Here is a 57,671-nt window from a genome sequence, read left to right as displayed (position 1 = left end):
GGTTACGAAAATGGAGATCGTCAAAATTTCCCCTCGCGGATATTGCTACGGCGTGGTGGATGCCATGGTGCTTGCCCTTCAGACGGCGCGCAACCTGGATCTGCCGCGCCCCATTTATATTTTAGGGATGATCGTGCACAACAGCCATGTGACCGAATCGTTCAAGGACGAGGGCATCATCACGCTGGACGGCGCGAACCGACTCGAGATTCTCGAAGGCGTCGAGTCCGGCACCGTGATCTTTACGGCGCACGGCGTCTCTCCGGAAGTCCGCAAAAGGGCCAAGGAAAAAGGGTTGACTATCGTGGACGCCACCTGCCCGGACGTCACGAAGACGCACGATCTGATCCGCGAAAAGGTCGGAGAGGGCTATGACATCATTTACATCGGCAAAAAAGGACATCCCGAGCCGGAAGGCGCCATCGGGATCGCGCCCGACCGCGTCCATCTGATCGAGAACGATGCAGATATCGCGGAACTTCGACTTGCCGGCGACCGTATTATAATAACGAATCAGACGACGATGTCGCAGTGGGATATTCGGCATCTCATCTCGAAGCTGCTCGAGACGTTCCCCCAGGCGGAGGTTCACAACGAGATTTGCCTGGCGACGCAGGTTCGTCAAGAGGCCGTGGCCGAGCAAGCGAAGAACGCGCAGCTCTGCATCGTCGTGGGCGACCCGCGGAGCAACAATTCCAATCGGCTCGCCCAAGTATCGGAGGAGATCTCCGGCGTGAAGGCGTACCGCGTCTCGGACGTCACGGAGATCAAGCAAGAGTGGCTCGAAGGCATCGAACGCGTCGCCGTCACTTCCGGCGCTTCCACGCCAACGCCGCTGACCAAGGAAGTCATCCAATATTTGGAGCGATACGACCAGAACGACCCTTCGACTTGGGAGATCCGCCGCACCGTCAACATGAGCAAGCTGCTGCCGACGGTTAGAGAAAAAACAACCATTTGAGCCTTTCTTGGCTGGAGTGGCGCCGCAGGCCGCAAGAAAGGAGCGCCATGCAACAACGTCTTCGCAAGTTCGTACGCTATTTGAAGCTGCAGTACGTCAAGCTGCTTCGCGCCAAGGGCGGGGCTTATTCGATAGCGATGGGATTCGCGATCGGGCTGTTCGTGGAGATGTTCAATCTCCCGACCTACGGCACCTCGTTCGTGCTCATCTTTCCGCTGATCTACCTGCTTCGGGGCAATTTACCCTCGGCGCTGGTCGGATTCGTATTCGGCAAGCTGATCTACATCCCGATGTCCGTCCTGAACAAGATGGTAGCGGACGCCGTGATGCCCGAACATTTCACGGTGCATTTTTCTTTCCTGCCGGAGAAAATCAATCATTTTCTGCTTTTCAACTTGAAGATGATCGTGGGCGGGATGATCGACGGCTTGGCGCTCGGCGTTTTATTTTTCTTCCCGATCTGGTATAGCGTCCAGGCGTTCAAGCGCAAACGGAGAGAAAAGCGCCGCGCGAGAAAAATCGTCATTGAAGCGAACAAGCCGGCGATGGAATGACTGGGTAATACGAGGGCCCCGGGGATTGACACCCGGGGTTTTATCGTCTATATTTACTTTAGCGCTTAAAAGCGTATAAGCGTCGAAGCGTATAAGCGCGAAAGCAAAATTGCGAAAATAACAATCCGAATCCGGGAGCGTGTCCTTATGATCGTCATTACTTCCCCGCATATCTCCGAAGAACGCATCTTGGAGATTGCCGAATATATTCAAAAGAGCGGCGTACAGCCTCATATCTCGCGCGGCACGGATCGTACCGTCATCGGCATCATCGGCAAGGCAGAGCCGTCGCTCGCGGAGCACATCCGTTCGATGCATGGCGTGGAGAATGTCATCAAGATCTCCAAGTCTTACAAGCTGGCCAGCAGGGACTTCCATCCGGACGACACGATCATCGAAGTGAAGGGCGTGAAGATCGGCGGCGACAATCTGGTCGTCATGGGCGGCCCGTGCGCGGTCGAGACGCCGGAGCAGATCGACGAGATCGCCCGTCTGGTCAAGGCGGCCGGCGGTCAGGTTCTCCGCGGGGGCGCGTTCAAGCCGCGTACCGGCCCTTACAGCTTCCAAGGGATCGGCGTAGAAGGACTGAAGTGGATGAAGGAGGCCGGCGAGAAATACGGCTTGCTCACCATCACGGAAGTCATGGCGCCGGAGTTCGTCGACATTTGCGCCGAATACGCGGACATCATGCAGGTCGGCACGCGCAACATGCAGAACTTCGACCTGCTTCGCAAGCTGGGCACGATCCAGAATCCCGTCCTGCTGAAGCGCGGCTTCAGCTCGACGTACGACGAATGGCTGAATGCGGCGGAGTACATTCTCGCGGGCGGCAATCCGAACGTCATGCTGTGCGAGCGCGGTATCCGCACATTCGAGACGTACACGCGCAACACGTTCGACCTGGCCGCGATCCCGGTCATCCAACAGCTGTCGCACCTGCCGGTCATCGCCGACCCGAGCCATGCGACGGGCCGCCGCGAGCTGGTCGAGACGATGACCAAGGCATCCGTCGCCGCAGGGGCGAACGGGCTCATCATCGAGATGCATACCGATCCGGACAACTCGGCGACGGGAGACGGCGTGCAGTCGCTGTTCCCGGACCAATTCGCTAACCTCCTCAAGGAACTCGAGAAGCTCTCGCCGCTGCTCGGCAAGCGCTTCGACACCGCGAAGGAGCCGGCTGAAGCGTTCGCGACGTGGAAGAAATAATAGATAGCCGTAATCGAGCAGAACCGCCGCAATTGCCGGCGGTTTTTTTAGTGCGACTCACAGCCCCTGATTGAAGAGGTTTACCGAATAAACGCATGAAGTATTCCTGTTAGTTAATTGGCCAATCGTAGAAAAAGAACCTCGACCTCCGCGATATTGCGGAGGTCGAGGTTCTTTTTTCAAACAAATAGCGGTTGCCGACGCTTATGGACGCTTCATTTCCGCATGCGGGACCAACTTCCCAAAAACCGCGTACCTGGCATTGCTGTACTCGTAAGAGCAGGTAATGAGTGCTACGATTCGATCGTCTGCCCGTACCGTCACGTTGCTTTGAAAGGTTGACGCGTTCTTTAACGTTTCAATATAGGCCAGATAATCATCATCGTCGTCGAAGTCCCGCCGGAGAAACTCGATCGACCCGTTGGCGACCATGCCTGCGAACAATTCGATTGTATAGTCGCCGTCAGGCGTATACAGATTCATGACAGGATGAGCGTCATAATAGGACTGCTTCTTATACTTCGCAAGCGAAGCGAACATAGAGCCGTTCTTCATGTAATGTCCGTATATAATCGTGACGGCTCTCGAGAAATCGCCCGGCGTCCGGTAATCGACGAACGGACTGCCCATGCTGTTCGCTTTGCCCGTGAATAAGTGATTGAGGTAATAGCTGTTATCCTTCCCCTGCACGACCGGATAATCGATGACGCTGTCCTGTGCCTTAATCCAGGCTACGACGTCCGGGTTCACGCGAGCCAGCGCGGCAAAATCCACGTCCTGCCCCGACCAAGGGTCGGGAGCAGGATTCTCAACCGAGAGGGGTTCCGGCATCAAAGAAAGCGCAGAGGATGGAGTCGTCTCCTTGAGTCTTCTAACCTGTTCGTAGGCGTTGTCGCCGCGCGCATACTCCCGATTGGCCGATATAAGCACGTATGCGGAACCGACCAGCCCCCCGATGCACAGCCATATGGAAAGGCGCCAAGCCCATCGCGCTCTGCTCGTTCGCGCCATCTTCCTATTGACGCTTCCCGGTCTTGCTTCTTCTCCGTGCAGCGTTATTCGCGTACATCAGAACGACCAAGGCAGCCCCGAAGAAGATCAACCCGATTTGACCTGCTTGCTTGTGGTTATTATCGCCTGTCTTCGGCGTACCGCTGCCGGCACCTTGTTGGCTTCCGTTGTCTGCGGTGCCAGAATTGCCGTCAGTGCCGCCGTTACCGCCGTCAGTATCGGTCGAACCGCCCGACGGACTGTCGGTAGATCCGCCCGACGGACTGTCGGTAGATCCTCCGGAGGAGCCATCGCCCCCATTATGGCTATTGTCGCCGTCGCCTCCATTGTCGCCGCCGTCGCCGCCGCTGCCTTCATTGCCAGGCTGTTCGGGCTCCTGAGACTCCTTGTTGTTCACGAAATCTGCGACCTGCGTCGCATCCACTTGGATGGTACCGGTCGATCCCGTGCTGGTCGTTACGTAACCGTCCGCAGCATAATCTTCCTCGCTGACCGTATAACTCGTTCCTGCCGGCAGTCCGGCAATCGTAACGCTCTGTCCGTGAGCCAGCGTTACCGTTCCGCCGCTCTGAATCGTTCCGTTGCCTCCGCTGCCGGAATACTTATAAGTGGCGTTTGTGCCGTCAAGAACGACCTTGAAGCTGAACTTCTTCCCGCGGTCCCCGCCATTGCCCGTTACCGTCTTGTTGATCGTCAGACTACCTTGACTCGGGGCATACCACACGTTCTTGGTATTGACGAATGCGCTGGATTGCTCCTGGCCTCCGACAATCGCGCCCGTATTCCCCGTCTTCGTCGTTACGTAACCGTCCGCGGCGTAGCTGGCTTCGGTTACGGCATACGTCGTGTTTTTGGCAAGACCTTCAATCGTAATGCTCTGTCCGTCAGACAGCAAGATCGTATCTCCGCTCTTGATCGTATCGTCACCTGCGCCGCCCGAACCGGTATAGTTGTATACGCCCGGTGCGCTCAAGGTAACCGTAAATTCGAATTTTTTAGCCTTATCGCCGGCATTACCCGTCACCGTCTTGCTAATCTTCAGACTGCCGAACCAATCGTCTCTCGCGTTAACGAAATCGGCTGATTGGAAATCATTCGTTACGATCGTGCCGGCGTCGCCCGTCTTGGTCGTTACATAGCCGATAGCAGCGTAATCATTTTCGGCTACAGCATACGTTGTGCCTGCAGGCAGTCCCGCAATCGTGATGCTTTGTCCGCCAGCGAGTGCGATCTTGCCTCCGCTCGTAATCGTGCCGTTCGCGGCGCCTCCCGAGCCGGTGTAATTGTATACGCCCGGCGAGCTCAAGGTGACGGTGAAGTCGAATAACTGAGCCGTGTCTCCGTCATTGCCCGTTACCGTCTTGCTGATGATCAGGTTGCCGGGCTTATCCTTCGTGTTCACGAATACCGCGGTCTGCGTTTGATCAGCTGCAATGACGCCTTCAGCACCGACGCTTGTCGTCTTGTATCCTTCATTGGCATAGTTCGTTTCTGTTACTTTATAGGTTGCGTCTGCCGGCAAGCCCGCAATGATAATCCCCTGTCCGTGGGAGAGGGAGATCGTGCCACCGCTCGCGATCGTACCGCTCGCTGCGCCGCCTGTACCGGTGTAGTTGTATACGCCCGGCGCCCCGGTAAAGTTAACGGTGAAATCGAAATGCTTGGTTAAGTCGCCGTCGTTTCCGGCAACGGTTTTGGAGATGACGAGCTTGCCTGTAGTATTGTTCTTATGATTCGCTACGGTCAGCTTATTGGTGTCTGCTCCGGTTTTGCCGTCGATGGTAGTCACCACTGTCGAGCCCGTAGTATCCACATGGACCGTATGGTCGATGCCTTCCAACGTATAGCCGCCGGAAGGTGCGGCTGTCTCGCGGAGCACATAGTCCCCATTCGGTATAGCCTTCATCTTCAACTTGCCGTCAGCGGCGCTGATCGCCTTGCGAATGACCGTGCTGCCGTCAATCGCGAACAACGTGAACTCGGCGCCGAGAAGCGGCGCCGACGTCAATCCGTCGGTCTTCGTCACTTCCAGCCAGCCGCCGCGCATCATCGTTGCGGAACTGTCCGCGTTGCTGATCGCATAATTAATCTGTTGTTCGGATGCGCCGGCGTTACCGGCCGTCAGCGACGCGTGGTTCACGACGCCTCCGATCTCGCCGGTAATATCCGTCAAGTAACTCAAGCGGTAAGCTTTACTATGGTCCGGGATCTTGAACAGCAGCTCCCTGGTGGCGTTATTGTAGAAGAGATTCGTACCTAGGGCAAGCGGAACATTGCTGCCGTCGGTCAGCGTCCCGTCCGGCTGCGGCGTCAGCTCTTTGGCGGCAATGTAGCTGACGCCATTGCCGTCATCCAGCAACAACTTGCCCATGGCATCCGTGCGCAAATCAAGTCCGAGCGGGAGCGTATCTACGATGGATTCGCCTGTCGTCCCTAGCTCGTTAGGGTTGTACACGACAGACCAATTCAGCGTGCCGTTCGTCGGGCCGGTGTAGGATTTCTTTAAAATTTCGCTTTTGATCGATACCTGCTGCGATCGGGATGCTCCAGGTGTCCAATGAGCTGCTTGAAGATTCAAAGCGTTGGTGATCGTCGTCGTCTTGTTGCTGTCGAAGTATCCGTCAAGCGTAGTGCCGGTCGGCTTGGCCTTGACCAGAATGACGTAAGGCTTGTCCAATTGAGTGAACGTAAAGGTTGCTTGCCCCGCGGTGCTGAAGTTGGCCGTCAATCCGGATACGCTAGCTTCCGGCGTCGTGCTGGCTGCAGCGACGGAAGACGAACCAGAACCTGTATTCCCTGCAAATATCAGATATTGCTCGCCTGGGACGATGTCGGCGAACTCCCAGCCAGCCGGCAACGTATCCGTAACCGTGGCAGTTCCGAGCACGTCCGTCGCCTCATTGCTCGCTACCTTCGCGGTGTTGAAATCCAGGCCGTCCGCATTGACGCTAAGTCGGAAGATAACCGACTTGTCTACGTAATCGAACCCTTCCGCCGCGTTCGTCGTGCGTTGCGAATTGACCCCCGCGGCCGGGTCGGCCAGTGCCTCGCGCTTCAGCAATTCCTTCGCCAGCGTGCGACTATCGTAGGTCACGGAGCCTGTCGCATCTCGCAGTTTGGTCGTATTGGTGAACAACGAAGCGGTGTTGTCTACATTTTTGCTAGTATTCCCTGCGTATACATCAGGGTTCACGATGAGCGTCTTGAATTGAATCGTATTCGCCGCAGCTGTCGATAGCCCGGTTACTTCGATCAAATCGGCAACCCGCTTGCCATTATCTAAAATCGGTATAACGTTCAACGTTCCTGACGTAGTCGTGCCGCTGCTTGCAACATATTGCAAGCCCGTACGCTTGGTGACATTCGTTGTGTCGATGCCCGTCGGCCAACCCGTCGTACCGGATAGATTCGTGGCCGGGTCGTATACGAGCAAGTCGTACACGCGCATGTCGGCAATGGCCTGATTTTTCGCATCGGCCTTGATCGTCCACGTAATCTCGCGGGTGGTTTTATTCAGCGAGCCCGATTTGGTCAGCGCATCGTAACCGATGCCAATGCCGACGTTGCCCGTATTCAGCGTTACGCCGCCCGGCTTGTTGTCCCAATCGAGGGTCGCAGCGTTGTTGAACGTTGTTTTGCCTACTGTCGTGCCGGTGTTGCTCACCTTGCTCGTAATGACGAGCTGAACCATCGTGCTAGTCGTTCCGGGGAGCGTATACTTTCCGTCCGTCGGTTCGGAGCCAACAACGGTGCCCGGCGTCCAGGCCGAGCCATCCGTAGACGTCTGCCATTGCGCCGAGACGAAGTCAAGCCCGCTCGGCAGTACGTCCGTGATCGTCAGATTATCCAACGAAGCTTGTGCCTTGTTCGCCGTGATCGTCCATGTAATGAATTGATCAGCAGGATCATAAGTGGCTTCGCTGCCCGGATCATGTTTGGCCGCCCCGGTCTTCTCGATCCACTTTGGCGTCATAAAGCTTGCCGTTCCGGACCCGCTTTGTACGACAGCGTTGTCTTTGAGTAACTGGGCGGTGTTGCTTATCGATTGATTGACGTTATTGACGTAGTACTTGTTATCAGGAATCGTCGTGCTGAACTTGATCTCCTGCGGACCCGAGGATGGGTCGGGGAATTTATACGTTATCACGCTACCCGTCTCGACAGGCGTGGCGGCAACGCCGCCTACCGTGAACGAGCTCGGAACGTACGTCCCCACATTGCTTAGATCATCGCTGAATTCATAATCCTTCAGATCGACCGCAGTTGCGCCCTTGGTTGCGGAGAGCGTTACGGTCCAATCGATCTTATTATGGGCGAGATCGGCAACGCCGGACTTCGCCACATTGTAGACGACCGGAGCCGGAGGGACGACCACGGTATAGTCCTTGCCAAGAATCTTTACCGTATGAGTACCTTCATCGCCTGCGCTTCCGGAGTTGTCATATCGAAGTTGGGCGGAAAACTCGCCGCTTACGGTATTATAACCGCCGTTTTCGTCGAAAATTTCGCTATCTCCATCAAACAGGATATCGGCTTTCACCGATCCGCCAGTCGAATCTAGCGTCGCGGTTCCGATACTCTTGCCGCTAGTGTGTGTTAGTGACAGTGACGTTCCCGACATAAGAATGAATCCTTGACTTAACTCAAAGCTAGCAGTGTCGCCAAGTTCAACAACCGTTGGTGGGGTAGGGTCATCCCCTGCAACCGGCACTCCAAAGGACACTTCGACACTAAGCGTATCCCCGTTGCTGATGTTGATCGTGTCGCCTGGATTAATAACCGTGCTTCCCTGTTTAACTACAGCAGTCACATTTGTAAGCGCGCTTGTCTTATCTGGAGCGTCTGCCCATACACTCAATCTGCCGATCGGCAACATGGCGCTGACCAGAATGGCAAATGCGAGCAGCCAGATTCCCACCTTGTGCTTCATGAATTCATTTCCTCCTAGTTAGACGCTGCAATCTGCTCGTCAATGATATGGTTTATACCTGCTATAACTCTGTTTAAAAATAAGTTTCCTTCGTTCGGATTGGCTCCGCGCGTTAACTCGAAATTTTGGGTCAAGACCATTTCGTCGTTCGCCACCGTCTTTCTCAACGTAATGCCGGAAGCTAGCCAGCACGAAACATGCGCGGATACAGCACGAGCGCGATTCCCGCGGCTAACAAGAGAATCGCCGTCAGCGTCAGCGCGGGCCTGCCGCGCTTCGGTGTTCCTGTCAATTCAAACCGTTCCTCCTCCATTGCAGTCGAATTTCCACACTAACAGGCATTGTATAGTACAGAACTATACAAAAACTGAACAAATCCGATTTTAGAAAACAAAAACCGGCAGCATCCCGATTACAGGGACGTTGCCGGCGTTTCATGAACGAATGTCTCTGGCGATGAAGGAAACGGTCGTGCCGTCCGGGCCGCTCTCCAGCGCAAGTCCCGTGCCGAACAACTGCCTCAGCCTGCGATCCGTGTTGATGAGCCCGATGCCTGATTCTTTGTCGAGCCGATTGTCTTGCAGCCTCTCCAGCGTGGACGCGTCGATGCCCGCGCCGTCGTCGGTTATAGTGATCTCAAGCCCGCCGTCCGTTCGTTTGGCGCGAATGCAGACCGTCCCTCCAAGCGGGCGCTTTAGAATGCCGTGCCGGACCGCGTTTTCGACCAACGTCTGAACGGAGAGCGGAGGGACCGGCGCATGCGATTGGGAATCGTCGACGTCCCACTGAACCCGAATGCGGTCGGGGAAGCGTTCCTGTTTGATGTATAGGTAGGACCTGACCAGATTGAGTTCCCGTTCAAGCGGGACAAGGAGATCCGAATTGCGGAAGTCGAAGCTGGCCTTCAGATAATTGCCGAATTCGAACAAGAGGGCGCGCATCCGGTCCGTGTCGACCTCGCCGAGCGCGGCGATCGTATTGAGCGTATTGAACAGGAAGTGCGGCTGGATCTGCGCTTGAAGCCAGGCGGCTTCGAACCGGAGACGCTCGCGGACGGACTGCCGGAGGTCGGTGAGCGCCTTGACGCGGTACCTGAGCTCCGTCGGCTCGACCGGCTTGGCGAGATAATCGTTCGCGCCTGCGCGAAACCCGGAGGCGATATCCTCCGGATGATTGCGCGCGGTGAGCAGAAGAATCGGCAGCTCCGCCAGGGGGAATCTGCTTCGAACGATTCGGGTAAGTTCGTAGCCCGACATGTTCGGCATCATGACGTCGCTGATGAGCAGGTCCCATTTTCCCTGTTCTAACCTTAAAAGCGCATCCTTGGCGCTCCTCGCCGTCGCGAGTTCGTAGCCCTCCGGCGATAGCAGCCCTTCGAGCACGTCCAAATTCACCGGATCGTCGTCGACGGCAAGAATACGGATCTTTCCCTGTCTCGCGACCTCCGTTTCCGCTTCTGCGCGCTCAAGGCGATACGCAAGCCCGCCGCCGGTCTCGTCAGCGGCCGCAGCCGTTTCCTCCAGAGCTTCTTCATAGGGGGGGCGCAAAGAAGCGGCGAAATCCGCATGAGGAAGCGACAGCGTGAAGACGGTGCCTTTGCCGGGCGAAGAAGAAGCGGTCAACGCGCCGCCATGCAGCGCGGCCAGCTGCTTGCCGATGCTGAGGCCGATGCCGAGCCCGCCGGCATAAGCGGCGCCTGCGGCGCCCTGCTCGTAGGGTTCGAAAATCCGGTTCAGCGCTTCGGCGGGTATGCCCGGTCCGCTGTCGGCCACGGCGATCCGGACATATCCGGCTTCGATGGCGGCGCTGACGTCAATGGTGCCGCGTTCGGTGAATTTTAACGCGTTGTGCAACAAATTGTATAGAATTTGGATTAGTCTGTTCTCGTCAGCGAGCACGGGCGGGAAGTCCGGCGATATGCGATTCGTCATCCGCAGGTTTTTGCCTATCGCCATGTCGGCGAGCATGTCCGTCACGCCGGTGACGACCGCATGGAGGTCGACCGGCGCAGGATGGATTCGAATCACGCTCATCTTAAAGGCGGACAGGTCCATCAAGTCGCTGAGCAGCATCGACATGCGCCGCCCGACGGAGAGCATCAACTCGATTTTGCGCTGGCTGCGGTCGTCGAGCTTCGCGCGGCTGCCGTCGAGAACGGATTGGGCGATGCCCAACATGCCGTGCAGCGGATTTTTTAGCTCATGCGAAGTGCTGGCGAGAAAATCGTCCTTTTCCTTGTCCGCCTGTCGGAGCTTGTCCGTCGCGGCGCGCATGTCCTTGAGCAGCATGGCATAATGGCGAAACCAATAGGCGCCGAACATCAGGAAAGCGAACAAGAGATCGAACGCGTAAAAGGTTTTGGTCGAATCGAGCTGGGTCTGCGTGGAGGCGCCGACTGCGTTGCAAAAGACGCCCGTCGCGCCCGCGAGCAAGTAGATCGCCCCCGGTCGGCCACTCCTCGTGGCGCGGTATAAATAGTAGAAAAGCACGGCGCCGCCCCCGAGGAACAGGACGAGGTTCAAGGCGCTGTCGAAGCCGTCCATGGTCGGATTGATCCAAAAATAAATGGCGATGCCAAGGCAGCAAACGACGGAGATGCGAATCAGCCGGTAGCGCCCGCTGTCGGCTTGGATGTGCGCCGCGAAGGCGAGCAGCGAGGCGAACACGAGCGCAGGCATCATCAGCGCCAGCTTCAAAAGGGATGGATCGCCGATCGGCGCGATTCTGCCGAGCAGCATATCGTCCTGCGACAGCACCATCGTCAAGGTGCAGACATTAAGCGCAGCGAAGAGCAGCAGGCCCCGATTGCGGAAGCCGACGAGGAACAGCAGGCCGGCATTCAGCAGGTGCAGGCCGGCGACGACGCAGACGAGCAGCTGCAGGCCTGCGGATGCAAGCGCGATCCTTTCGATGCTCTCGCGCGACCCGAAGCTCAGAGCCGTTCGCATGCCGCCCGCGGTCGTATCGAAAAAGTTCGCGACGCCGACGCGGACATCGATCACGCCCGATCCGTCATCCTCGAAGTAAGCGGAATAGGGGACGATGCCCGGCGTGTACGCGGAAGCGTTCGCTGCCGGGCTGCCCGACCCTCCGAGGCGACGGCCGTTGACGTACATGACCGAGGACATGTACGTCTGCGTGCTGCGCAGGCCCAGGTCCCGGCCTTCATGCGGATCGACCATGATCAGCAGCCGATAGGTGCCGAAGCCGAAGTTGGGCGGCAGCACGGCCAGCCGGGACGCGTCCAGCGCCGGACGCCAATTGCCGGGGACGTCGAGGAGGACGCGCGCCGCTTCTCCGGAAGACAACTCTCCGTCTTCGGACGGGAGAGAGGCGGGATAGAACGCCCACTGCCCATCGAGCGAGATGGGGCGCTGCGCGGATAAATCCGCTCCGCGCAGGTCGAGGATGCCGTCCCGAATGGGGGCGTGGGCGGCCATTCGGTTATGATCATACCACCATGTCCGCAGGAGCAGGAGCAGGGCGGCGGTCAACAAGACGATGCCAAGCGTTCGTCTGGCCGTCATGGATCGATCGCCTGGGTCGGCACGTCCGTCCGGCGGCCGGCGTACCATGCCGCGATATCGGCAGAAGGCGGGTGGCCGTATTGGTCCTCGCTCATTTTGACGAGCAGCGCATATTGCTGTTCGACCATGCTGTTTTCGCCGAGCGCCGCGTGAAGCTTCATTATAAGGAAGTAAACGTCTTCGGAATAAGGAAAACGCGACTGCACCCGGTACAGCCAATCGAGCCCATAGGCCGGCATGCCATGCTCCTCAAGCAGGGCCGCCAATCTCAGCGCGTACCGGTACCAGAGTATGCGCAGCCTTCGGCGCTCCGCGTCCGCCCATTCGTAATCTTGCTCCTCGAGGTAATCGCCGGTAAACGCTTCAAGCCACGATTCGTACTCCTGAAGCTGATCCGGAAGATTCTCGTCGGCCAGGGGCATGCGCCGCTCCCAATCGTCGACGTCGATCACGATGTCGTCTGTCGTCAACTCGTAGCCGGCCTTGGTATTAAGGATTCGGATGCCGATGCCTGCGGCCTCGATGGACTTGCGCAGCTGGTACACCGTCGTATACAGGAGGGCATAGCTGCGCTCAGGCGCAAGCTCGGGCCACAACAGCTCGATCAGCGTATCCTTGCGCGTCTGCTGCCCGCGTCTGTGAAGCAGGAAGGCGAACAGCTCCTGCGCTTTGTTCGTTCTCCAGGCCAGCTGCGTGGCGTTAGGTCCGTATTCGACGGACAACGAGCGAAAGCATCGAATGAACGCCTGAGCGCCCGACGTTTCGGCGTTTGCCGCGGCAGAGGGGGCCGGCGCGGCGCTCTCCAGCCGCTGAAGCGTCTGCGCTAGGCGCGGCAGCAGCACGGGCTTCAGCAGGTAGTCGAGCGCATTGACCTCGAATGCCTTAAGGGCGTATTCCTGGTAGGCGGTCACGAATACGATCCGGGCGCCAGGCAGCGCCTCTTGAAAAAGAAGAGCGGCTTCGAGACCGTTCATGACCGGCATGTCGATATCGAGAAAAATGACGTTCGGATCCAATGCGCCAAGCGCGTCCAACGCGTCTTTGGCGTTGCCGAATTTGCCGCAGATCTCGATGCCGCCGAGCTTGTGTAGTTGTCTTTCCATATCGTTTAGTGCCAGGGGTTCGTCATCCACGATTATGCATTTCAATTCGATCCCGCCTCGTTCGTGGTTCCGGCGCAGCCAAAGATCGCCATTTTTCTACATTATATCGGACTTCCGGACAAAATGGAGGCTTGAAACCATAAATTCTGCGCGCAGCCGGACCGGCGTACAATAGTAGGGAGGTGATCGACGAATGTTGAAGCTGGGCGTACTGGAGCAATCCCCCGTGCTGAGCGGAGGGGACGCCGCGCAAGCGCTCCGGGATACGATCGAGCTGGCGAAGCTTGCCGAAAGGCTCGGCTATTCGCGGTTCTGGGTATCGGAGCACCACAACGCGACCGGGCTGGCCGGCTCTTCCCCCGAGGTACTCCTCGCCGCGCTGGGAGCGCGCACTTCGCGTATTCGCATCGGTTCGGGCGGCGTGCTGCTGCCGCATTACAGTCCGTATAAGGTCGCCGAAAACTTCAGGGTGCTCGAAGGTTTGTATCCGGGTAGAATCGACCTCGGCATCGGCCGGGCGCCGGGCGGCATGCCGCTCGTATCGCGGGCGATGGGCAGGGAGGCGGGCAAGGACAAAGAGGGGGGCTTCGTCCATTCGTTGGGGGAGCTTGCGGCTTATCTGGAAATCGGGCCCCCGCTCGGAACCGGCCACCCGCTGGCCGGACTTGCGGCGTCGCCGGTCGTAAGCACGCGTCCCGAGGCTTGGCTTCTCGGCTCGAGCGCCCATAGCGCGCAGGTGGCGTCCGCGATGGGCGCGGGGTTCGCATTCGCGCATTTTATCAACGGGCAAGGCGGGCAGGCCGCCGCGCGCGAATACAGGCTCCGCTTCAGGCCCGGACCGCTTGGGTCGTCGCCTCGCGTCGCGGTATGCGTATTCGTCGTCTGCATGGACGACGACAGCCAAGCGGAGCGGGAAGCGGCATCGCTTGACTTGCGGCTGCTGCTGAACGATAAAGGCGAATACGGCCGGCCGGTGCCGAGCCGCGAGGAGGCGCGGACATACGCGTACAGTGCGTCCGACCGGGCGAGGATCGCGGAGAACAGGAGCCGGATGATCGTCGGCGGTCCAGAACGCGCGGAGCGGCAGTTGTATACGCTCGCTGCGAGCTATGGCGCCGACGAGATCATCGTCAATTGCATCACTGCCGACGCGACGTCCCGATCCGCCAGTATCGAGCGAATCGCCGGCTTGATTCGCAAACGGATCGCCAGGTAAAACGCGTTAAGCGGCATTGGCGGAAATCGATAAGAATAGGGCGGAAGCCGGACGTTCGGTTTTTCGCGCGGCGGTCGGCCGAGGCGGTCCGAGACCGGGCGTACCGCCCGCCGGACGCGGGTTTTTCTCGCTGTCGGGACGCGGTTTTCCGGTATGTCAAAAGTGTTAACATACCTCACACTTCCACAAAAAATACCTTACATAAGTATTGACGCTCTTCTATCAAAAAATTTATAATAGCGACAGAGTTCAGGTGAAAAGTTGAACGTTGTTTCGTTTCACAAGACCTAATGTTCGGAAATGGGGAGGAAATTCGAAATGTCTGCACAAAACGTTTTGGATCTCATCAAGGAAAAGAATATTGAGTTCGTCGATTTTCGTTTCGTCGATTTGAACGGCCGCGCTCACCACATCACGCTGCCGGCGACGGAAGTGGACGAAGATACTTTCGTTAACGGCGTTGCTTTCGACGGTTCTTCGATCACCGGTTTCCGCGGCATCGAACAATCCGACATGGTCATGATGCCCGACACCGAATCGGTCTACGTGGATCCGTTCACCGCTCACGCGACCCTGATCGTCATGTCCAACATCTACACGCCGGACGGCGAACGTTATGACCGCGACCCGCGTTCGATCGCGCACAAGGCCGAAGAATTCCTTCAACAATCCGGCGTCGGCACGACTGCTTTCTTCGCGCCAGAATCCGAGTTCTTCATCTTCGACGACGTCCGCTACGAGAGCACGATGAATTCTTCTTCCTTCTTCGTCGATTCCGAAGAAGCCGCTTGGAACACCAACCGCAAGGAAGAGGGCGGCAACCTGGCGTTCAAAGTAGGCGTTAAGGGCGGCTACGTGCCTGTAGCTCCGGTCGACTCCCAGCAAGACATCCGCAGCGAGATGGTCCGCCTGATGCAGGATTCCGGACTTCGCGTCGAGCGTCACCACCACGAAGTGGCGACGGCCGGCCAAGCGGAGATCAACTTCCGCTTCGACACGCTGACCAAGACTGCCGACAACCTGATGAAGTACAAATATATCGTTCACAACGTAGCGCGCCAATACGGCAAAGTCGCGACGTTCATGCCGAAGCCGCTCTTCGGCGACAACGGCTCTGGCATGCACGTGCACACGTCGATCTTCAACGAAGGCGAGCCGCTGTTCTACGAGAAGGGCGCTTACGCGAACCTGAGCGATCTCGCGCTGCACTACATCGGCGGCATCCTGCACCATGCGCCTGCGCTGATCGCGATCACGAACCCGTCCACGAACTCGTTCAAGCGTCTGGTTCCTGGCTACGAAGCGCCGGTTAACCTGGTTTACTCCGCAGGCAACCGTTCCGCAGCCGTCCGTATTCCGGTCGCTGCCGTTACGCCGAAGGGCTGCCGCATCGAGTTCCGTACGCCGGACTCCACGGCGAACCCGTACCTGGCGTTCGCAGCCATGCTGATGGCAGGCCTGGACGGCATCAAGCGCAAGATCGATCCGCGCGCGCTGGGCTACGGTCCGTTCGACAAGAACATCTACGAACTGTCCGACGAAGAGAAGGCAGAGATCCGCAGCGTACCGGGCAACCTGGACGAAGCGCTTGATGCCCTTGAAGCGGACTTCGAATTCCTGACCGAAGGCGGCGTCTTCACGAAGGAATTCATCGATAACTACGTCGACGTGAAGCGTGCCGAAGCGAAGGCTGTCGCGATCCGCATTCACCCGCACGAATACGGCCTCTACTTCGATTGCTAATCGAATCGGATTTACCGAAAAGCTCCCGCAAGGGAGCTTTTCTTGCGTATATTCAGCTTTGTCCGGGAAACGGGATGGCATCGAGACGTTCGTAGGAAGGCGAGCGGCCGAGATGGGAGAGGAAGATCGTGATCGAACTTCCTGGCCAGACGGTGTGAATCCCCTCCTCATGAGAAGCCAAATTAAGCCACAGCTCCTGAACGGAGGCATTGGTGCAGCGCTCTCCTTCCCAGCTGCGAGCGAGCGTAATATGCGGATGATAAGGTCTGGCCTCGGGCTCATAGCCGATTCGTTCCCGAAGCCGTTCGCCGAGCATCCGGTGCAGCTCATGCAGCGGGGAGACGGCAGGGTCCGCTTCCTGACTGCCTGCGACCGTATTGTCGTCATTCGCTTCTTCGATGCCGCACCAGAGTACGCGCGGCGCGGACGGGGGGCCGAAGGTGCCTGGCGCGGAGAGAGACAACCGGGACGGCTTCGAATGCTCGGCGGCCTCTCGGGCCGCGAGCCGGATCTCTGGCAGCTTGTCCTTTGGCGTATTGCCCAGGTAATGAAGCGTAAGATGGTAGTCGGCGGGATGGGTCCATTTGCGGTACGATAAAGCTGGCTTCATTTCTTGCGCTACGCGGCCTAATGCACGTTCAATGGGCTGCGGAAGTGCAATACCTAGGAAAAGACGAAGATTTTCCATAATGTCCTCCGGATTCGTTCGGAAATTTTGTGTTTCGTCATCCTTTTGTCCTTTAAAGCGGTTGAACACCTCAGGCAGCTTTGTTATGATGTTTTAAGATGAAACGACTATAAGGTGGGAATTGAAATGTCCAATCGTGCCTACAATTTTAACGCAGGTCCGGCCGCTTTGCCTTTAGAGGTTTTGCAGCAGGCACAGGAGCAATTCGTCGATTTTGAAAACAGCGGCATGTCGCTGATGGAGATGTCCCATCGCGGCGCCATTTACGAACGCGTACATAACGAGACGGAGCAGCTCGTACGGGAGCTGATGGGCGTGCCCGAAGGCTATAAGGTGTTGCTGGTCCAAGGCGGCGCCAGCACCCAGTTCGCCATGGTGCCGATGAACCTGCTTAAGCCGGACAAGGTAGCCGCTTATGTCGCGACGGGCAGCTGGGCGACCAAGGCGATCAAGGAAGCGAAGCTGTTCGGCGAGGTCGCGATCGCGGCTTCCTCCGAAGCAGATGCCTATAAGCGGATTCCGTCTTTGGGCGAGCTTAACGTACCGGGCAACGCCGCCTATGTGCATTTGACGTCGAACGAAACGATTGAAGGGACGCAATGGGCGGCATATCCGGATACGGGAGACGTGCCGCTCGTCGCGGATATGTCCAGCGATATTTTGTGCCGTCCGGTCGACGTATCGCGTTTCGGTCTCATATATGCGGGCGCTCAGAAAAACCTCGGACCGTCCGGCGTCACGATCGTCGTCGTCCGGGAAGACTTGATCGGCGCGCCGTCGATGGCCGTGCCGACGATGCTTCGCTACGACACGCACGCGAAGAGCGGCTCTCTGTATAATACCCCGCCTTCGTTCGCCATCTACATGGCGAACCGGGTTCTGAACTGGGTGAAGGCGCAGGGCGGCGCAGCCGGCGTGGAGCGGCTGAACCGGGAGAAAGCGAACCTGATCTATTCAACGATCGACGCGAGCGGCGGTTTTTACAAAGGCTTCGCGAACGCGGACAGCCGTTCCATCATGAACGTCACCTTCCGCCTTGGCAGCGAAGAGCTGGAGAAGAAGTTCGTGAAGGACTCCGAAGCCGCGGGCTTCGTTGGACTTAAAGGCCACCGGGACGTCGGCGGTTTGCGCGCATCGATCTACAACGCCGTGCCGCTCGGCAGCGTCAAGGCGCTCGTAGACTTCATGGGCGAATTTGCCCGCACGAACGGTTAGGATCGACCGGCTGCGGCCGATGCATGCATAGCAGGCCGGAATGGATTAACCGCGGCGCCCGCCGCGGTTTTTTCGCATCGTCGAACGACATTTGCTAAAGGAGGAAGGCAACCGAATGCCTTTTCATATCGTACTCGTCGAACCTGAGATTCCCGCCAATACCGGCAATATCGCCCGCACCTGCGCCGCGACCGGTACGCATCTTCATCTCGTGCGCCCGCTCGGTTTTTCGACCGACGACAAGGTGCTGAAGCGTGCGGGTCTCGATTATTGGTATGCCGTCAACATTACTTATTACGATTCGTTTAACGAGGTCAGAAGCGCTTTTCCCGAAGGGCGGTTTTTCTACGCCAGCACCCGCAGCTCGCGTCGCTACAGCGAGATGCAGTATAAGGATGGGGACTTGTTCGTCTTCGGCAAGGAAACCAAAGGATTGCCGCAAGCGCTGCTCGACGATAATCCAGGGCAGAGTATCCGCATGCCGATGACGGACAAAGTCCGATCGCTTAACCTGGCCAATTCGGCCGCTATCGTCGTTTACGAAGCGCTTCGGCAAACCGGGTTTGCCGGTTTGGAAGGCTAATATCCTAATAAATTCGACATAAATCGGCAAGATTCTTGCATTATTTTAAGCAAAATCTATTTTTTGCAGGGATTGTCGAGGAAGTTAGCGAACCTAAGGTTAAGACTTGGGCAATAATCCGCACTTGTTATGAATAACGAAAGAATGGGAGAGGACTGCTTTGAAGCCTGCTGGTGTCGTAAGAAAAGTGGACCAACTCGGCCGGATCGTGCTGCCGAAATCGCTGCGGAAGCGTTATCAGATGAATGAAGGAGATCCTGTAGAAATTCTTGTACAGGGAGATCATATTATTCTGGAGCGTTACCGTCCGCGGTGCGTATTCTGCTCGTCCATGGAGAACGTCACCGAATACAAGGAACGCCATGTATGCGGCGCATGCATGAAGGAAATGAACGCGCTCTAATCCACAATTCAACGACTGTTAACGAGAGCCTTCCCGACCGGCGAGATCAGCCGGCTCGGTAACGGCTCTTATTCGTTAAAAGACCCCCAAGAAAGCCCGCTCGCACGGGATTGCCTTGGGGGTCTTACCGCTTCGCGAAGCCTGAGGCGGATGCCTGTCCGAATCGGAGATCAGAGACCTTTGGTCTTGTCCTCGTTGTATGCGGCAGTCAACATCGCCGTGATGAACAACGCGAATACAAGCATGACGATCCAGAACTTGTCGCTCATACCCAGAATCATGTTCGACACCTCCACTAAACTTCCTCTATTATAACCAAGCCCGCCCAAAAAGAAAACGCAAAAAACGGCGTTTGCGCAGCATACACTGTATCGTGGGCAAAAAGCCCGGCGCGCGAGCGCCCGGAAGCGATTGGAGATGGGGGCCATGATCAATTGGATGGGCGGTTGGCCTGCGGAGGGTTTACTGGCTGAAGCCGAGTGGCAGGAAAAGCGCCAAGCGCCTTCCGTTGCGACGGCGGAAGCGATCGCGGATAGACTCCGCCGGCTGGAGACGGAAAAACAGCTCGCCTCGCTCGTATTGTCGGGTCAGCTCGGTCCGTATTGGCGGCCTGCGGACGACCCGGGACAGTGGCTCCTCACGGACGACGCGGACGAAGCGCTCAGATTGGCGACGAAGGCGCTCCTGCAGCCGGGCGACGCGATCCTGGTCGAGCGCCCCACGAGCCGCACGGCGCTGCAGCTGTTCGCCCGGGCCGGAACGGCGGCATTCGAGGTGCCGGGCAGCGCGGAGGGGATGGATCCCGAAGCGCTGGCGGACGCGATCGCAACCTTCAAGCCGCGTGCCGTCTACGTATCTTTGACCTGCTCGGATCCGGCGGGCTGCAGGTGGAGCGACGAACGCCGAACGGCATTACTGCGATTGTGCGCGCAAGCCGGCGTAGCGCTTGTCCTCGACGAGCGCCAAAGTCTGACGTGCGGATGGACGACGAACCTGGCCGAGGGAGAAGAAGTCGGGCCGGCGGCGGTTATCGGCGGCTTGCCTTCCGGACTCGTATCGGGCATGCGGCTCGGGTGGCTTCAATGGACGGGATGGGGGGAAAAGGACGCTGCGTTCGTGCCGGTCCCTCCCGCTAGAAGGCCGGACCGCGAGCGGGATGCGCTGGACGATCGCGAGGCGCTGCTCCGCTATTGGAACGAGTCGTCGCCGATCCCAGCGCTCGAGACGCTAAGGTTTATTTATCGGACGCGGCATGCGTCGCTAGCGGAGCAGATCGCGCGGACGGGAATTCCAGGGTTGGTCTGCAAGCAGCCCGAAGCGGGAAGCCATGCCTGGCTGAAGCTGCCGGACGGACTGGAAGGCGAGCCGCTGCTGAAAGCGGCATGGCTGGAGGGCGTGCTGTTCCAGCCGGGTGCCGGGTATTATGCCGCGGCGGCGGATCGATCCCGGCTAAGGCTGACGCCGGTCCATTCGGATGAGCGGGAAATCTCGGAGGGCGTCAGACGATTGCGCCTGACGATTGAATCTTTTACCGGAAGGTCGATATAAGCTTAATAATCGGGGCCGCTCGCATACAGCTGGCCATCGACGAGCTCGACGTCACGGCGCATGAGGCGCTCGTCGTCGCGGTTCGTGCACGCGCCGGAGCTGCCGTCGAAGGTCCAGTAATGAAGCGGGCAATAAAAATCGCCATCGGCGAGCAGTACTTCTCCGCCGGCATGCGGGCAAAAAGCAAGCAGGAGCGCGATGCGTCCTTCTTCGTCCTTCGTCAGCCAGTAGGGTTTACCTTCCACTTCCAACGACAAGGGCACGTTGGCCAGCATCTCGGCAGAACCGAGCGGAATGCGTGAATCGCTCATCTTCGCTGCAACTCCTCTATATAATAGGTAGCCGATTCTGAAATGTCGCCAACGTCGTCAGCGTCGGATTCGGTTCGCTCTGCGGCAACAGCAGCAGCTGCCCACGGGAAGCGGGTCGCCCAATACGAGACCGCTTCGGCATATTCAAGCAGCGCGGCCCGGCCGGCCGGCGTCAACGCGTACAGCCCGCGACCGGCCTTGGCGAACCAGCCGTAATAATTGCTGCGCAGCAGCTGGCCGGGATCGGCGACCCCGGTTAGCGCGCCGACCTGACGCGGCGCGAGCGCCGGCGCGTCCGCGCAGCGGAGCGCAAGCGCGCACTGCAGCGCACGCTCCCGATAGGCGGTGACGAGCTTGCGCTTCGTGCTGCCGCCGACATTATAATCGCCGCTGCGCCCGGCGAATTCCTTCAGCAGCTTGGCGGTACCTTTGCGCCGGCCGCCGGATCTGGCCGTCGGCACGGCGACCGGCAGGAGCGGGGCAGCGATTGCCGCCGCCGCGTATCGCTCGGCGACGTTTTCGGCGACTGCGGCCGGTATGGAACCTGCCAGCGGGCTGCCGATCTCGCACCATACTTCGATGACGGGTGGCTTGGTTTTATAAAAGGTCACCGTCATAAAGCCGAGGGAGAGCCTGCGGCATAGATCCGAGATCTCCCCGAAGCGCTGGTTGTGCGCGCCTTTCTTGACCCGGTTGCGCTCGACGGCCAGCCAGACGGCTGCGCCCGTTCGTTGACGCTCAAGCCCTTGGAGCAGCAGCGCGAGCGTGAACGTCTTTTTCATCTCGACGATGACGGGCAGCGATTCGTCGGGCCGGATCGCGACCAGGTCGCAGCCCTTGACCTCCGCTTTAACCTCGTAGCCTCTCGCCGTCCAGAACGCTTTCAGCGCAGGATACAGTTCCGTCTCGTATTTGACCGCCACGCCGCTTCCCCCGTTCGCCGCTTGATTCGTACATTATAGCACGGTCATTTATTTTCATCCCGTTTTCGGGGCAAATTCGTCCACCTCCCCGCATAGGTATAGAGTACGTTGCGAAGACGATGAATGGTCACACCGATAGACAGACAGAGAGACAGGGAGGATAGCGGCATGGACATCTTCAAGCGGCTCGCCGAGTACCGGACTGCTAGCGAGAGGTTGACGTGGACGGGATCATTTCGCGATTATATCGATTTGCTGAAGAACGACCCCGTACCTGCGATGACCGCGCATTCCAGGGTATACGACATGATCGTCTCCCACGGTGTGGAAGAGCAGAACGGCGTGAAGAAGTACAAGTTTTTTGAAAACGACATTTACGGCCTCGACCGAACGCTCGAGCGGCTGGTCGAAGAGTATTTTCACTCCGCGGCCAGAAGGCTCGACGTCCGCAAGCGGATCTTGCTGCTTATGGGGCCGGTGAGCGGAGGCAAGTCCACGATCGTCACGCTGCTGAAAAGAGGGCTGGAGCAGTATTCGAGAACGGAAAGGGGAGCGGTGTTCGCGCTGCAGGGCTGTCCGATGCACGAGGAGCCGCTTCATCTCGTGCCGAACGAGCTTCGGCCTGAATTCGAAAAGGAGCTTAGCGTCCGCATCGAGGGCAATCTCTGCCCGTCGTGCGCGCTCCGGCTACGCAGCGAATACGGGGGCGACATCGAGAGCTTCCCCGTCGAGCGCGTGTTTCTGTCCGAAGATACGCGAACCGGCATCGGCACGTTCAGCCCGTCCGACCCGAAGTCGCAAGATATCGCTGACCTGACGGGCAGCATCGATTTTTCGACCATTACCGAATTCGGCTCGGAGTCCGACCCCCGCGCCTACCGCTTCGACGGCGAACTGAACAAAGCGAACCGTGGCCTGATGGAGTTCCAGGAGATGCTGAAGTGCGACGAGAAGTTCCTATGGAACCTGCTCTCGCTGACGCAGGAAGGGAACTTCAAGGCGGGCCGGTTCGCGCTCATCAGCGCCGACGAGCTCATCGTGGCGCATACGAACGAATCCGAGTACAAGACGTTTATCGCCAATAAGAAAAACGAGGCGCTGCAATCGCGCATGATCGTCATGCCCGTGCCGTACAATTTGCGCGTGAGCGACGAGGAGAAAATTTACGGCAAGCTGATCGGACAATCGGATATGAGCCATATCCATATCGCGCCGCATGCGCTTCGGGCCGCCGCCATCTTCAGCATTTTGACGCGGCTCAAGGAATCCAAGAAGCAGGGCATGGACCTGGTCAAAAAGATGCGGCTCTACGACGGCGAAGAGGTCGAAGGCTTCAAAGACGCGGACCTGAAGGAGATGCAAAACGAGTTCAACGACGAGGGCATGTCGGGCATCGACCCGCGCTACGTCATCAACCGCATTTCCAGCGCCCTGATCAAGCAGGACCAAGAGTACATCAACGCCCTTGACGTGCTGCGCGCGCTCAAGGACGGGCTCGACCAGCATCCTTCGATCACCAAGGAGGAACGCGAGCGGTACTTAGGCTTCATCTCCGTCGCTCGCAAGGAATACGACGCGCTGGCGAAGAAAGAAGTGCAGAAGGCGTTCGTGTACTCGTTCGAGGAGTCGGCGCGCACCTTGTTCGAGAACTACCTCGACAATATTGAAGCCTATTGCAATTGGCAAAAAATCAAGGATCCGCTGACCGGCGAAACGATGGATCCCGACGAGCGCCTTATGCGCTCCATCGAGGAGCAGATCGGCATCTCCGAAAACGCGAAAAAGGCGTTCCGCGAAGAGATCCTGATCCGCATCTCCGCCTACTCGCGCAAAGGACGCAAGTTCGACTACAGCACGCACGAACGCCTGCGCGAAGCGATCGAGAAGAAGCTGTTCGCCGACCTGAAGGATATCGTCAAGATCACCACCTCCACCAAGACGCCGGACGAAAATCAGCTGAAGCGCATCAACGAGGTCATCAACCGCCTCGTCGAGGAGCACGGCTACACGACCGCCAGCGCCAACGAGCTGCTGCGGTACGTGGGGAGCTTGCTGAACCGCTGAGCGCTGGGCGTTAGCCGGACGTGGGTGAACCGCACAGAAATTGTGCGGTTTTTTGCGTTCGCGCGCTGGCAGGGGGAATTTCCGCTCTCGCCGTCGTCCGCGGCGGGTTTGCGACTCCAGAATCGCACAAAAATTGTGCGGTTCTGACAATATCGCCTGCCGCGCCGCGGGTACTCACGCTCCCGCCGCCGTCCGCTGCGCCCGCGACTCCAGAACCGCACAAAAATTGTGCGGTTCTCGCCTATTCGCCTGTCGCGTCGCGGGTACATCCGCCCCAACCCGATCAGAAAAAGTGATAAGGAATTTTCTCGCGAACGACTTGATATTTCCTTATCACTTTGTGTGCAGGGTTTATAGGGGCGACGAAGCCGGCTTTCTTAAGGTGCGCGAGATACTTTAATGCGGTATTGCGATGCATGTCCAATGAGACGGCGATCTGAGCGGGGCTAATAGGTTTTACAGAGCGACATATATGGGCGAGAACTCGTTTTTCTTGCGCGCCAAGCGCATTAAAAGCGGCAGCGTGCTCGCCCCTCGCGCTCCCAAGCATTTGCAGCCGCAGTTGCTGGCACTGCCGCGGCTTGTCGCGGAGCATCAGGAACGGAAAGCGGAGCATGAGCCAGCGGTCGAGTACCATATAATTCTGGCGCATGAGCTCGTCTTCGAACTCGGCGGAGGAAAGGTGGAGGCGATGCGGTCCGCGGACGTCCAGCTCGATGGCGATTCGGAGCCCGTTCGTTAGATAGACGAAGTCGACATAGCGGTAGCCGTCCTTGTAGTCGACAACCTCGTATTCGGGGATCAGTCCGGAGAGCGAACGGAAAGCGGGCCACCATACATAGCGTAGAAAGTAAAGTGAAGCATGCGACAATCCGCCGGCCAACCTAGCTCGGCCGCGAGGCGAAGACTTCCTAAGAACTTGTCGCCACCAAGCCGCAAAAGCGGCCTCGAAGGCGAGTTGATTCTGCCCGGCCGACTCATCGGGAAGGAGTTCGGCGGATCGCAACTGAACAAGCATGCGTTCAACCGCGAAAAGGCGGCTCTTCACGATATTTTGCATATAAATCCCCTCCTAATAGAATAAAAAAAACCGCCCGGGCCGCGAATCCGAGGATTCGCTGCGCGAACGGCGTGTGCTTCACACCAATATGTATCTCACCAATATGTAACTAATGTAGCGGACCGGCGTGAATTCCGCAAGTCACTGCGCATAAGCCCCATTGACTTCCCGCAAAGCCTCATGCAGACTAAATGAACATCCGACAAAAGAGGTTCCTATCATCATGCCATTACTCCGCAATTGGCTTCAAATCATGATGCTCGCGCTGCCGTCCTTGTTCGCGTTCGCCACCCAGACGGTGACGGGCACGGTTAACCTGATCATGGTGGGGCATCTGGGCATCGTCATCATTGCCGTCGTCGGCGTCTCTAATATTATTATGTACAACGTGTTCGCGCTGTTTTCGGGCATCGGGCATACGGTCAACTACCTCGTCGCGCAAAATTACGGGGCGGGGGAGATGCGCAAGGGGATCGGCCGGACTTATCTGGCGTTGACAGCCAGCGTCGGCATCGGCGCGCTGATCGTGCTGGCGGGATGGCTGGCGAGCGATGGCGTGCTCGCGCTCACCGGCGGATCCGACAACGTCGTGCGGACGGGCGCCGACTATTTGGAGCTGAGATTTTACGCGATGGCTTTCGGCATCGTCAGCTTCGTGTTCCACGGCTTCTTCCGCGGCGTGGGCAACACGCGCATCTCGATGATCGTCGCGATCGTATCCAATCTGATCATGATCGGCCTGACCTACGGCTTCGTTAACGGCGAGCTGGGTTTGCCCGAGCTCGGCGTCAAGGGGGCCGGCTGGGCGATCCTCATCGGGGAGGCGATCCAGCTGCTCCTGTGCCTGGTTGTATTTTACGGACCGATGCACGGCAAGTTCGGCACGCGGTCCTTTCCGAAGCCGGATTGGCGGGAGCTTCGGCTCGTCGCCCAAGAGAGCGGCAAGCTCGGTCTGATGGAGTTTTCGATGAGCGTGTCGATGTACATCTTCACGATGTTCGTCGCAAGGATCGGGGACGCGGCCCTCGCGGCAAACGAGGTGGCGCTGAACGTCATGTCGTTCGGCTTCATGCCGGCATTCGCCTTCGGATCGACGGCGACGATCCTCGTCGGACAGGAGATTGGCCGCGGCAAGCCGCTGCTCGCGCGCAAGGCGGGCACCGATACGGCGGTGCTCGGCAGTCTGTTCCTGCTCCTGCTCGGCACGGCGGAGCTCGTCTGGGCGGTCCCGATCGCGCGGATGTTCAGCGACGATCCGCTCGTGTACGAGACGGCGGCGCATCTCATTCAGGTGTCGGCCTACCTCCAGATTTTCGACGGAATATACAACTTTTACGCGGGCGGGCTACGCGGCATCGGCGATACGACGTTCCTCATGCGGGCGTCGCTCGCGCTCAGTTTCCTGCTGTTCGTGCCGCTCACGTACCTGTTCGTTCAGGTGGCCGGTTGGGGAAGCATGGGCGCCTGGCTCGCGTTATATACGTTCCTGACCGTCCTTGGCACGACCGTGGCCGTACGTTATTACAGGACGGATTGGCATGCGGTTCGGCTCAAGGAAGCACACGGCTGATTTAGGTTGTCTCACAAATGAAAAGCACCGCCCCGGGCTAACGATTCGCCTGGAGCGGTGCTCTTTTTTACTCAGCCGTTAATGACGGTGCCCCCGTTGACGTGGAGCACCTGGCCCGTCACGTACGAGGAATCCTCGCACGCGAGGTAGACATAGGCCGGCGCGAGCTCGTCGGGCTGCCCCGGCCGCTTCATCGGGCTGTCGGTGCCGAACTTCGCCACCTTTTGCTCGTCGAAGGTCGAAGGAATGAGCGGCGTCCAGATCGGCCCCGGCGCGACGGCGTTGACGCGAATGCCTTTGTCCACCACGTTGCCCGAGAGGGAGCGGGTGAAGGCGACGATCGCGCCCTTGGTCGAGCTGTAGTCGAGCAGCTCCGGACTGCCGCGGTAGGCGGTAATAGACGTCGTGTTAATGATCGCGGCGCCCTTTTTCAGATGCGGCATCGCCGCCTGCGTCAGGTAGAACATGCCGAAGACGTTCGTGCGGAACGTTTTCTCCAGCTGCTCCGGCGTGATATCCTCGATCGTCTTCTGCGGATGCTGCTCCGCGGCGTTGTTCACGAGCACGTCGAGCTTGCCGAGCTGGGACACCGTCTGATCGACGGCCTGCTTGCAAAAAGCCGGGTCGCCGACATCGCCGTCCAAAATGATGCATTTGCGGCCCTCGGCCTCCACTTGGCGCTGCGTCTCGCGCGCGTCGGTGTACTCGCTAAGGTACAAAATCGCGACGTCCGCGCCTTCCTTGGCGAACGTAATGGCGACCGAGCGGCCGATCCCGCTGTCGCCGCCCGTAATGAGCGCGACCTTTCCGAGCAGCTTGCCCGCGGCTTTGTATGTCGGAGATTCGACCTCGGGGGCCGGATACATATCGCTCTGAATGCCGGGCTGTTGATCTTGGTGCTGCGGCGGGACATGGGACGGACGCGTCGGCGTCTCGGTCGGACTGGTCGTCTGATTGGTTGGGGTCATGTCGTATCACTCCTTCAAAGGTTTCTAGGAGTAAGTTAAACCAAACGCCGTCGTTCTACGCACGATTCTCCGAATTCGGCGCCAACTTACAGATCCGCGCCCTTTTTCTTCAACCCGTTCAAATTCGGTAGCCGCCTGCCTATTCGCGTCCAAATTGTCCATTTTTTGAAGATGAATGTACATGTCCAAACCAGAAAAGCGGATTTATAATCATGTCCGAAAGCGTTTTTAACTCCATGATCAGGGAAAGGGGAGATTCGGCGTGAACGCCATTTTCGAAAAGTTTCCTTACCGGGTTCCGGCAAGCAAACGCGTCCGCGTCATCGTCAACTCCGATGCGGCGAACGAGGCGGACGACCAATTTGCGATCGTACAGGCGCTGCTGACGCCCAAGCTGAACATTCGCGGCTTTGTCGCGACGCATTTCGGCACGCACCGGACGGAGACGTCGATGGAGCAGTCGTTCGATGAGATCAAGCGGATTCTCGCGTTGATGGATATGAGCGGGGATTACCCGGTTTACCGGGGCTCCCCCGGACGGCTGAACCCCGAAGCCCCGATCGTCAGCGAAGGCGCGCAATTCATCATGGACGAAGCGATGCGCGACGATACGCGCGAGCCGCTGTTCGCGATCTTCCTCGGCGCGATGACCGACCTCGCTGCGGCCTACAGGGCCAAGCCCGAAATTGCCGGCAGGCTGACGGCCGTCTGGATCGGCGGCGGCGCTTATCCGGACGGCGGAGAGGAATTCAATCTCGGCAACGACATCGCCGCGAACGACATCGTGTTCGGGTCCGACATCCCGCTGTGGCAGGTTCCAAGGGACGTCTATAAAATGCCGCGCGTCTCGCTGGCCGAGCTTGCCGTCAAAGTGAAGCCGTGGGGAGAAATCGGCGCGTACCTGTTCCGCCAGCTGGAGGCATTTAACCTGCTGCCGATCCATTCGCCGCGCTGGCCGCCGGGTGAGTCGTGGAATATGGGCGATTCGCCGGCGGTATCCCTGCTGATCGACGATCAGAACTTCGATTGCGAGCTTCGGCACGCGCCGGTGATCGGGGAGGATATGGGCTATATCCACGCTGGGACACGCAGGCCGATCCGGGTTTATAAGAGCGTGGATTCCCGGTTTATTTTAGAGGATCTGTATGCGAAGCTTCAGCTTTTTCACGAGCTGAAAGCTTCCGGACAAGGGAAATAGAAAATCGCGCGCAAAAAGGGCGGCCCGGAGGCCGCCCTCTTCTGTCGCAAGCGCGGACTGCGAAGTCCGTACCCGGCTGACGCCGCTTCGCCGCGTTCACTTCTGGAATTCGCGCGGCGTCATGCCGGTCGCCTGCTTGAAGATGCGACTGAAATAAAACGGATCGGCATAGCCGACTTGCTCGCCGACCGCCTTGACGGGCAGGTCCTTGCGCTGCTTGAGCAGGCGCTTCGCTTCGTTGATCCGAAGCGTGGCGATGTACTTCGAAGGCGCTTCGCCGACGTGCTTGAGAAATATTTTACTTAAATACGCGGACGAGAAGCTGAACTGCTTCGAGAGCTGCTCCAGGCTGATCTCCTCGTGAAAATGCTCCCGCAAATACTGTTGGATTCGCTGCACCGTTTTCTCGATGTCGTTCACTTCGATGATGGGCTCCTTCGACAGCTGCGCCCGGACGTCGTCCAGCACGTCCGTCAGGTCCTGCAGCTTGACCGGCTTCAGCAAATAGTGCTTGACGTTAAATTTCATCGCCTGCCGGGCATATTCGAAATCGGCGTATCCGCTGGCGATGATGACCGCAGTGTGCGGATAATATTTATGCACTTCTTCGATCAGCTTGAGCCCGTCCATCACGGGCATGCGAATGTCCGTGACGAGCACTTGCGGCTGCAGCCGCCTGACCAGCTCCCACGCTTCCTGGCCGTGCGCGGCTTCGCCGACGATAGAGAAGCTTTGGCGGCTTTGCTCGATTTTGCGGATCAGGCCGCTGCGGATCAGATCCTCGTCCTCCGCGATTACCGTCGAATACTGAATGTCCTGCATGCCGAATCACTCCTTGTGCAGCAGCCCTCCGATGCGTACGGACGCACCGCCCTCCGGAAGGTTACGGATTTCGAAGATTTTGCTCTCGCCGTATATCAGCTTCAATCTTAAATAAATGTTGAGCAGGCCCATGCCGTTCAGCTCCAACGCCGGGAGGCTGCTTGCCTGCTCCAGCGAGGCCAGTCTGGCATGGAGTTGCGCGAGCTTGTCCGGCTCGAAGCCGCCGCCGTCATCCCTCACTTCGATCTGCCAGCCGGCGTCGGTCATTGTGCCGATGATATCGATCCGCCAGGGCGGCGCGTGGGACATGCCGAATTTAATGCTGTTTTCGGCCAACGGCTGCACGGCCAGCTTGGGCACCATCTGCGCCATCATTTCCTCCGGCACCGCAACCCGGTAAGTCAATCGGTCTCCGAACCGCACCTTATTGATTTCCAAATAATTCATCGTGTGCGTCAACTCGTCCCGCAGCGGTACCTGCCGTTCCTTCGAGGTGATGTACCGCAAGCCGTCGGACATATGCTCGATCGTCGCGATCAGCGGCTCGTTCATGCGCTGTTCGGCCATTTCTTGAAGATTGGTCAGCGTATTGTACAAAAAGTGCGGATTCATCTGCGTCTGCAGGGCGTTGAGCTGCGATTGCAGGCTCTGCGCTTCGGCCAGCAGCAGATGGTCCAGCGATTGCTTCAGCCGCTCGCTCATGCGCTGGAACGCGTCGTGCAGCTCGTCCAGCTCGATGAAGCCGCTTTTCATTTTCTGCTGGGCGATAATGTTGGAGCCGATATGCTCGAACGAGAAGTTGCGCACCGCGCGCCGAATCCGGTAGATCGGAAACGTAATCTTGTTGGCCGCATAGAAGGAGAGGCCGATGCCGAGCGCAAGTAGCACGAAGGAGGTACCGAACAACTGAAACGTAAATTTCTTGAGCGGCCGGAACAGGTCGCTCTCCGAAGTGGTCAGAATCGTATACCACCCTGTCGACGCCGAATAGTGCAACGACAGCAACTGCTTCTCGGACGTGACGGGATCGTTGAAAGGAAAGTTGGCGTTCGCGTCGGCGTCCTTGCCCAACGGGTCGATCAGGCTGCGAAACGCTTCATCCCGCTTGTCGTCGTGCTCGAACGGATAGATGATCCGACCGTCCCGATTAAGGATGTAAATATGTCCGTTATACGGATTGTCGCTCTCGAAATCCGCGGCGCTTGCCAGAATGCGGTACGCGTATTGCTTGACTTCGATGGCCCCGATCGGCACGTTGTATTCGTCGTACAGCAGCCGGTAGAGCGAGATGGAGTACCTTCCGTCCGCGGAAGAATAATATTTGGACAACTGCAGATCCAGCTTCGGATCGGAGACGAGCTTGCCGGGCTGCCCCTGCATCAGCCGCTCGATAAACGGCGTTTCCTCCGGTCGATAGCTTTGTTCCCGGTTGTCGAAGCCGGTTCCGTAATATCGGCCGTTGAAGGAATATAAGTAGATTTGCTCGACCAGCCGGGAAGGCCCGATAATGGCGGTCAGCGCGTCCGTGAGCACCTTGGCGTCGTCGTTCTGCCGAATACGCTGCTGTGCGGCAGAATCCGTACCGGAATCGTGCGTCGGCATCGCTTGGGCCGTGCCTCTCCCGTCCGGAGAGCCGCCGTCTTGCCCATTGCCGTCTTGCCCGTTGCCGCCGGCCATATAACTGGCGAAGCGCGCCTTGACCAGATTGGAGTACATCACGTTCAGGGAAACCCGGTTCAACTGCTCGATCTGCTGGTCGAGCTGGTCCTGGATCGAAACGCCGAAGCTTTCGAGCGTGCTCATGGCCTGTCCCCGCAGTTGACGGGTCGACCAGGAATTGAAGAAAAGAACGAGCGTCGCGAACACGATCAGGATAATGGCGGAATACGTCAGGAACAAAGCCGTTTTCATGCTTTTAAACATGCTCTCGTACTCCTAAGCTTCCATACTGGGCCAAGCGCAATTAAATTATAGCCTAACCTCATCGAAATGTAAGCGGTTAAATACAGACAAGTTTTGAACCGATTATTCTATGGAGGAAAAAACGCAGCTCAGTATACTTAAAGTATCATCGATGAATGAACAAGCCTTAAGCCAAACAAGGGGGGACTTTTCGGATGAAAAAGTGGACGATGACCTTGCTTTCCGTATCCGTCGCGATGTCGGTCGTACTGGCCGGCTGCGGCAGCAATAACGACAAGGAAGCGAGCGGCGGCAGCGCTTCTCCGTCCGCCGGGGCAAGCGGAACTTCCGCGCAGGGCGGCGGCAAAAAGAACGTGACGCTGACATATATGGCGAGCCAAGGCTGGATCAAGGATTCGGAAATGGAGCTGGCGAAAAAGTTCGAAGAGGAAACGGGCATTAAAATCGATTATCAGATCGTGCCTTCCGACCAATATTTCAACGTGCTGAAAACGAAGCTGAACGCCGGCGAAGGCCCGGACATTTTCGGCGGACAAAGCGGCTACAGCGAGATCACGATGAACTACAACGTCGAGAAAAACGCCGTCGACCTTAGCGACCAGGAATGGGTGAAGCGCGAAGATCCATTGTCCGTCGAGCAGCTAACCGCAAACGGCAAAGTGTATGCGCTTACGATCTGGGACACGTACAGCAGCTTCGTGGTCGCGTATAACAAAAAACTGTTCAGCAAGCTGGGCCTGGAAATTCCGAAAACGTACGAGGAATTCAAAAACGCGGCATTGAAAATTCAGAAAGACGGCGTCACGCCGATCTACGAGCCGATCGCCGACGGATGGCACCATGTGCTGTGGTTCGCCGAGCCCGGACCGAACTACGACAAGCTCGAGCCGAATCTGTACGACGATCTGAACCAGAACAAAAAGAAGTTCGTGGATAGCAAGGCGATGCTGGATTCCATGACGCAGCTGAAAGAAATGTATGATCTAGGCTTCTTCGGCGACAACACGCTTTCCGACACCGGCTCCGATACGGTCGCCAAGCTGGGCAGCGGCGAATTCGGGATGAGTCTCGTGGCGCAGAGCGTCGCGACGGAGCTTGCGGGACAATATCCGGAGTATAAAGTCGAAGACATCGGCTTCTTCCCGATCCCGCTGACGGACAACCAGATATACTACATCAATCCGGGCGGCCCGAGCAAGTTTATTTATTCCGGCTCGAAGCACATCGACGAGGCGAAGCAGTACTTCAACTTCCTGACGAAGCAGGAAAACCTGCAGTTCATGCTCGACAACGATCCGACGATCTCCAACTTGAATTTCCCGGACCTGAAGAACAAATATACCGAAGAGCAGCAAAAGCTGTTCAGCAGCTATCCGGAGCGCGGGACGGACATTCAAGACTACGTCAACTACGTGAACCCGCAATGGATGGACATCGGCAAAGATATCGTCTCGATGCTGTCGGGCGCCATTCAGCCGATCGACGTGCTCAAAAGCATCGACCAGCGCCGCGCGGACATGGCCAAGGTGGCCAAGGATCCGAACTGGAAATAGTCGCCGGACCGGCAGGAATCGGGGTTGGCAATGGCTGCGGAAACGGCCGTTGCCAATTTTTATTCTAAGGGGAAGTGAGGGGAATTGCGATGAATCGCGCCATGTATCCGTTTTATTTCGGCATCGCGGCCTTGGTCGTCTATTCGGTATTTTTCGTCGTACCGGGTCTTATGGGCATTTACTACTCGTTCACCGACTGGAACAGCTACTCGGACGAGATTCGTTACATCGGCTTCGACAATCTGGCGAAAATCTTCTCCGGAGACGCGAAATATCTGAGCTACATCGAAAATACGCTCGTGTTCACCGTCAGCACGGTCGTGCTCAAGACGGCGCTCGGCTTGCTCTTCGCGATCATGCTGAACGACGGCATCCGGGCGAAGGGGCTTCACCGCGTCATGCTGTTCATGCCCTCCATCCTCCCGATGCTCGTCGTCGGACTGATCTTCAAATCGATTTTGAATCCGGCCACGGGGCTGTTGAACGAATCGCTGCGGGCGATCGGCCTCGATTTTATGGCGCAGAAGTGGCTGACCGACCTGAGCTGGGCTTTCAAGTCGATCATTGCCGTGGACGTCTGGAAAGGCGTCGGCTACATTATGATCATTCTGCTGGCCGGCCTCCAATCGATCGACAAAACCTATTACGAGGCCGCTGCCATCGACGGCGCGAACTTCTGGCAGAAGCTGCGGCGCATTACGATTCCGCTCCTCGTTCCGGCGCTTGTCGTTACGACGGTGCTGAACTTGCTGCACGGCCTGAAGGTGTTCGAGGCGGTCTACGTATTGACGAACGGAGGACCGGGATACGCGACGGACGTCATGTATACGGCGATTTTCAAAGAGTTTTCCAACGGTAACTACGGTATGGGCACGGCGCTGTCCTCCGTCCTGTTCGTCGTCATGACGGCGCTCGGCTACTTCGTCGTACGCCTGATGTCGAGGGAGGGGGACGAACGATGATGAACAGGGCCCTATTGCCCGCGCTCCGCAATGCGTTTGCCTGGATACTGAGCGCCATGATGTTTATTCCGCTGCTGCTCGTCGCCGTCAACTCCATGAAGACAAAGGCCGAAGCGAACGGCATGAATATGTCGCTGCCGAAGGCGTTCCAGTGGTCGAACTATTCGGTCGTGATCAAGGACGGGAAGCTGATCCAGTCGTTTTTCAACAGTCTGCTGTACGCCTGCGGGGCGACCGTCGGCAGCATTCTGCTCGCTTCGCTGGCCGCCTACGTCTTGTCGCGCAACCGAACGAGGCTGAACAAGGCGACGTACTTTTATTTGATCATGGGCATCGCGATGCCGACCAACTTCGTCACCTTGATGAAGGTGATGCAGTGGACGCATCTGGTCAATACGCAGTTCGGCATCGTTCTTATGCTCGCGGCGTCCAGCATTCCGTTCAGCGTGTTCCTGATCTACGGCTTCGTCGGCGGCGTCCCTCGCGAGCTGGACGAAGCGGGAATCGTCGACGGCTGCTCGCCGATCCGCCTGTTCCTCACGGTCGTCCTGCCGCTGCTGACGCCGGTGCTGGTGACGGTGGCGATATTGAACTTTATGGGCGCGTGGAGCGACTTTATCCATCCGCTGTACTTTCTGAACCATTCGGAAAAATGGCCGATGACGCTGGCCGTATACAATTTCTTCGGCCGCTTCCAGGTCAACTGGAACCTCGTGTCGGCGGACATCGTGCTGACGACGCTGCCGGTCATCGTCATTTATTTGCTCGGCCAGCGGTTCATCATCTCCGGCATGACGGCCGGTTCGGTCAAAGGTTGAATCCAGGTTAAGAGGAGGCGCGAAAAAAGTGACGCAGGACAGCTCACGATCGGGCGAAACAACGGCTCGAAAGCAGTCAGTCTCGATGGCCCACGATCCGCGCAGCGAGTGGTTCACGGAAGCCCGGTTCGGCTTGTACATTCACTGGGGCTTGTACGCGCTGGGGGCGCGCCACGAATGGATGCGATCACGGGAGTTTATGAGCAACGAGGCCTACGAGAAATATTTCCGGCATTTCGATCCCGATCTGTACGATCCGGCGAAATGGGCGAAGCTGGCGGGCGATGCCGGGATGAAATATATGGTGGTGACGGCCAAGCACCACGAGGGCTTCTGCCTGTGGGATTCCAAATTGACCGACTACAAGGCGACCAATACGTCTTGCGGCAAGGATCTGCTGCGGCCGATGCTGGAGGCGTTCCGCGCGGAAGGCATTCGCACCGGTCTGTACTATTCGCTGCTGGATTGGCACCATCCCGACTATACGGTGGACGTCAAGCATCCGATGCGCTACGACCAGGAATACGTCGCGCGGGATGCGCAGCGGAACTGGCAGAACTATGTCGACTATATGCACGGCCAGACAAGGGAGCTGTTGACGGAGTATGGCGACATCGACGTGTTGTTCCTCGATTTCTCGATTCCGCAGGAAGAAGGCTTCCCGGGAAAAGGCAAGGACGAATGGCAAAGCGAGCGATTCGTGGACATGGTCCGTTCGCTTCAGCCGAATACGCTGATTAACGATCGGCTGGGCGTGCCGGGAGACATCACGACGCCGGAGCAGTATCAGCCGCGGGAGTGGATCAAGATCGACGGAAAGCCCGTGCTGTGGGAGGCTTGTCACACGTTCAGCGGTTCTTGGGGGTATTACCGGGACGAGGAATCCTGGAAGAGCGCGGAGCAAATCCTGCGCATGCTGATCGACACGGTGAGCAAGGGAGGCAACTTTCTGCTGAACGTCGGCCCCAACGCCCGCGGCGAGTTGGACGAGCGGGCCGTAGAGCGGCTGGAGGAGATCGGCGTCTGGATGAGGAAGCACGCGCGCGCCATTCACGGCTGCACGGCTGCGCCGCCCCATCTACCGACGTGCCCGGAGGATTGCAGGTTCACCTACAACCCGAAGACGAATCGGCTGTACCTGCATCTGTTCGCGTGGCCGTTCAAGCAGCTTCATCTGGCGAATTTCTCGGGACTTGTCGAGTACGCCCAGCTGCTGGACGACGCTTCGGAGATCCGCATGGCGGAAGGCGAGAAGAAGCTGACGATCGAGGCGGGCGCGTTCGACGAGGGGCGTCCGGCCAACATGCTGACGCTGCAGCTTCCGGTCAAGAAGCCGAAGGCGGCGATTCCGGTCATCGAGCTGTTTTTGAAAAGCTAGCGGCAACCAACGAGAAGGAGAAGATCGCGATGAAAAAGAAATACCGGATGGGCGTCATCGGCCTGGGCGAAGGCCGCAGCATTATGTCGGCCGCGCTGCAAAGCGAGCGGTGGGAGCTGGCGCAAGTTTGCGATTTGAACGAAGCGCTGTGCCGTCAACGGGCGCAGGAATTCGATTTTCATAACTGGACGACCTCTTACGAGGAGATGCTTGCGAACGCCGAGATCGACGTCATCGCGATCTATACGCCGGACCAGCTTCACTTTACGCATATCAAGCAGGCGGTCGAGGCCGGCAAGCATGCGATCTGCACGAAGCCTGTGCTGCCTTCGCTTGACGACGCCGCAAAGCTGCTTGCCGTCATGAATCAAACGGACCGCAAGCTCTTTATCGGGCAGAGCACCCGTTATTTCGAGCCGATGCTCCATCAGCGCCGTGATTTCGAAGCCGGCAGGCACGGCGAGCTGTCGGTCGTGGAGGCGCATTACATTACGGACGGGCGCTGGTTTCTGGATAAAGGCTGGAGCAGGCAGAAGAGCTTCAGCTGGTTTTACGGCTTCATGATTCATGCGGTCGATCTCGTGCGGTGGTACCTCCCCGACGCGTCGGAGGTGTCCGGCTTCGCATTGACGAGCGCCAATACGAAGGCGTTCGGACTTGAGGCGTGGGATTCGCTGCGCTTCGTCGCCCGCAACGAAGCGGGGCAAATCGCCACGATGGCAGGAGATTATGCGCTGCCGACGCTGGGGCAGCATGCGCAATCGCAGATCGGCTGCGTCCTTCGCGGCACGGAAGGCTCGACGCGCGCCGAGTATTCGAACCTGACCTATTATACGAATTTTGCCGGAGAGGGGCCGAAGGTGCATACCTTCGACGACAAGGAGCCCTACTATTTCCGTTTCGAAAATAAGAGCCACCATGCCGGGGAGTACCAGAACTATATCGAATATTTCGCCGATTGCCTGGATCGGGGGGAGACGCCGCTGCCCGACGCACGGGAAGCCGTTCAGACGCTGGCATTCATGGAAGCGATGACCCGAAGCGTTCAGCGAAGCGGGCAGCCGGTCAAGATGGCCGAGGTCATCGAAGCTTACGGACTGTAATACGAACGGGGGCATGATCGGATGGAGCTGATCTATAACCGGCCCGCCGAAGCGTGGACCGAGGCTTTGCCGGTCGGCAACGGCAGGCTCGGCGGCATGGTCTTCGGCGGCATCGAGCAGGAGCGCGTCTGTCTGAACGAGGATACGCTATGGTCGGGCTATCCGCGCGACTGGAACAATCCGCGGGCGCTGCAGGCGCTCACCGAAGTACGTCGGGCCGTGCTGGAGGAGCGCTACGAGGATGCCGAGCGGCTGAGCAAAGCGGGCATGATGGGACCATATACGCAGGCCTACATGCCGCTGGGCGACTGGCATATTCGCTTCTTTCACGGCCATTTCGCCGACGGCTACCGCCGTTCCCTGAACTTGGAGGACGCCTGCGCGACGGTCGAGTACGACATCGGCGGCGTCCGCTATACCCGGGAGCTGCTGGCCTCGCACCCCGATCAAGTGCTTGCGTACCGCATTGCCGTCAGCCAGCCGGGCAAGCTCTCCTTGAAGGCCTGGCTGGACAGCCCGCTGCGCTCGACGACGGCCTGGCGGGACGGCGGGGGGGAAGAGGCCTTCTTTGCGGTGCGGGGCGATTGTCCGTACGAGGTAAGCCCGAATTACGTGCACGATCCGCAGCCCGTCAAGTACGAGGCGGAAGCGGATAGCCGCACGATCGCGTTCGAGGGCCGGCTGGCCTGCCGGACGGATGTCGATGCAAGGCTAAGGGTCGATCATACGGGCATCCATATCGAGCAAGCGACGGAGGTCGTGTTTTATTTTGCGGCGGCGACAAGCTTTGCCGGCTTTGACCGGATGCCGGACCGCGCGGCTTACCCGCCGGGCGAACTGGCGGAGCGGCAGCTGGCGCTAGCGATGGCGAGGCCGTTCGCGGAGTTGAAGCGCCGGCATGAGGAAGATTACCGGCCGTTGTTTAGCCGCGTCAGCTTCCGCCTAGGCTCCGCCTTGCCGGTAGAGGCAAGAAAGATGGCGACGGACGAACGGCTGCGGCAGTACGGCTCGAAGGACCCGGAGCTCGTCGCGCTGTTCGTGCAATACGGCAGATACCTGCTGCTCGCCTCCTCCCGTCCGGGCACGCAGCCGGCCAATTTGCAGGGCATCTGGAACCGGCATATCCGGCCGATCTGGAGCTGCAATTATACGCTCAACATTAACTTGCAAATGAACTACTGGCTGGCGGAAACGGCGAACCTGAGCGAATGCCACGAGCCGCTGCTGCAATTCGTCCGGGATCTGTCCGTCACCGGCGAGGAGACGGCTCGCGTCCACTACGGCTGCAGAGGCTGGACGGCGCATCACAATTCGGACTTGTGGCGGCAGTCCGCGCCTCCCGGCAATTATGGCGACGGCAATCCGCTGTGGGCGAATTGGCCGATGGGCGGCGTCTGGCTCGCCGCGCATCTGTGGGAGCATTACTTGTTCACGAACGATGAAGCGTTTTTGCTGGAAAAAGCCTATCCGGTGCTCAGAAAGGCGGCGCAGTTCTGCCTCGATTGGGTACAGCCGAATGAACAAGGCGCATTTATGACGAATCCCTCTACTTCTCCGGAGCACCGCTTCCGGCTGCCCGACGGCAGAACGCCGGCGCTTACCGTTTCTTCCACGATGGACGTCAGCCTCATTCGCGAGCTTCTGACCCATTGCATCGAGGCGGCCGGACGGCTTGGGGTCGAGGAGCCCCTTCTGCCGGAGATGCGGGAGGTTCTGGAGAAGCTGCCGGCGACGAAGATCGGCAGCCGCGGGCAAATTCAGGAGTGGTTTTACGATTTTGCCGACGAGGACGAGGAGCATCGCCATGTGTCGCATTTGTACGACCTTTTTCCTGGGGCGGCATGGGGCGAGCGCAGGCAGGCGCATCTGTACGAGGCGGCGAGACGGACGCTGGAGTTGAGGGGAGACGGAGGCACGGGCTGGAGCATCGGCTGGAAAATCGCGTTATGGGCGCGCCTGCGAGACGGCAACCGCGCGCTTGATATCGTGCGCCGTCTGCTGGTGCAGGTCGAGGACGACGGCGTCATGGACTTCCATCGGGGCGGCGCGTACGCGAACCTGTTCGTCGCGCATCCGCCGTTCCAGATCGACGGCAATTTCGGCGCCGCGGCGGGTATCGTCGAGATGCTGCTGCAATCGCACGAAGATCGGATCGATCTGCTGCCGGCCTTGCCCGACGCGTGGCCGGAGGGCGAGATCAGCGGGCTTAAAGCAAGGGGCGGCTTCACCGTCGATGTGCAGTGGGAGCAGGGGAAGCTGGAGATGGCCCGCATCGTCTCTACTTCCGACCGGCCGCTGCGGGTCGCCTACAAAGAGCCGATCCGGCTGCTGAGCGCCCGGTCCGGCGAGCCGTTGACGGCCGACGCGGCGCCGGAGCAGACGATTGCGGCGGAAAAAGGCCGAACCTATACGGTTTCGGCCCGAGCGTAACTGAGGCTTCTTGCTCCACTTCGATGTGGAGCGAGAAGCCTTTTTTCGATTTTCAAATGTTTTTGCGCGTCGTCTTGCCGCCGTCGCAGGTGTACAGCACGGGCTTGCCGTCGACGACCGTCTCGAGGTGAACCGGCTTGCCCCAGAGCCTTGCCATGTAGGGCAGCGTGCGCTCGGTATACTTGGCGTCCAGCTCGACGCCTTCGTACCGGTGGCTGACGTACAGCTCGCCATTGCGGTGGTAATCGCCGTCGGTCACGACCAAATACGGAAATCCCCCGTTCACTCTCGAATACACGAGCTGATCCCGGACGTTTTCCCATTCCTTGTCGGTGATCGTCCAGTCCGCGCCCTTTTTCTCGAACACGTACAGGTCCAGGTCCTCCGTCAGTTCCTTCGTCAAGTAATTGCGGATGAACGAAGGGTCCGAATCGAGCTCGCGCACCTCGAATATCGCCTCGCGGCCGAACCGCTTCTCGATATCCTCGAACATCTTGAGGCCCAGGTAATAGGGGTTCAGGGAGCTGCGCGACGGCTGGACGACGGAGGCGTTCAGCTTGGCGTATTCGATCGTCTCCTCGGAGTCGAGGTTCAGCTCGCGGATAATGCGCTGATGCCAGAAGGTAGCCCAGCCCTCGTTCATGATCTTGGTCTCGATCTGCGGCCAGAAGTACAACATCTCGTCGCGGAGCATGGACAGAATGTCCCGTTGCCACTCCTCCAGGAAAGGCGCGTATTCCTGGATGAACCAGAGGATGTCCTTCTCGGGCTCCGGCGGAAACTTGCGAAGCTCCGGCTTGTGCTCCTGAATCCGCAGCCGCTCCGCGCGCTCTTCGTCGTCGAGCAGCCAGATATCGTCGTAACGCGAAGTCGGGCCGGGCTTCCTCCCGAATTTTTGTTCCCGCTGCTGCATCTCCATGTAACGGCGCTTGTCGAGTCCCTGAGGATGCACGATGCCCGGCTCCACGTGTTCCTGAATAGCGAGCACCGCGTCGAGGAACTTCTCGACTTCCTCGCTGCCGTATTCGACCTCGTATTGGCTGATTCGCTCCGCCGTTGCCGCCATGCTCTCGACCATGTCGCGTTTGGAGGTGGAGAACCTGGCGTTGTTCTTGAAAAAATCGCAGTGCGCGAGCACGTGCGCCACGATCAGCTTGTTCTGGATGAGCGAGTTGCCGTCGAGCAGGAACGCGTAGCAGGGGTTTGAGTTGATGACGAGTTCGTAAATCTTGCTGAGACCGAGGTCGTACTGCAGCTTCATTTTATTGAAGGTCTTTCCGAAGCTCCAGTGGCTGAAGCGCGTGGGCATGCCGTAAGCCCCGAACGTATAGATGATGTCGGACGGACAAATCTCGTAACGCATCGGGTAGAAGTCGAGCCCGAAGCCCTGGGCGATCTCCGTGATTTCTCCGATGGCCAACTCCAGCTGGCGTTGATATTCCATATGGGACATGGGCGCGTTTCCCCCTCGATTGGCATGTCATGATTACTCATGTATATGCGGGGATGCAGCGCGGCTTGACTAGGTTGTGCGGGGGCGGTGCGGCATAAGCATCGAGTATTTAGCGGATGGCTTCCCCGACCGGCCTGCCGTCGCGATCAACCATCTGCAGCGTAAAGTCCAAGGGCTTGCCCTTGACGATCGCGACCCAGAATCGGCCGTCCGCATTTTGCGCGATGGAAGCGTCCGTTCGCTCGTCGTTCGTATCCGTCAAATAGGCCGAGGCGATAGCGTCATCCGTCAATTGTCCTGCAAGCACGGTGTATTCACCGTGGCTGAAGGCGTGAGAAAACAAGCCAAGGTTACTCAGACGGGATTCGCTCGCCACCTCTGTAAATGTAGAGGAACCTTGGCGTTGCCACTCCTGCGAACTTTCTTTCTTCACATAAAAGTCGCCACCGAATCGATAGGATCCGTCCTCGTAGCGGACCGTCCACAACTGGAATTTGGCGTCTTCGTCCGGTTGTATCAAGGTTAAGTCGCGGCGAGCGACAGAACCGGCGGCTTCCGTTTCTGTTCGTTCGTCTTCTATGTCGGCCGGACCGAATTTGATCCCGATCAGAGGCGTGCCTACCGGTAAGGGGGAGGTTATCTCATGATTGCCGGCAATCTCCGCAGAGCGTTGCTTCGCTGCATCAGAGAGGCCCTCATAGAAGATAGTGGTAGCCGCCACGACCGCGGCAGCGAGAACCGCACCAGCTAAGCGCCTATAAGTCGGGCCGCGGCTTTCGGGCAAATTCGCCCCTTCCTTAATGCGTGCGGCAAGCGTATCCGTAAAATTGCGTTCACGCAGCGGCTCGCCTTTTAACTGATCGTACCACTTCGGATCGTTAAGATCGGTCATCTTCGCCGTCCTCCTTTAATAGAAACGCCATTCGACGCCTTGCGGCGAACAATCTCGACTTGACGGTGCCTTCCGGAATCCGCTGCAGGTCGGCGATTTCCGCGACGGACAGCTCGTATTTGGCATGCAGAACCAGCGTTTCCCGAAGCTTCACGGGCAGGTCCAGCACGCACCGCCAAATCTCGCTCGCGGCCTCTCGCTCCAGATAATCCTGCTCGGCGGACCGTCCAGGGCGTTTCGGCGATACGATGTCCATCAGCAGCGCTTTGCGGAAAAAAGCGGCGTTGCGGTAGTTGAAGCTGACGTTGCGCGCGATCCGCAGCAGCCAAGTTTTTACCGATGCTTCTTGCCGGAATCCGGAGAAATGGCGATACGCCTGTATAAATGTATCTTGGGCGATATCGTCGGCCATCGCGCGATGCTTGACGAGGAAGTAGGCGTAGTTCCATACGTCCTGTCCGTACCGGTCCATTAACTCCCCCAACATGGCCGGGTCCGGGTTGACCCGGTGAGCCAGGCCTTCTTTGTCCACGACTGATCACCTCGGCATATAGACAAGCGAATGGGACATTCGGTTCACTCTTTTAAGGAAATAATCGGGAATTTTACGTAATTGCGTTAAACCGTCCGACTTGCTAGACTAATAGATAGAATGTATGTTCGGGAGGAAACGAAATTGCCCGCATTCTTATTCGAACCCGCCAGATACCCGGAGCAGCCGGGCGTATACATCATGAAGAATAACGAAGGCCGGGTTCTGTACGTCGGCAAGTCCAAGTGCATCCGGGACAGGCTGCGCGCCTACTTCAACGGCGCCGACAAGCGCAGGCGGATTCCCGCCCTGACGGCGGAGATCGCCGAGATCGGCTTCATCGTCGTGAACAACGAGCACGAGAGCCTGGTCCTGGAGAACAATCTCATTAAGATCCACAAGCCTCCATACAATCGCGCGCTGAAAAAGGACAACAGCGGATACGCCTACTTGCAGCTGACCCGGGAGCCTTTGCCGAGACTGATCGCGCATTATCGCGATCGGCGCGCGGTGCGCGAGGAGACCGGCGAGGCGGCATTCGCGCGGAGGCTTGGCGTCGCATCGGAGACCGGCGGGCTTGGCCTCGCACACGCAGAGACGGCGGCAGGCGCGGAGGCGCGGGACGGCACGGTGCAGCCGATTAAGCGTCAGGAGCCGCCTTCCGCTGCTGAAGAACCGCCCGCCGAACGGTTCGGCCCGTTCGTCAGCAGCCGGTTCCGCGAGGCGGTTATCGCCTTCGTGACGGAGCATTACAAGCTCCGCACCTGCGTCACGCTGCCCAAGCGGGCGTGTCTCGAGTATCACCTCGGCAAGTGCAGCGGCGTCTGCGCCGGCCATATCTCGCACGAGGAATACCGGGAGACGGCGCGTGCGGCAGCCAGGCTGCTGGCCGGCGGCGGCGAGCGGCTCGTCGGCGCGATGTACGGCCAGATGGAAGCGTACGCGGAGCGGCTCGCCTTCGAGAAGGCGGAGCATATGCTGCGTCATATCCGGATCCTCGAACGCACGCCGGAGCGGCAGATCGTCGATACGGAGACCGACGGCACGCAGGAGGCCGTCTATTTCGGCGAAACCGACGTCTGCGTCGCACAGCTGCACGAAGGGATGCTGCACCGTCTCGAATGCATCCCCTGGTCGCGCGGGGAGGAGGGGGCGGCCGCATGCGACCGCTTCCTGATGGAGCGGTACAAGACGCTGTCGCGTCCCGACGAGATCATCGCGAGCGAGATCGGCGACGCCCGCTTGCTGCGCGCGGCGCTGCGGAGGCGCGGTCAGCCGGCCGTGCGGATCACCGTGCCGCAGCGCGGCATGAAGCGGGACCTGCTCGGGCTTTGCCGGCGCAATCTCGAGGAGACGAAGCGTTCGAAGGCATGAATCGCACGACGGTCCGCCGTTCGTGCGATTTGCATTTTTTTCGCGAATAGGCTTACTTGCACGGGACTAAAGGTCATGTTACAACAGGTGGATAACGAAACGAATGCGATGCGGAGGAGAAGACAGGTGTCTGAACAGGAACGGACGGATGCACGGACCGGCGAGACCGAGCGCCTCGCCGAGGTGATCAGGATCATTGACCGCAAGCTGCTGAAGGAGATGTCCGTACAGGGCGAGCGGCGGGGCGACGTCGTCGGCATTCGCCAGGAATTCTGGGACGATCTGGCGATCAACTTCTCCGACGAGACGGAGCTCGGAGAGACGTGGAGCAGCATCGTGCAGCAGGCCGAGCTGCTGGCGGAGCGCGAGCGGAGCCACAGGGTCGCCTCCGAGGCAGCCGAGCGGCTGGCGCGTCAGCACGACAATCCTTATTTCGCGCGGATCGACTTTGCGGAAAAGACGGAGCAAACGGCGGGCGGTACCGGCGGAAGCGCTGCGGGGGGGACTGCGGAGCCTGAGGTTATCTACATCGGCAGAGCGTCTCTCGTCGGCGAAGACGGAGAGACGTTCTATATTTATGACTGGCGCGCGCCGGTCTCGAGCCTTTTTTACGATCACGAGCCGGGTCCGGCGTCCTATGATACGCCGGGAGGCGAGATCGCGGGCGAGCTGACGCTCAAACGCCAGTTCGTCATACGCGGCGGCCGGCTGCGGCATATGTTCGACACGGACGAGACGATCGGGGACGACATTTTGCAGGCGGTGCTGTCCGAAAAGTCAGACACGGCGATGAAGAGCATCGTCGCCACGATCCAGAAGGAGCAGAACCGGATCATCCGCGACGAGCGCCATCGCCTGATCGTCGTCCAAGGCGCGGCGGGCAGCGGCAAGACTTCAGCCGCTTTGCAGCGCGTCGCCTATCTGCTTTATCGGTACCGGGATAGCCTGACGGCCGAGCAGATCGTGCTTTTTTCGCCGAATCCGGTGTTCAAGGGCTACATCTCCCGCGTCCTGCCTGATCTGGGCGAAGCCAACATGCGCCAGATGACGTTCCGCGAGCTGATCGAGGCGCGGCTCGGCAGGCGGTTCGACGCGGAAGACCTATTCGCGCAGACCGAAGATCTGGCGGCGACCGAAGGCACGCCAGAGGGCGATGCCCGGGCGCGCGCGGTACGGTACAAGGGCTCGGAGCATTTTTTCGAGACGATCGCGGCGTATTTGGATCGCCTCAAGCGGGAAGGCGTCGTCTTCCGGCAGCTCCGCTTCAAGGGCGATACGATCGTGTCCGCCGAAGAGATGAGCAGTCAGTTCTACGTCGAATACGGGGAGGACAGCTTCGGCGACCGGCTGGCCAAGCTGCGCCGGTGGCTGAACGGACGGCTGACCGCTTGGGTGGACGCGCAGCTCAAGGAACCTTGGGTCGAACAAGCCGCCGAGCTGATGGAGGAAGAGGATATTCAACGGGCTTACGTGAGCGTGAGGCGGCAGGGCGGCTTTCACGAGGGCGCGTTCGACGACGAAGACAAGATGACGGAGCTGTTGCTAAGGCAAGCAGCGGAAAACGCGATCGGGCCGCTGCGCCGGGCGGTCAAGGGCTTCCGGTTCATGGACGCTCCGGCCACGTACAGGCAGTTGTTCGTTAGCCGCTCGTTGTTCGCCGCCTGCGCGCCGGACGGGCGCCTGCCCGAGGGTTGGGATTGGATGGCGCAGCGCGTCGAGGACAAGCTCGGCCGCAAGGAGCTGGACCACGAGGACGCGACGCCGCTGCTCTATCTGATGGAGGCGCTCGAAGGCTTCCGCAAGGTCGAAGGCGAAGTGAAGCACCTGTTCGTCGACGAGGCGCAGGATTATTCTCCGTTTCAGGCAGCGTATCTCCGCAGGCGTTTCCCTCGCGCGCGGATGACGGTGCTGGGCGATTTTAACCAGGCGATCTATGCGCAGGCGGAGGACAGCGGCGGCTTCGGAGGCTGGACGCGTCTGGCAGATCCTTCGGACACGGCCGTATGGCGGCTTACGACGAGCTACCGGTCCACGAAGCCGATCGTCGAGCTGTCGAAGCGGATTCTGAAGCCGGAGGACGCTGAAGGGATCCGACCGTTCAACCGCGAAGGGGAGGAGCCCCGGCTGATCCGTTGCCGGGATCGCGCGCATCTGGCGGAGCTGGCGGCGGCGGACGTGACGGCGCTGCTCGCGGCGGGGCACGCCACGATCGGCGTTATTGCCAAGACGGCGCAGGAAGCCGGCGACGCCGGCTCGCTGCTGAAGGAGCAGCTCGGCGAAGACGTGCCGGTGACGCTCGTCAGCGGCGGCTCGGCCAACCTGCCGAAGGGCGTTTCGGTGCTGCCCTCCTATTTGTCCAAGGGCATCGAGTTCGACGCGGTCCTCGTCTGGGACGCTTCGGCGGAGCGGTACGGACAGGAGCGGCACCGCAAGCTTCTATATACGGTGAGCACGCGGGCGCTCCATGTGCTTCATATTTACTACACGGGCGAGCTGTCGCCTTATCTGGTTTAGACGGTAGGCCGGTAAGCGAGCGTCGATGCCGATCATCGCGTACTTTTTATGGCGGTGCGTCGGACGAGGCGTTTTTGCGGAGACTGCATCACGGCAGTCTTCCGTGCGGAAATTCGAGGAGGAACCAACATGCCTGACACGATAGACAAGGACGTCGACCGGTCGATGGGGGAGGCGCGCAGCGTGCTGAAGCGCTTCTTCGGCTACGATGCGTTTCGGCGCGGACAGGAGGAGCTGATCGAAGCGATCTTGAGCGGCCGGGACGCGCTCGGCGTCATGCCGACCGGCGCGGGCAAGTCGATCTGCTATCAAGTGCCCGCGCTCCTGCTGCCCGGCGTGACGATCGTCGTATCGCCGCTGATCTCGCTCATGAAGGACCAGGTGGATGCCTTGAACGCGGCGGGCATCGAGGCGACGCTCATCAACAGCACGCTTTCGGCGAAGGAGACGAACGATCGGCTGCGGGATATTTACTACGGCCACTACAAGCTCGTGTACGTCGCGCCCGAACGGCTTGAGTCGGAGCGCTTCCGCGGCATGCTGCGCCACATCAAGGTGCCGCTCGTCGCCGTCGACGAGGCGCACTGCGTCTCGCAGTGGGGGCACGACTTCCGTCCGAGCTACATGGGGATCTCCCGCATGCTGCAGGATATCGAGCCGCGCCCGGTGATGGCCGCCTTCACGGCGACGGCGACCGACGTCGTCAAGGACGACATCGTCGAGCGGCTCAAGCTGGCTTCGCCGGCCCGCGTCACGACGGGCTACGCGCGGGAGAACCTGTCGCTGTCGGTCGTTAAAAACGCGGACAAGCGGGACTATCTCGTCCGCTACATCCGGGAGCGTGCCGGGCAGTCCGGCATTATCTACGCGGCGACGCGGCGGGAGGTCGAGGGACTTGCCGGATTCTTGACCTCGCTCGGGCTTCCGGCCGGTATGTATCATGCAGGCCTGCCCGAGGAGGAGCGCGCGAGGACCCAGGAGGCGTTCATCCGCGACGATATGCAGCTGATCGTGGCGACCAACGCCTTCGGCATGGGTATCGACAAGTCCAACGTGCGCTACGTCGTGCACTTCAATATGCCGAAAAACCTGGAAGCCTATTACCAGGAAGCCGGGCGCGCTGGACGCGACGGCGAACCCGGGGAGTGCGTCATGCTCTTTTCCGCGCAGGACGTCGTGACGCAGAAGTTTTTTATCGAGCGCAGCGAAGCGGACGACGAGCGCAAGCGGAACGACTACCGGCTGCTGAACGATATGGTGGAATACGCGCACACGTCGGATTGCCTGCAGCGGTCCATCGTGCGGTACTTCGGCCAGGACGGCGGCGAGCCGTGCGGCAGATGCAGCAGCTGTACCGACGAGCGCGAGCTGCGCGACGTCACCGACCAGGCGAAGCTGGTGTTCGCCTGCGTCTCGGCGATGAAGCAGCGCTTCGGCATCACGCTGACGGCCAAGGTGCTGCGCGGCGCGAGCGATGCCAAAGTTCGGCAGTTCGGATTCGACAGCTTGCCCTGGTACGGCAGGCTCGGGAGTTTGTCGGAAAAGGAAATCGTGCAGCTGATCCACGGGCTCGTCGCCGACGGCTACTTGAAGCTGACGGACAGCCAGTACCCGGTGGTTCAGCTGGCGGCCAAGGTCCGCGGCGTCATGAGCGAGGGCGAGCAGGTGTTCCAGCGGATCGAGCCGCAGCAGAGCGGCGGGCGCACGAGCAGCCGTTCGCGCTCGGGCGTCGGCGCGTCGGCATTGCCGCCGGCGGATGCCGAGCTGTTCGAGCGGCTGCGCGAGGTCCGCAAGGCGCTCGCGACGCGCGAAGGCGTGCCGCCGTTCATCATCTTCGGCGACGCCACGCTGCGGGAGATGTGCGCGCTTCGGCCCTCTTCGGAGCACGAGATGCGCCGCGTCAAAGGCGTCGGGGACGCCAAGCTCGAGAAGTACGGCGAAGCGTTCGCGGAGGCGATTCGGGCATACGCGGAAGGCTGAGCGGATAGTCAGGTCAATCTCTACCACCCATAGACAAATTTGTCCTAACACCGCTATAATTACAACAAAATCTAACGACGTGAAGCACACGCCGCTTTCAGGCGCATTCCGGTTTACGACCCGGATGCCGCAGGAAGGCGGCTTTTGTTTTCCCGCCGTAAAAGGAGGCGTGAGCCGGTGTCCCTATTCGAAGAAATGTACGAAGCCTGGCTGAAGTCGCATATCGAGATGGAAACTAATACGCGTCGGAAGGAGCGACTCGAAAAGGGGTTAGGTCACGGTACGATCGAATTTTTGCGAACCATCTGGTTTCCCCGCGTCGGCCATTTCGATCATTTGTATCCGGAGTGGGAGGTTCGCGACTTCGGCGGCGGATACAGGTATGTAGATCTCGCTTATATGCCGGGGGGAGCGAAAGGCGCGATCGAGATACAAGGTTACGGACCGCATGCGAGAGACCTAGACGTAAGACGATTCAAAGACTTATGCAGAAGACATTGTCTTATGGCGTTGGACGGATGGACGTTTTTACCGATCGCTTATCCCTCGATCGTAGAGGATCCCGGCCAATGCCAGCAGCTCGTGCTTGCGTTTATAGGGCATTTTATTTCATCGGATGCTTCCTCCTCGCTCGATTGGCTGGAAGCCGAGACCTTGCGGCTGGCGCGACGCCTGCTGCGGCCGATCAAGCCCTTGGAGCTGGCAGGCCATCTTAGGGTGAGCGACCGACATGCCCGGCGTATTCTTCGCAGGCTCGCAGGGCTGCACCTGCTAGAGCCCGCGAGCGGCAGCGAGCGCGTGCGCGCCTACAGGCTTAGATGCTGAGCACAGAGGGGATTGTGATGCGTTCGCCTGCATGTTCAATATTGCATGAGGTTGCGGTTTGAGGCGCGAACGGACGGATGACCAACATGGGGTTGGGTACTTCGTGACCGGGCAAGCGTCGCTCTCTGCCGCGGCTATGCTAGACAATGGTTTGGGAGCAGGCACTGAAGCTACCGGGTATCCGATGCTGCTCCTTGCCGCGGACCCAGGATCCGCTATTTCACAGTAATCGGCGTATTTAGTGGGGGTACCGGACTCAGGATGCGTTATTCGCGCCAAAGTGGTGGATGAAGTGTGTTGAAAAGCAAAATAGCGGATCTGTGGTCCGCGACAGCGCGAAAAAGCCGCGAAATGCGAATATAGCGGATCTCCTGTCCGCTGCCGCGGTTGAGGAGGCGCCGCGACTAGCTGCTCCGCGGCAGGTGGGAGGCGCTAGGAATAGCGGATCTGTGGTCCGCGACGGTTGAGGAGCAGGCGCAGAGGCACTAGCAGGCATCCAGTGCTGCTCCTTGCCGCGGACCCAGGATCCGCTATTTCACAGTAATCGGCGTTTTTAGTGGGGGTACCGGACTTAGGATGCGTTATTCGCTCCTAAGTGGTGGATGAAGTGTGTTGAAAAGCAAAATAGCGGATTTGTGGTCCGCGACAGCGCGAAAAAGCCGCGAAATGCGAATATAGCGGATCTCCTGTCCGCTGCCGCGGTTGAGGAGGCGCCGCGACTAGCTGCTCCGCGGCAGGTGGGAGGCGCTAGGAATAGCGGATCTGTGATCCGCGACGGTTGAGGAGCTGGCGCTGAGGCACTAGCGGGTATCCGGCGCCGCTCCTTGCCGCGGACCCAGGATCCGCTATTTCACAGTAATCGGCGTATTTAGTGGGGGTACCGGACTCAGGATGCGTTATTCGCTCCAAAGTGGTGGATGAAGTGTGTTGAAAAGCAAAATAGCGGATCTGTGGTCCGCGACAGCGCGAAAAAGCCGCGAAATGCGAAAATAGCGGATCTCCTGTCCGCTGCAACGGTTGAGGAGGCGCCGCGATTAGCTGTTCCGCGGCCCGAGGGAGGCGCAGGGAATAGCGGATCTGTGATCCGCGACGGTTGAGGAGCAGGCGCGACTAGCTGCTCCGCGGCCCGCGGGAGGCGCGATATCGTCGCGGATCGCGGGACCGATACCGGTGCCGGCGATCCAAAGCCGTGCCTCCGCACGCTCATCCACCGCTCTCGCCGACCGACAGGGCTCCGCGGCGGTAAAGGAGGAGGCGGATGTCATCGGATAGACCGTCGGGACATTGGACGATGACCGTCACTTCGGGCGCGTTCGCTTGGGTGCCGGACCTGGCGGGGCCGCGCAGCCATATCCGGTGCAGGCAGAAGCCCGTGCCGAAGCCGACGGTCGCGCCGATCAATCCCCACACGATCGGCCCCCAAGCGAGGCCAAAGCCGGCGGCTACGCCGACGACGGCAAATGCGGTCGCCCACGCCGCGCCCATCTCGACGGCGTCGCTATGCCTGGCTTCGGCATCCGAATCTACGCGCAGATTCATGCCCACCGCCAAAATATGCTTGCGCTCGATCCCGCTCCGTTCGATGTCGTCAAGCGCTTGCTCCAGCTCTAGCGAATGGGCGAAGCATCCGATCAACAGCATCCTCTCTCACCCCGACTCCCTAAATATGACGATCTCGGACCGACCGTACGTTTTTTTCAAATAAGTCCGTTGCTCTTCGCAAAACAGCTTGTTCTGCTCGACGGTTCCCCTGTAGGCATGGTACGCGGCGCCTCCGAGCACGGAGGGCATGAACATGATCCAGTGCTGCGAGAGCATCTCTGTCGAACGGGCGGCGGTGCCGTACGCCAGCTCGAGGCCGGCCGCCAGCGCGTGAGACATCCCGATATGGACCCACCAGCAGAACATGATGTAAAAGCCCAAGCAAAACCGATGATTGTACAACTGTCCGAGTCCGGGGAACAGCAGCGAATAAAAAAAGCCGGTCAGCGGCTTCTTCCGCTCGACATACTGTACCTCCATCGGATGGATCAACATGCGTCGAATAGGCTGCTCGCGCGCCGACAGCGAACGCAGGCGGCCTTGGTATCGCGCGCCGCGATAGCTGTCCCAAACGGCAAACAAATAAATCGTCGCGTAGCCGAACGCCAAGTTGGCGTCGAGCACGGCAGCCGCGTCGTCGAATCGTCCGCAGAACGTATACACGATCGCATCGTTCAGCCCGCTCAGCTTGTTGATCAGCATCTCGCTCAACGTGAACAGGACGCCGCGCGCGTATTGGTTGAGGATGAAGTGCCCGAAGCCCGGAAAAGCCGCCGACCACCATGCGACCATGGCGGGCCGGGGAACGGATGAATACGTGATGCCGAGCATGCTCATGCGAAGAATGGGGTAACGGGTGCGAGCGCTGTCTTTTTTCATGGCGTTAGTTTGCAAATTATTACAGTAATTATGCGTCCTTCCAATGCGGAGTAGAATCGATCCGGCATGGATATACTTGGCACGTTGGCGGTCGAATGGGCGCGGCATCCAATTCGTATACCTGACATCGGGCGGTGAACATCCATGAGCGATACGCAATCGGCAGTCCCACCCGCGATGCTGACAATGGACTTAAGGGAGAATATCGCCTTAATCCGTGCCAAGCTCGGCAACGCGTCGGATTTGCTCGTCAGCGAGCATCGTTCCAAGAGCGGCATCCTGTACGCCGTCTTTTGCATCGACGGCTTGTCCAGTCGTCCCCTCATTCAGGAACATCTGCTCGAAGCGCTAATCGGCTCGGATGCCGACAACGCGCAGCTGCCCGTCCAGGAGGTCAGGACTTCGGACTTGCTGGATGAGGTTTTGATCGCCATCTTGTCCGGCGATACCGCCGTACTGTCCGAGGACTTCGCATGCGCGCGGATCGTCGGCACGAAATTCTGGAATTCGAGATCGGTCGAGGAACCGCAGACCGAGGCGCTCATTCGCGGACCGCGAGACGGCTTTACGGAAGATTTCCGCACCAATACGGCGCTCGTCCGGAGGCGGCTTCGCGATCCGAATTTGCGCTTCGAGACGTTTCAGCTGGGCAGGCGTTCGCGCACTGACGTTGCCGTCGTTTATGTCGAGGGGATCGTCAACGACAAGCTGCTGCAGGAGGTCCGCAGAAGAATCCATACGATCGACGTAGACGAGGTCGCGGGATCGGGCTTCATCGAGCAATGGCTGACGGACAATCAATTGTCACCGTTTCCCCAGATTATGAGCACTGAGCGTCCCGACAAGTTGTCGGCGGCGCTGCTGCAGGGCAAGGTCGGCATTGTCGTAGACAATACGCCGTTCCAGCTCATTTTGCCGATGACGCTATTTTCTTTTTTTCATTCGCCGGAGGATTATTACCAGAATTGGATCATCTCGACGGCGATTCGCGTCATGCGCTTCGGAGCCGCTTTTCTGGCTACGTTCATGCCGGCGTTCTACATCGCCCTCACCGAATTTCATCACGGCATGCTGCCGTCCGAGCTCGCCTTCTCGATCGCGGGCTCCAGAGAGGGCGTGCCGTTCCCGTCGGTCGTGGAGGCGTTCGCGATGGAAGCGACGCTCGAGCTGCTGCGGGAAGCGGGCATCCGGCTGCCCAGGCCGATCGGCCAGACGATCGGAATCGTGGGCGGGCTCGTCATCGGAGAGGCGGCGGTCAGAGCCGGCATCGTCAGCCCGATCATGGTCATCGTCGTCGCCATTACGGCCATCTCTTCGTTTTCTTTGCCTTCCTACACCTTTGCGATCTCGCTGCGTTTGCTGCGTTTTTTGATCATGGTGTCGGCGGCGCTGTTCGGCTTGTACGGCATCGTGCTGGCTTATATAATGCTGAACGTTCATATTGCCAATCTAATGAGCTTCGGGATCCCGTATTCGACGCCTTTCGCGCCGACGTTTCTGGCGGATTGGAAGGATCTCATCTTGCGCGCGCCGCTTAGGCTCTTGTCGGGCCGGCCGAAGATGATGCGCACGAAAGACAAGAATCGTATGAAATAAGCGTAAAAGGCGGCTTTCCATGAAAATATTCGATTACGGGGACAATCAGATCGGATCTCGCGAAGTATCGACGACGGTCTCGTCGATTATGATCGGGATCGGCATTCTAACGCTGCCGAGCCTGCTCGCGAAGCATATTCAGGCTTCCGACGGCTGGGTATCGATCTTGGCGGCGGGTCTCATCGCGGGCGCATGCGGACTCGTCGTCTGCAGGTTGTTGAGGCGATTCCAAGGCGGTACGTTCCATAGCTTCACGGCGCGTATTACGACGAGACCGATCGCTATGCTCATCTCGGCAATTTACGGCGTGTATTTTCTGTTATACGTGGCCTTCGAGGTCCGTTCGATCGCGAGGATTTCCAGGATGTATTTGCTCGAAAATACGCCTACCGCCTTTATCGCGATCGCCTTCTTGCTCGTCGTCGTTTACGGGGTGTCCGGTACGACGGCGGCGGTGATTCGCCTGAATACGATGTTTTTGCCGATCGTGCTGCTCATTTCCGTCGTCGTCCTGCTCTTCGGCATTCAGCTGACGAATGTCGACAATTTGAAGCCCTTTATGACGACCCGTCCGTTCGAGCTCGTTTCGGGGACGAAGGATGCGACCTTCGCCCTTTTGGGCTTCGAAGTGCTGCTGTTCTATGCGCCATTGTTGAAGCCGGCCGTTCGCACCGAAAAGGCGATGCTGATCGGCATCGCGATTCCGGTTGTCCTGTGCCTGCTGACGTACTTATATTCCATCGCGATTTTTACGCAGGCAGCGACCGCGCAGATCTTGTTTCCGACCGTCGAGATCGCGAAGGAGGTCCGCTTGCCGGGCCAATTTTTCGAACGTCTGGAATCGATCTTCTTCACCGTCTGGATCATGACGATCTTCAATACGTCCTGCATGGCGATGGAAGCCAGCGTCTCCTGCCTGCAAGCGATCGCATCCAAGCTCGATAAGCGATGGTGCCTATTGATCTTGTGTCCGGTAGCGTACTTCCTCAACATGCTCCCCGAGACCATGATGCAATACAAAATGCTCGGCTCCGTCATCAGCACGATCGGATACGGGACCGCCGCAGCGATCCCTATCATCTTGTTGGCGGTGGCGCGGCTTAGGGGAGGCGGCAGCGTTGGTTAGCCCGCGGAGGCTGCGCGCGCCGCTGCTGGCCGTCGTATTCGCGCTGCTCGCGAACGGCTGCTGGGACCGCGTCGAGATCAACAACCGCGGCTTCGTGGCGGGCGTGTCCATCGATACGCTGCCTGCGGAGGACGGTACGGAGGAACGGGCGAAGTCTGCCGCGCCTTACCGAATCTGCTACCAGATCGTCGTGCCCGGCGGACAGAGCGGCGACGGAGAAAGCTCAAAAGGAAGCACCGGCTATTCGAATCTATGCGGCAAGGCTGCGAGCTTGTCCGCGTTCCACCAATATGCGACAGACAAGCTCAGCAGGCCGCCTTTTTACGATCATCTCAAGGTCATTCTGGTCTCCGATCAGGTCGCCCGCAAGGGCACCGGCTTCGCGGACATGCTCGATTTTTTCATGAGAGGCGCAGGCGTCCGGCGATCCATCAAGATATTGGTCGCCAAGGGCAACGCGAGCGAGGCGCTCAATTCCGAATCGCCTAACGAGGGACTGCCGGCCAGCGATATCGAGAAAATCTCCGGCAACCGCAGCAGCTTGGAAAAGCTCCCCGCTACGCAAATCGGCTTCATCCACGAGCGGTTCATGAACGAAACGAGTTATGCGGTTCAGTCGCTGGAGACCAGCGACAAATCCGTGCTCGTATCCGGAAGCGCGATTTTCGACGGCAAGACGAACCGCCAGTGGGGGGCGCTGAATCCGAGACAAACGACCGGATTGAATTTCCTGCGCGGATACCATATGAGGGGCATGATCACGTTGGAATCGGCGGGATCGAGCATCTCCCTGAACATCTACGAGATCAAATCGCGCATACGCGCCGATGTACGGGATCCGGAACACATCCGCTTTGAAGCCACCATCAATGTCGTCGTCGGCATTCGCGAGTCTTCTGGCACCATCGATCTGGTGCAGAAGACCGTGATGGACCGGATCCAGCACGATGCCGCTTCCGAGATCGAATCGATGATCGAGGACGCGGTCGACGCCCTGCAGCACGACATCGGCAAGGACGCGCTAGGTCTCGGCGAAGAATTGAAGCAGAATCATCCCCGCACGTGGGAAAAAGTGAAAAGCGATTGGGATCAGGGCAAAATGCTGCTGTCCGCTTGCGAAGTCAGGGCGCATGCGACGGTCGGCATTCGCTTGACCGGCACCGTCGACCAGACGGAGCGGGGATAATCTTGTCAAGGAGAGGATACGCATGCTGTGGACCGGAGAGACGCTGATCGGACTTTTCCTTAGCGCGGCCGTTCCGTACGGGGCGGGCAAACTGAACCGTTTTCTGAAAGAGAAGTCGGATCCGCCATGGAAAAAGAAGCCTTAGCGCGTCTTGCCCGCAATGCCCGTCTGGCATACAATTGGATTAGCCAAAAGCGGGAAGCGGGGGAAAACGACAGCATGAACAGGGGAGTTAGCGTCCTCCTCGCGGCTTTGCTGCTGCTGCCTGCCGGCGGATGCGCGATCTCTTCTTCGCCCGCATCGTCGTCGAAGGTCGGCGAGGGCAATGTCCAATGGGCATTCACGCAGGGAGACCAGCACCCGGAAAAGCTATTGATCGACGTCATTCAAGGGGCCAAGGAGACGCTTGACGTCGCGATCTACAGCCTGACCTACCCGGACATCGTCGCGGCTATCCGCGACGCCCATCGTCGCGGCGTCGCCGTTCGCCTGCTCACGGACCGGATCCAGGCATCGGGCAAGACGCAGAAGGAAGCGCTTAAGCTGCTCGGCAGCGCGGGCATTCCGATCAAGATAAACAGCCACAGCGGACTGATGCATCTGAAAATGACGGTGGCCGACCGGCAGGTGGCGACGACGGGCTCGTTCAACTACTCCAAAGCGGCGAGCACGACAAACGACGAGATGCTGGTCGTCCTGCACGACGAGACGGCGGCCGCGTCGTTCGAGGAAGCGTTCGAGCGCGCCTGGAACGATCGCGACGGATACGAGACGTTGTCCGCGGCCATCGCCGAGGACGAATCGCCGGCCCAAGGAGAGCAAGAGACGTCCGCCCAGCAGCCGGATGCGGAGAAGGACGGCGCGGAAGCGCAGGTCGAGGCTTGCAAATCGCCTCAGATCAAAGGCAATATCAACGCCAAGGGAGACAAGCTCTACCATGTGCCCGGCGGCAAAAGCTACGATCGTACGAAGCCCGAGCAATGGTTCTGCACGGAGGCGGAAGCCGAAGCGGCCGGATTCCGCAAGGCGGCGGGTTAAGATGGTTAGACTACGACAGCATTCAAGACAGGGAGGCTCGCTATGAAGTTTTCGTTATGTATCGGCGCATATCCGGGAGAAGACGAGGTCTATCATCTCGAGAAAGTGAAAGCGCTCGGATTTCACGGCTTGGAGTACTACGCTTGGTGGCAGCTCGACGATCTGAAGCGCACGGCGCGAGCCCAGGAAAGGATCGGCGTCGGCATCGTCGCGACATGCACGCCGTTCATCAGTCTCGTCGACGAGTCGATGCGCAGCGATTATCTGGACGGGATCAGCCGGACGATCGAGGCCTGCAAGACGCTTGGCACCCGGTCGATCATCTCCCAAACCGGCAACGAACTGGACGGCGTGCCGCGAGAGATTCAGCAGCGCGCGATGGTCGAGACGCTGAAGCGGGCGGCGCCGCTGCTCGAGGCGGCGGACATCGTGCTGGAGCTCGAGCCGCTCAACGGGCTGGTCGATCACAAAGGCCACTACTTGCAGCGCTCCGACGAGGGCGCGGAGATCGTGGACAAGGTCGGCAGCAGCCACGTCAAGCTGGTGTTCGACGTCTATCATCAGCAAATCACCGAAGGCAACGTCATTCGCAATGCGACGGCGTACCGCCACCGGATCAACCACTATCATATCGCGGACAACCCCGGCCGCCATCAGCCCGGCACCGGCGAACTGAACTACGTCAATATTTTAAGAGCGATCAAGGAGACGGGCTTCGAGGGCTACGTCGGACTCGAATGCGGATTCACGGTCGATCCGGACGAAGCGGTCGAGCAATTCCACGAGGAAGTCATCGCCCGAATCGGGTAATATAAGTTTACATCGGCGCATACCGCCCCCGAATTTGGCTATTCTAGCCAACGGGGGCGTTTTTCGTATTATCAGGTCAGCCAGAATTTCTGGTTGGCCTTTTTACATGGCCGGTTTAAGATGGCGGTAGCCGGGAGAACGAGGGCGTTT

General features: G+C 59.0%; 44 protein-coding genes. 28 read left to right on the top strand and 16 right to left on the bottom strand.

Annotation, left to right across the window (positions count from 1 at the left end; translation table 11 throughout):
* Nucleotides 1–10 precede the first annotated feature (10 nt).
* The 3 genes from BM235_RS04095 (at nucleotide 11) to aroF (ending at nucleotide 2,724) form a co-directional block, all read left to right on the top strand.
* Nucleotides 11–961, top strand: a complete 951-nt coding sequence (locus tag BM235_RS04095) for a 4-hydroxy-3-methylbut-2-enyl diphosphate reductase (protein WP_090109711.1) — start codon at nucleotides 11–13, stop codon at nucleotides 959–961.
* A gap of 47 nt (nucleotides 962–1,008) precedes the next feature.
* On the top strand, nucleotides 1,009–1,515 hold the full coding sequence (locus tag BM235_RS04090) for a DUF2062 domain-containing protein (protein WP_090109709.1): 507 nt from the start codon (nucleotides 1,009–1,011) through the stop codon (nucleotides 1,513–1,515).
* A 147-nt stretch (nucleotides 1,516–1,662) separates the two neighbouring features.
* Complete coding sequence (gene aroF, locus BM235_RS04085; protein ID WP_090109706.1) at nucleotides 1,663–2,724, top strand: 3-deoxy-7-phosphoheptulonate synthase; 1,062 nt, start codon at nucleotides 1,663–1,665, stop codon at nucleotides 2,722–2,724.
* Between the two features lie 204 nt (nucleotides 2,725–2,928).
* Here aroF and srtB read toward each other — a convergent pair whose 3' ends face one another.
* From srtB to BM235_RS04065, 4 genes are all read right to left on the bottom strand, one after another.
* Nucleotides 2,929–3,735, bottom strand: a complete 807-nt coding sequence (srtB, locus tag BM235_RS04080; protein WP_090109704.1) for a class B sortase — start codon at nucleotides 3,733–3,735, stop codon at nucleotides 2,929–2,931.
* Nucleotides 3,736–3,739: 4 nt separating this feature from the next.
* On the bottom strand, nucleotides 3,740–8,275 hold the full coding sequence (locus BM235_RS04075; protein WP_090109702.1) for a beta strand repeat-containing protein: 4,536 nt from the start codon (nucleotides 8,273–8,275) through the stop codon (nucleotides 3,740–3,742).
* 824 nt (nucleotides 8,276–9,099) lie between these two features.
* Nucleotides 9,100–12,192: a hybrid sensor histidine kinase/response regulator gene (locus tag BM235_RS04070; protein ID WP_158544112.1), complete on the bottom strand. Its 3,093-nt coding sequence runs from the start codon at nucleotides 12,190–12,192 to the stop codon at nucleotides 9,100–9,102.
* Nucleotides 12,189–13,325: a response regulator gene (locus BM235_RS04065; protein WP_255374120.1), complete on the bottom strand. Its 1,137-nt coding sequence runs from the start codon at nucleotides 13,323–13,325 to the stop codon at nucleotides 12,189–12,191. Before BM235_RS04065 ends, BM235_RS04070 begins: the two co-directional genes overlap by 4 nt.
* A gap of 163 nt (nucleotides 13,326–13,488) precedes the next feature.
* On the opposite strand from BM235_RS04065, the gene BM235_RS04060 reads away from it, so the two are divergent.
* Both BM235_RS04060 and glnA read left to right on the top strand, forming a co-directional pair.
* The gene (locus tag BM235_RS04060; protein WP_090109697.1) at nucleotides 13,489–14,511 is read left to right on the top strand and encodes an LLM class flavin-dependent oxidoreductase; all 1,023 of its coding nucleotides are present in this window, start codon (nucleotides 13,489–13,491) and stop codon (nucleotides 14,509–14,511) included.
* Nucleotides 14,512–14,829: 318 nt separating this feature from the next.
* Nucleotides 14,830–16,254, top strand: coding sequence for a type I glutamate--ammonia ligase (gene glnA, locus BM235_RS04055; RefSeq protein WP_090109695.1), 1,425 nt, complete (start codon nucleotides 14,830–14,832; stop codon nucleotides 16,252–16,254).
* Nucleotides 16,255–16,306: 52 nt separating this feature from the next.
* On the opposite strand, the gene thpR is transcribed toward glnA, so the two are convergent.
* Nucleotides 16,307–16,942 carry an RNA 2',3'-cyclic phosphodiesterase gene (thpR, locus tag BM235_RS04050; RefSeq protein WP_090109693.1) on the bottom strand — a complete coding sequence of 212 codons (636 nt, stop codon included), beginning with the start codon at nucleotides 16,940–16,942 and terminating at the stop codon, nucleotides 16,307–16,309.
* Nucleotides 16,943–17,068: 126 nt separating this feature from the next.
* On the opposite strand from thpR, the gene serC reads away from it, so the two are divergent.
* The 4 genes from serC (at nucleotide 17,069) to BM235_RS04030 (ending at nucleotide 20,691) form a co-directional block, all read left to right on the top strand.
* Complete coding sequence (serC, locus tag BM235_RS04045; RefSeq protein WP_090109691.1) at nucleotides 17,069–18,157, top strand: 3-phosphoserine/phosphohydroxythreonine transaminase; 1,089 nt, start codon at nucleotides 17,069–17,071, stop codon at nucleotides 18,155–18,157.
* Nucleotides 18,158–18,272: 115 nt separating this feature from the next.
* Nucleotides 18,273–18,740 (top strand): tRNA (uridine(34)/cytosine(34)/5-carboxymethylaminomethyluridine(34)-2'-O)-methyltransferase TrmL, encoded by a 468-nt coding sequence (trmL, locus tag BM235_RS04040; RefSeq protein WP_090109689.1) that lies wholly within the window; start codon nucleotides 18,273–18,275, stop codon nucleotides 18,738–18,740.
* A 160-nt stretch (nucleotides 18,741–18,900) separates the two neighbouring features.
* Nucleotides 18,901–19,143, top strand: coding sequence for an AbrB/MazE/SpoVT family DNA-binding domain-containing protein (locus BM235_RS04035; RefSeq protein WP_090109687.1), 243 nt, complete (start codon nucleotides 18,901–18,903; stop codon nucleotides 19,141–19,143).
* A 426-nt stretch (nucleotides 19,144–19,569) separates the two neighbouring features.
* Nucleotides 19,570–20,691 (top strand): aminotransferase class I/II-fold pyridoxal phosphate-dependent enzyme, encoded by a 1,122-nt coding sequence (locus BM235_RS04030; RefSeq protein WP_090109685.1) that lies wholly within the window; start codon nucleotides 19,570–19,572, stop codon nucleotides 20,689–20,691.
* 2 nt (nucleotides 20,692–20,693) lie between these two features.
* Here BM235_RS04030 and BM235_RS04025 read toward each other — a convergent pair whose 3' ends face one another.
* Entirely contained in the window at nucleotides 20,694–21,002 is a 309-nt protein-coding gene (locus BM235_RS04025; protein WP_090109683.1) for a Rieske (2Fe-2S) protein, read from the bottom strand.
* Nucleotides 20,999–21,925 carry a DUF2161 family putative PD-(D/E)XK-type phosphodiesterase gene (locus BM235_RS04020; RefSeq protein ID WP_090109680.1) on the bottom strand — a complete coding sequence of 309 codons (927 nt, stop codon included), beginning with the start codon at nucleotides 21,923–21,925 and terminating at the stop codon, nucleotides 20,999–21,001. The genes BM235_RS04025 and BM235_RS04020 overlap by 4 nt, the downstream gene beginning before the upstream one ends.
* Nucleotides 21,926–22,093: 168 nt before the next feature.
* Here BM235_RS04020 and BM235_RS04015 point away from each other — a divergent pair, with 168 nt between their 5' ends.
* Nucleotides 22,094–23,989: a PrkA family serine protein kinase gene (locus BM235_RS04015; RefSeq protein WP_090109678.1), complete on the top strand. Its 1,896-nt coding sequence runs from the start codon at nucleotides 22,094–22,096 to the stop codon at nucleotides 23,987–23,989.
* 283 nt (nucleotides 23,990–24,272) lie between these two features.
* Here the strand turns inward: BM235_RS04015 and BM235_RS04010 are convergent, their stop codons facing one another.
* Entirely contained in the window at nucleotides 24,273–25,049 is a 777-nt protein-coding gene (locus tag BM235_RS04010; RefSeq protein WP_090109676.1) for a hypothetical protein, read from the bottom strand.
* A gap of 223 nt (nucleotides 25,050–25,272) precedes the next feature.
* Here BM235_RS04010 and BM235_RS04005 point away from each other — a divergent pair, with 223 nt between their 5' ends.
* A complete protein-coding gene (locus tag BM235_RS04005; protein WP_090109674.1) occupies nucleotides 25,273–26,619 on the top strand; it encodes an MATE family efflux transporter in 1,347 nt (448 codons plus the stop codon).
* A gap of 71 nt (nucleotides 26,620–26,690) precedes the next feature.
* Here BM235_RS04005 and BM235_RS04000 read toward each other — a convergent pair whose 3' ends face one another.
* On the bottom strand, nucleotides 26,691–27,587 hold the full coding sequence (locus tag BM235_RS04000) for an SDR family oxidoreductase (protein WP_090109672.1): 897 nt from the start codon (nucleotides 27,585–27,587) through the stop codon (nucleotides 26,691–26,693).
* Between the two features lie 262 nt (nucleotides 27,588–27,849).
* Between BM235_RS04000 and BM235_RS03995 the strand changes: the two genes are divergently transcribed.
* Complete coding sequence (locus BM235_RS03995; RefSeq protein WP_255374049.1) at nucleotides 27,850–28,785, top strand: nucleoside hydrolase; 936 nt, start codon at nucleotides 27,850–27,852, stop codon at nucleotides 28,783–28,785.
* 96 nt (nucleotides 28,786–28,881) lie between these two features.
* Here BM235_RS03995 and BM235_RS03990 read toward each other — a convergent pair whose 3' ends face one another.
* The gene (locus tag BM235_RS03990; RefSeq protein WP_090109670.1) at nucleotides 28,882–29,607 is read right to left on the bottom strand and encodes a response regulator transcription factor; all 726 of its coding nucleotides are present in this window, start codon (nucleotides 29,605–29,607) and stop codon (nucleotides 28,882–28,884) included.
* 6 nt (nucleotides 29,608–29,613) lie between these two features.
* Nucleotides 29,614–31,530 (bottom strand): sensor histidine kinase, encoded by a 1,917-nt coding sequence (locus tag BM235_RS03985; RefSeq protein WP_090109667.1) that lies wholly within the window; start codon nucleotides 31,528–31,530, stop codon nucleotides 29,614–29,616.
* A gap of 194 nt (nucleotides 31,531–31,724) precedes the next feature.
* Between BM235_RS03985 and BM235_RS03980 the strand changes: the two genes are divergently transcribed.
* From BM235_RS03980 to BM235_RS03955, 6 genes are all read left to right on the top strand, one after another.
* On the top strand, nucleotides 31,725–33,083 hold the full coding sequence (locus tag BM235_RS03980) for an ABC transporter substrate-binding protein (protein ID WP_090109666.1): 1,359 nt from the start codon (nucleotides 31,725–31,727) through the stop codon (nucleotides 33,081–33,083).
* A gap of 89 nt (nucleotides 33,084–33,172) precedes the next feature.
* Complete coding sequence (locus BM235_RS03975; RefSeq protein ID WP_090109664.1) at nucleotides 33,173–34,045, top strand: carbohydrate ABC transporter permease; 873 nt, start codon at nucleotides 33,173–33,175, stop codon at nucleotides 34,043–34,045.
* Nucleotides 34,042–34,863: a carbohydrate ABC transporter permease gene (locus BM235_RS03970; RefSeq protein WP_090109662.1), complete on the top strand. Its 822-nt coding sequence runs from the start codon at nucleotides 34,042–34,044 to the stop codon at nucleotides 34,861–34,863. The genes BM235_RS03975 and BM235_RS03970 overlap by 4 nt, the downstream gene beginning before the upstream one ends.
* A 28-nt stretch (nucleotides 34,864–34,891) precedes the next feature.
* A complete protein-coding gene (locus tag BM235_RS03965) occupies nucleotides 34,892–36,241 on the top strand; it encodes an alpha-L-fucosidase (RefSeq protein WP_255374048.1) in 1,350 nt (449 codons plus the stop codon).
* A gap of 29 nt (nucleotides 36,242–36,270) precedes the next feature.
* The gene (locus BM235_RS03960; RefSeq protein ID WP_090109658.1) at nucleotides 36,271–37,344 is read left to right on the top strand and encodes a Gfo/Idh/MocA family protein; all 1,074 of its coding nucleotides are present in this window, start codon (nucleotides 36,271–36,273) and stop codon (nucleotides 37,342–37,344) included.
* Between the two features lie 21 nt (nucleotides 37,345–37,365).
* Complete coding sequence (locus BM235_RS03955) at nucleotides 37,366–39,774, top strand: glycoside hydrolase family 95 protein (protein WP_090109656.1); 2,409 nt, start codon at nucleotides 37,366–37,368, stop codon at nucleotides 39,772–39,774.
* Nucleotides 39,775–39,826: 52 nt separating this feature from the next.
* On the opposite strand, the gene BM235_RS03950 is transcribed toward BM235_RS03955, so the two are convergent.
* The 3 genes from BM235_RS03950 to BM235_RS03940 form a co-directional block, all read right to left on the bottom strand.
* Nucleotides 39,827–41,227, bottom strand: coding sequence for a SpoVR family protein (locus BM235_RS03950; RefSeq protein ID WP_090109654.1), 1,401 nt, complete (start codon nucleotides 41,225–41,227; stop codon nucleotides 39,827–39,829).
* Between the two features lie 109 nt (nucleotides 41,228–41,336).
* The gene (locus BM235_RS03945; RefSeq protein ID WP_090109652.1) at nucleotides 41,337–42,119 is read right to left on the bottom strand and encodes a hypothetical protein; all 783 of its coding nucleotides are present in this window, start codon (nucleotides 42,117–42,119) and stop codon (nucleotides 41,337–41,339) included.
* On the bottom strand, nucleotides 42,106–42,651 hold the full coding sequence (locus BM235_RS03940; protein WP_255374047.1) for an RNA polymerase sigma factor: 546 nt from the start codon (nucleotides 42,649–42,651) through the stop codon (nucleotides 42,106–42,108). The genes BM235_RS03945 and BM235_RS03940 overlap by 14 nt, the downstream gene beginning before the upstream one ends.
* Before the next feature lie 144 nt (nucleotides 42,652–42,795).
* Between BM235_RS03940 and BM235_RS03935 the strand changes: the two genes are divergently transcribed.
* The 4 genes from BM235_RS03935 (at nucleotide 42,796) to BM235_RS03920 (ending at nucleotide 49,344) form a co-directional block, all read left to right on the top strand.
* Nucleotides 42,796–44,025 (top strand): GIY-YIG nuclease family protein, encoded by a 1,230-nt coding sequence (locus BM235_RS03935; protein ID WP_090109650.1) that lies wholly within the window; start codon nucleotides 42,796–42,798, stop codon nucleotides 44,023–44,025.
* 126 nt (nucleotides 44,026–44,151) lie between these two features.
* Nucleotides 44,152–46,539 carry an RNA polymerase recycling motor HelD gene (helD, locus tag BM235_RS03930; protein WP_158544114.1) on the top strand — a complete coding sequence of 796 codons (2,388 nt, stop codon included), beginning with the start codon at nucleotides 44,152–44,154 and terminating at the stop codon, nucleotides 46,537–46,539.
* Between the two features lie 129 nt (nucleotides 46,540–46,668).
* Entirely contained in the window at nucleotides 46,669–48,519 is a 1,851-nt protein-coding gene (gene recQ, locus BM235_RS03925; protein ID WP_090109646.1) for a DNA helicase RecQ, read from the top strand.
* Nucleotides 48,520–48,696: 177 nt separating this feature from the next.
* The gene (locus BM235_RS03920; protein WP_090109644.1) at nucleotides 48,697–49,344 is read left to right on the top strand and encodes a transcriptional regulator; all 648 of its coding nucleotides are present in this window, start codon (nucleotides 48,697–48,699) and stop codon (nucleotides 49,342–49,344) included.
* Nucleotides 49,345–50,547: 1,203 nt separating this feature from the next.
* Here BM235_RS03920 and BM235_RS03915 read toward each other — a convergent pair.
* Entirely contained in the window at nucleotides 50,548–50,985 is a 438-nt protein-coding gene (locus BM235_RS03915; protein ID WP_090109642.1) for a hypothetical protein, read from the bottom strand.
* 6 nt (nucleotides 50,986–50,991) lie between these two features.
* Nucleotides 50,992–51,765, bottom strand: a complete 774-nt coding sequence (locus BM235_RS03910) for a hypothetical protein (RefSeq protein ID WP_143106626.1) — start codon at nucleotides 51,763–51,765, stop codon at nucleotides 50,992–50,994.
* A gap of 144 nt (nucleotides 51,766–51,909) precedes the next feature.
* Between BM235_RS03910 and BM235_RS03905 the strand changes: the two genes are divergently transcribed.
* The 6 genes from BM235_RS03905 to BM235_RS03885 all read left to right on the top strand — a co-directional run bounded on the left by BM235_RS03905 (nucleotide 51,910) and on the right by BM235_RS03885 (nucleotide 57,521).
* Nucleotides 51,910–53,361 carry a spore germination protein gene (locus tag BM235_RS03905; RefSeq protein WP_090109637.1) on the top strand — a complete coding sequence of 484 codons (1,452 nt, stop codon included), beginning with the start codon at nucleotides 51,910–51,912 and terminating at the stop codon, nucleotides 53,359–53,361.
* Nucleotides 53,362–53,380: 19 nt separating this feature from the next.
* Nucleotides 53,381–54,487: a GerAB/ArcD/ProY family transporter gene (locus BM235_RS03900; RefSeq protein WP_090109634.1), complete on the top strand. Its 1,107-nt coding sequence runs from the start codon at nucleotides 53,381–53,383 to the stop codon at nucleotides 54,485–54,487.
* A complete protein-coding gene (locus BM235_RS03895; RefSeq protein WP_090109632.1) occupies nucleotides 54,480–55,673 on the top strand; it encodes a Ger(x)C family spore germination protein in 1,194 nt (397 codons plus the stop codon). The genes BM235_RS03900 and BM235_RS03895 overlap by 8 nt, the downstream gene beginning before the upstream one ends.
* Nucleotides 55,674–55,695: 22 nt before the next feature.
* Nucleotides 55,696–55,818 (top strand): hypothetical protein, encoded by a 123-nt coding sequence (locus BM235_RS32440; RefSeq protein WP_255374046.1) that lies wholly within the window; start codon nucleotides 55,696–55,698, stop codon nucleotides 55,816–55,818.
* Nucleotides 55,819–55,892: 74 nt separating this feature from the next.
* A complete protein-coding gene (locus BM235_RS03890) occupies nucleotides 55,893–56,711 on the top strand; it encodes a phospholipase D family nuclease (protein WP_090111002.1) in 819 nt (272 codons plus the stop codon).
* 42 nt (nucleotides 56,712–56,753) lie between these two features.
* A complete protein-coding gene (locus tag BM235_RS03885; RefSeq protein ID WP_090109629.1) occupies nucleotides 56,754–57,521 on the top strand; it encodes a TIM barrel protein in 768 nt (255 codons plus the stop codon).
* The last annotated feature ends 150 nt before the right edge of the window (nucleotides 57,522–57,671 follow it).

Source organism: Cohnella sp. OV330, from assembly GCF_900112065.1.
GTDB lineage: Bacteria > Bacillota > Bacilli > Paenibacillales > Paenibacillaceae > Cohnella.
The sequence above is the reverse complement of the archived record's forward strand: the minus strand, read 5'-3'. Positions and strand labels throughout refer to the sequence as shown.

Coding starts and splice junctions, on each gene's coding strand:
- BM235_RS04095 (WP_090109711.1), top strand. CDS start 11: ATGGAGATCGTCAAAATTTCCCCTCGCGGATATTGCTACGGCGTGGTG.
- BM235_RS04090 (WP_090109709.1), top strand. CDS start 1,009: ATGCAACAACGTCTTCGCAAGTTCGTACGCTATTTGAAGCTGCAGTAC.
- aroF (WP_090109706.1), top strand. CDS start 1,663: ATGATCGTCATTACTTCCCCGCATATCTCCGAAGAACGCATCTTGGAG.
- srtB (WP_090109704.1), bottom strand. CDS start 3,735: ATGGCGCGAACGAGCAGAGCGCGATGGGCTTGGCGCCTTTCCATATGG.
- BM235_RS04070 (WP_158544112.1), bottom strand. CDS start 12,192: ATGACGGCCAGACGAACGCTTGGCATCGTCTTGTTGACCGCCGCCCTG.
- BM235_RS04060 (WP_090109697.1), top strand. CDS start 13,489: ATGTTGAAGCTGGGCGTACTGGAGCAATCCCCCGTGCTGAGCGGAGGG.
- glnA (WP_090109695.1), top strand. CDS start 14,830: ATGTCTGCACAAAACGTTTTGGATCTCATCAAGGAAAAGAATATTGAG.
- thpR (WP_090109693.1), bottom strand. CDS start 16,942: ATGGAAAATCTTCGTCTTTTCCTAGGTATTGCACTTCCGCAGCCCATT.
- serC (WP_090109691.1), top strand. CDS start 17,069: ATGTCCAATCGTGCCTACAATTTTAACGCAGGTCCGGCCGCTTTGCCT.
- trmL (WP_090109689.1), top strand. CDS start 18,273: ATGCCTTTTCATATCGTACTCGTCGAACCTGAGATTCCCGCCAATACC.
- BM235_RS04030 (WP_090109685.1), top strand. CDS start 19,570: ATGATCAATTGGATGGGCGGTTGGCCTGCGGAGGGTTTACTGGCTGAA.
- BM235_RS04025 (WP_090109683.1), bottom strand. CDS start 21,002: ATGAGCGATTCACGCATTCCGCTCGGTTCTGCCGAGATGCTGGCCAAC.
- BM235_RS04015 (WP_090109678.1), top strand. CDS start 22,094: ATGGACATCTTCAAGCGGCTCGCCGAGTACCGGACTGCTAGCGAGAGG.
- BM235_RS04010 (WP_090109676.1), bottom strand. CDS start 25,049: ATGCAAAATATCGTGAAGAGCCGCCTTTTCGCGGTTGAACGCATGCTT.
- BM235_RS04005 (WP_090109674.1), top strand. CDS start 25,273: ATGCCATTACTCCGCAATTGGCTTCAAATCATGATGCTCGCGCTGCCG.
- BM235_RS04000 (WP_090109672.1), bottom strand. CDS start 27,587: ATGACCCCAACCAATCAGACGACCAGTCCGACCGAGACGCCGACGCGT.
- BM235_RS03990 (WP_090109670.1), bottom strand. CDS start 29,607: ATGCAGGACATTCAGTATTCGACGGTAATCGCGGAGGACGAGGATCTG.
- BM235_RS03985 (WP_090109667.1), bottom strand. CDS start 31,530: ATGTTTAAAAGCATGAAAACGGCTTTGTTCCTGACGTATTCCGCCATT.
- BM235_RS03980 (WP_090109666.1), top strand. CDS start 31,725: ATGAAAAAGTGGACGATGACCTTGCTTTCCGTATCCGTCGCGATGTCG.
- BM235_RS03975 (WP_090109664.1), top strand. CDS start 33,173: ATGAATCGCGCCATGTATCCGTTTTATTTCGGCATCGCGGCCTTGGTC.
- BM235_RS03970 (WP_090109662.1), top strand. CDS start 34,042: ATGATGAACAGGGCCCTATTGCCCGCGCTCCGCAATGCGTTTGCCTGG.
- BM235_RS03960 (WP_090109658.1), top strand. CDS start 36,271: ATGAAAAAGAAATACCGGATGGGCGTCATCGGCCTGGGCGAAGGCCGC.
- BM235_RS03955 (WP_090109656.1), top strand. CDS start 37,366: ATGGAGCTGATCTATAACCGGCCCGCCGAAGCGTGGACCGAGGCTTTG.
- BM235_RS03950 (WP_090109654.1), bottom strand. CDS start 41,227: ATGTCCCATATGGAATATCAACGCCAGCTGGAGTTGGCCATCGGAGAA.
- BM235_RS03945 (WP_090109652.1), bottom strand. CDS start 42,119: ATGACCGATCTTAACGATCCGAAGTGGTACGATCAGTTAAAAGGCGAG.
- recQ (WP_090109646.1), top strand. CDS start 46,669: ATGCCTGACACGATAGACAAGGACGTCGACCGGTCGATGGGGGAGGCG.
- BM235_RS03915 (WP_090109642.1), bottom strand. CDS start 50,985: ATGCTGTTGATCGGATGCTTCGCCCATTCGCTAGAGCTGGAGCAAGCG.
- BM235_RS03910 (WP_143106626.1), bottom strand. CDS start 51,765: ATGAAAAAAGACAGCGCTCGCACCCGTTACCCCATTCTTCGCATGAGC.
- BM235_RS03905 (WP_090109637.1), top strand. CDS start 51,910: ATGAGCGATACGCAATCGGCAGTCCCACCCGCGATGCTGACAATGGAC.
- BM235_RS03900 (WP_090109634.1), top strand. CDS start 53,381: ATGAAAATATTCGATTACGGGGACAATCAGATCGGATCTCGCGAAGTA.
- BM235_RS32440 (WP_255374046.1), top strand. CDS start 55,696: ATGCTGTGGACCGGAGAGACGCTGATCGGACTTTTCCTTAGCGCGGCC.
- BM235_RS03890 (WP_090111002.1), top strand. CDS start 55,893: ATGAACAGGGGAGTTAGCGTCCTCCTCGCGGCTTTGCTGCTGCTGCCT.
- BM235_RS03885 (WP_090109629.1), top strand. CDS start 56,754: ATGAAGTTTTCGTTATGTATCGGCGCATATCCGGGAGAAGACGAGGTC.